The 54,218-nt window shown below is 61.5% G+C and carries 61 protein-coding genes and 2 tRNA genes (2 of these 63 only partly in view); 24 read left to right on the top strand and 39 right to left on the bottom strand.

What is annotated here, in order from left to right; all coding sequences use genetic code 11:
- The 5 genes in view from ACMGF8_RS11710 to ACMGF8_RS11690 are tightly spaced (at most 56 nt apart) and all read left to right on the top strand, a layout consistent with a single transcriptional unit that may run on beyond the window.
- Positions 1 to 449, top strand: partial view of a transporter substrate-binding domain-containing protein gene (locus ACMGF8_RS11710; protein ID WP_102861451.1) — the 3' portion only. It extends 334 nt beyond the left edge of the window; only the last 449 of its 783 coding nucleotides appear in the window; the start codon falls outside the window, past its left edge; it ends in the stop codon at positions 447 to 449.
- A gap of 56 nt (positions 450 to 505) precedes the next feature.
- A complete protein-coding gene (locus ACMGF8_RS11705; protein WP_102861450.1) occupies positions 506 to 1,234 on the top strand; it encodes an ABC transporter permease in 729 nt (242 codons plus the stop codon).
- Positions 1,231 to 1,941 (top strand): ABC transporter permease, encoded by a 711-nt coding sequence (locus ACMGF8_RS11700; RefSeq protein WP_102861449.1) that lies wholly within the window; start codon positions 1,231 to 1,233, stop codon positions 1,939 to 1,941. Before ACMGF8_RS11705 ends, ACMGF8_RS11700 begins: the two co-directional genes overlap by 4 nt.
- Before the next feature lie 23 nt (positions 1,942 to 1,964).
- Positions 1,965 to 3,083, top strand: a complete 1,119-nt coding sequence (locus ACMGF8_RS11695; protein WP_416759705.1) for a succinylglutamate desuccinylase/aspartoacylase family protein — start codon at positions 1,965 to 1,967, stop codon at positions 3,081 to 3,083.
- 13 nt (positions 3,084 to 3,096) lie between these two features.
- Positions 3,097 to 3,861: an ABC transporter ATP-binding protein gene (locus ACMGF8_RS11690; protein ID WP_102861447.1), complete on the top strand. Its 765-nt coding sequence runs from the start codon at positions 3,097 to 3,099 to the stop codon at positions 3,859 to 3,861.
- A gap of 69 nt (positions 3,862 to 3,930) precedes the next feature.
- On the opposite strand, the gene ACMGF8_RS11685 is transcribed toward ACMGF8_RS11690, so the two are convergent.
- Entirely contained in the window at positions 3,931 to 4,143 is a 213-nt protein-coding gene (locus ACMGF8_RS11685) for a hypothetical protein (protein ID WP_102861446.1), read from the bottom strand.
- 105 nt (positions 4,144 to 4,248) lie between these two features.
- A complete protein-coding gene (dcd, locus tag ACMGF8_RS11680; protein ID WP_016965530.1) occupies positions 4,249 to 4,815 on the bottom strand; it encodes a dCTP deaminase in 567 nt (188 codons plus the stop codon).
- Positions 4,816 to 5,167: 352 nt separating this feature from the next.
- On the opposite strand from dcd, the gene ACMGF8_RS11675 reads away from it, so the two are divergent.
- Positions 5,168 to 5,377 (top strand): cold-shock protein, encoded by a 210-nt coding sequence (locus tag ACMGF8_RS11675; protein ID WP_002554837.1) that lies wholly within the window; start codon positions 5,168 to 5,170, stop codon positions 5,375 to 5,377.
- Between the two features lie 116 nt (positions 5,378 to 5,493).
- Here the strand turns inward: ACMGF8_RS11675 and ACMGF8_RS11670 are convergent, their stop codons facing one another.
- The gene (locus ACMGF8_RS11670) at positions 5,494 to 6,501 is read right to left on the bottom strand and encodes a DUF481 domain-containing protein (protein WP_250329220.1); all 1,008 of its coding nucleotides are present in this window, start codon (positions 6,499 to 6,501) and stop codon (positions 5,494 to 5,496) included.
- A gap of 159 nt (positions 6,502 to 6,660) precedes the next feature.
- Here ACMGF8_RS11670 and ACMGF8_RS11665 point away from each other — a divergent pair, with 159 nt between their 5' ends.
- The 4 genes from ACMGF8_RS11665 (at position 6,661) to ACMGF8_RS11650 (ending at position 11,433) form a co-directional block, all read left to right on the top strand.
- A complete protein-coding gene (locus ACMGF8_RS11665; RefSeq protein WP_102861444.1) occupies positions 6,661 to 7,014 on the top strand; it encodes an MGMT family protein in 354 nt (117 codons plus the stop codon).
- 42 nt (positions 7,015 to 7,056) lie between these two features.
- Complete coding sequence (locus ACMGF8_RS11660) at positions 7,057 to 8,622, top strand: AmpG family muropeptide MFS transporter (RefSeq protein WP_102878606.1); 1,566 nt, start codon at positions 7,057 to 7,059, stop codon at positions 8,620 to 8,622.
- A gap of 127 nt (positions 8,623 to 8,749) precedes the next feature.
- Entirely contained in the window at positions 8,750 to 10,465 is a 1,716-nt protein-coding gene (locus tag ACMGF8_RS11655) for a proline--tRNA ligase (RefSeq protein WP_102861442.1), read from the top strand.
- A 17-nt stretch (positions 10,466 to 10,482) separates the two neighbouring features.
- Positions 10,483 to 11,433, top strand: a complete 951-nt coding sequence (locus tag ACMGF8_RS11650; protein WP_115581731.1) for a hypothetical protein — start codon at positions 10,483 to 10,485, stop codon at positions 11,431 to 11,433.
- A gap of 78 nt (positions 11,434 to 11,511) precedes the next feature.
- Here ACMGF8_RS11650 and dinB read toward each other — a convergent pair whose 3' ends face one another.
- The gene (gene dinB, locus ACMGF8_RS11645; protein ID WP_207167161.1) at positions 11,512 to 12,579 is read right to left on the bottom strand and encodes a DNA polymerase IV; all 1,068 of its coding nucleotides are present in this window, start codon (positions 12,577 to 12,579) and stop codon (positions 11,512 to 11,514) included.
- 294 nt (positions 12,580 to 12,873) lie between these two features.
- Between dinB and ACMGF8_RS11640 the strand changes: the two genes are divergently transcribed.
- From ACMGF8_RS11640 to ACMGF8_RS11620, 5 genes are all read left to right on the top strand, one after another.
- Positions 12,874 to 12,950: transfer RNA gene (locus ACMGF8_RS11640), tRNA-Met, on the top strand.
- Positions 12,951 to 13,152: 202 nt separating this feature from the next.
- Positions 13,153 to 13,229, top strand: a tRNA-Met gene (locus ACMGF8_RS11635).
- A gap of 278 nt (positions 13,230 to 13,507) precedes the next feature.
- Positions 13,508 to 16,156, top strand: coding sequence for a bifunctional lysylphosphatidylglycerol flippase/synthetase MprF (gene mprF, locus ACMGF8_RS11630; RefSeq protein WP_102861439.1), 2,649 nt, complete (start codon positions 13,508 to 13,510; stop codon positions 16,154 to 16,156).
- On the top strand, positions 16,156 to 17,454 hold the full coding sequence (locus tag ACMGF8_RS11625; protein ID WP_102861438.1) for a virulence factor family protein: 1,299 nt from the start codon (positions 16,156 to 16,158) through the stop codon (positions 17,452 to 17,454). Before mprF ends, ACMGF8_RS11625 begins: the two co-directional genes overlap by 1 nt.
- Positions 17,455 to 17,891: 437 nt before the next feature.
- Positions 17,892 to 18,167, top strand: a complete 276-nt coding sequence (locus tag ACMGF8_RS11620; RefSeq protein WP_305948838.1) for a DUF3077 domain-containing protein — start codon at positions 17,892 to 17,894, stop codon at positions 18,165 to 18,167.
- A gap of 167 nt (positions 18,168 to 18,334) precedes the next feature.
- Here the strand turns inward: ACMGF8_RS11620 and ACMGF8_RS11615 are convergent, their stop codons facing one another.
- Positions 18,335 to 20,176, bottom strand: a complete 1,842-nt coding sequence (locus ACMGF8_RS11615) for a potassium transporter Kup (RefSeq protein WP_371826180.1) — start codon at positions 20,174 to 20,176, stop codon at positions 18,335 to 18,337.
- Positions 20,177 to 20,557: 381 nt separating this feature from the next.
- Here ACMGF8_RS11615 and rimO point away from each other — a divergent pair, with 381 nt between their 5' ends.
- The 5 genes from rimO to tsaA all read left to right on the top strand — a co-directional run bounded on the left by rimO (position 20,558) and on the right by tsaA (position 24,559).
- Entirely contained in the window at positions 20,558 to 21,895 is a 1,338-nt protein-coding gene (gene rimO / locus ACMGF8_RS11610) for a 30S ribosomal protein S12 methylthiotransferase RimO (protein ID WP_047284184.1), read from the top strand.
- Between the two features lie 97 nt (positions 21,896 to 21,992).
- On the top strand, positions 21,993 to 22,466 hold the full coding sequence (locus ACMGF8_RS11605) for a GNAT family N-acetyltransferase (RefSeq protein WP_102861435.1): 474 nt from the start codon (positions 21,993 to 21,995) through the stop codon (positions 22,464 to 22,466).
- 82 nt (positions 22,467 to 22,548) lie between these two features.
- The gene (locus tag ACMGF8_RS11600) at positions 22,549 to 23,259 is read left to right on the top strand and encodes an rRNA pseudouridine synthase (RefSeq protein WP_416759699.1); all 711 of its coding nucleotides are present in this window, start codon (positions 22,549 to 22,551) and stop codon (positions 23,257 to 23,259) included.
- A gap of 66 nt (positions 23,260 to 23,325) precedes the next feature.
- Entirely contained in the window at positions 23,326 to 23,787 is a 462-nt protein-coding gene (locus ACMGF8_RS11595) for a DUF1456 family protein (RefSeq protein ID WP_047284181.1), read from the top strand.
- Positions 23,788 to 23,863: 76 nt separating this feature from the next.
- The gene (gene tsaA, locus ACMGF8_RS11590) at positions 23,864 to 24,559 is read left to right on the top strand and encodes a tRNA (N6-threonylcarbamoyladenosine(37)-N6)-methyltransferase TrmO (RefSeq protein ID WP_416759697.1); all 696 of its coding nucleotides are present in this window, start codon (positions 23,864 to 23,866) and stop codon (positions 24,557 to 24,559) included.
- Between the two features lie 119 nt (positions 24,560 to 24,678).
- Here the strand turns inward: tsaA and fpr are convergent, their stop codons facing one another.
- The gene (gene fpr, locus ACMGF8_RS11585; RefSeq protein WP_016966062.1) at positions 24,679 to 25,458 is read right to left on the bottom strand and encodes a ferredoxin-NADP reductase; all 780 of its coding nucleotides are present in this window, start codon (positions 25,456 to 25,458) and stop codon (positions 24,679 to 24,681) included.
- A 119-nt stretch (positions 25,459 to 25,577) separates the two neighbouring features.
- Between fpr and ACMGF8_RS11580 the strand changes: the two genes are divergently transcribed.
- A complete protein-coding gene (locus ACMGF8_RS11580) occupies positions 25,578 to 26,504 on the top strand; it encodes a LysR family transcriptional regulator (RefSeq protein WP_102861432.1) in 927 nt (308 codons plus the stop codon).
- On the opposite strand, the gene ACMGF8_RS11575 is transcribed toward ACMGF8_RS11580, so the two are convergent.
- The gene (locus tag ACMGF8_RS11575; RefSeq protein WP_011059587.1) at positions 26,501 to 26,863 is read right to left on the bottom strand and encodes a diacylglycerol kinase; all 363 of its coding nucleotides are present in this window, start codon (positions 26,861 to 26,863) and stop codon (positions 26,501 to 26,503) included. The genes ACMGF8_RS11580 and ACMGF8_RS11575 overlap by 4 nt on opposite strands.
- A gap of 73 nt (positions 26,864 to 26,936) precedes the next feature.
- Entirely contained in the window at positions 26,937 to 27,587 is a 651-nt protein-coding gene (gene erdR / locus ACMGF8_RS11570) for a response regulator transcription factor ErdR (RefSeq protein ID WP_102861431.1), read from the bottom strand.
- 237 nt (positions 27,588 to 27,824) lie between these two features.
- On the opposite strand from erdR, the gene ACMGF8_RS11565 reads away from it, so the two are divergent.
- Positions 27,825 to 28,733, top strand: a complete 909-nt coding sequence (locus ACMGF8_RS11565) for a DMT family transporter (protein ID WP_170001053.1) — start codon at positions 27,825 to 27,827, stop codon at positions 28,731 to 28,733.
- Here the strand turns inward: ACMGF8_RS11565 and ACMGF8_RS11560 are convergent.
- Positions 28,717 to 29,427 (bottom strand): tRNA-uridine aminocarboxypropyltransferase, encoded by a 711-nt coding sequence (locus ACMGF8_RS11560; protein WP_102861429.1) that lies wholly within the window; start codon positions 29,425 to 29,427, stop codon positions 28,717 to 28,719. The genes ACMGF8_RS11565 and ACMGF8_RS11560 overlap by 17 nt on opposite strands.
- Before the next feature lie 191 nt (positions 29,428 to 29,618).
- On the opposite strand from ACMGF8_RS11560, the gene ACMGF8_RS11555 reads away from it, so the two are divergent.
- Positions 29,619 to 30,044 carry a quorum-sensing-regulated virulence factor family protein gene (locus ACMGF8_RS11555; RefSeq protein WP_416759692.1) on the top strand — a complete coding sequence of 142 codons (426 nt, stop codon included), beginning with the start codon at positions 29,619 to 29,621 and terminating at the stop codon, positions 30,042 to 30,044.
- A 1-nt stretch (position 30,045) separates the two neighbouring features.
- Here ACMGF8_RS11555 and ACMGF8_RS11550 read toward each other — a convergent pair whose 3' ends face one another.
- Positions 30,046 to 30,240 (bottom strand): hypothetical protein, encoded by a 195-nt coding sequence (locus ACMGF8_RS11550; RefSeq protein ID WP_102861427.1) that lies wholly within the window; start codon positions 30,238 to 30,240, stop codon positions 30,046 to 30,048.
- A 453-nt stretch (positions 30,241 to 30,693) separates the two neighbouring features.
- On the opposite strand from ACMGF8_RS11550, the gene ACMGF8_RS11545 reads away from it, so the two are divergent.
- Entirely contained in the window at positions 30,694 to 31,812 is a 1,119-nt protein-coding gene (locus ACMGF8_RS11545; protein WP_115581725.1) for an LOG family protein, read from the top strand.
- A 40-nt stretch (positions 31,813 to 31,852) separates the two neighbouring features.
- Here the strand turns inward: ACMGF8_RS11545 and recX are convergent, their stop codons facing one another.
- The 29 genes from recX to ACMGF8_RS11400 form a co-directional block, all read right to left on the bottom strand.
- Complete coding sequence (gene recX, locus ACMGF8_RS11540; RefSeq protein WP_102861425.1) at positions 31,853 to 32,320, bottom strand: recombination regulator RecX; 468 nt, start codon at positions 32,318 to 32,320, stop codon at positions 31,853 to 31,855.
- Between the two features lie 8 nt (positions 32,321 to 32,328).
- Positions 32,329 to 33,381: a recombinase RecA gene (gene recA / locus ACMGF8_RS11535; protein ID WP_011059579.1), complete on the bottom strand. Its 1,053-nt coding sequence runs from the start codon at positions 33,379 to 33,381 to the stop codon at positions 32,329 to 32,331.
- 83 nt (positions 33,382 to 33,464) lie between these two features.
- The gene (locus tag ACMGF8_RS11530) at positions 33,465 to 33,965 is read right to left on the bottom strand and encodes a CinA family protein (RefSeq protein ID WP_102861424.1); all 501 of its coding nucleotides are present in this window, start codon (positions 33,963 to 33,965) and stop codon (positions 33,465 to 33,467) included.
- 245 nt (positions 33,966 to 34,210) lie between these two features.
- Entirely contained in the window at positions 34,211 to 34,543 is a 333-nt protein-coding gene (locus tag ACMGF8_RS11525) for a hypothetical protein (RefSeq protein ID WP_416759689.1), read from the bottom strand.
- Positions 34,544 to 34,548: 5 nt separating this feature from the next.
- The gene (locus ACMGF8_RS11520) at positions 34,549 to 34,737 is read right to left on the bottom strand and encodes a Com family DNA-binding transcriptional regulator (protein WP_102861720.1); all 189 of its coding nucleotides are present in this window, start codon (positions 34,735 to 34,737) and stop codon (positions 34,549 to 34,551) included.
- Positions 34,738 to 34,807: 70 nt separating this feature from the next.
- A complete protein-coding gene (locus tag ACMGF8_RS11515; protein WP_102861422.1) occupies positions 34,808 to 35,314 on the bottom strand; it encodes a hypothetical protein in 507 nt (168 codons plus the stop codon).
- 156 nt (positions 35,315 to 35,470) lie between these two features.
- Entirely contained in the window at positions 35,471 to 36,034 is a 564-nt protein-coding gene (locus tag ACMGF8_RS11510) for a glycoside hydrolase family 19 protein (protein WP_170001056.1), read from the bottom strand.
- Between the two features lie 45 nt (positions 36,035 to 36,079).
- Positions 36,080 to 36,334 (bottom strand): hypothetical protein, encoded by a 255-nt coding sequence (locus ACMGF8_RS11505; RefSeq protein ID WP_416759686.1) that lies wholly within the window; start codon positions 36,332 to 36,334, stop codon positions 36,080 to 36,082.
- Positions 36,334 to 37,596, bottom strand: a complete 1,263-nt coding sequence (locus ACMGF8_RS11500; protein ID WP_416759684.1) for a tail fiber protein — start codon at positions 37,594 to 37,596, stop codon at positions 36,334 to 36,336. Before ACMGF8_RS11500 ends, ACMGF8_RS11505 begins: the two co-directional genes overlap by 1 nt.
- 98 nt (positions 37,597 to 37,694) lie before the next feature.
- Entirely contained in the window at positions 37,695 to 38,075 is a 381-nt protein-coding gene (locus ACMGF8_RS11495; RefSeq protein WP_416759682.1) for a phage tail assembly chaperone, read from the bottom strand.
- Positions 38,072 to 39,157 carry a phage tail protein gene (locus tag ACMGF8_RS11490; RefSeq protein WP_416759680.1) on the bottom strand — a complete coding sequence of 362 codons (1,086 nt, stop codon included), beginning with the start codon at positions 39,155 to 39,157 and terminating at the stop codon, positions 38,072 to 38,074. Before ACMGF8_RS11490 ends, ACMGF8_RS11495 begins: the two co-directional genes overlap by 4 nt.
- Before the next feature lie 15 nt (positions 39,158 to 39,172).
- A complete protein-coding gene (locus tag ACMGF8_RS11485) occupies positions 39,173 to 39,772 on the bottom strand; it encodes a YmfQ family protein (RefSeq protein WP_016965876.1) in 600 nt (199 codons plus the stop codon).
- Complete coding sequence (locus ACMGF8_RS11480) at positions 39,760 to 40,800, bottom strand: baseplate J/gp47 family protein (RefSeq protein WP_102861418.1); 1,041 nt, start codon at positions 40,798 to 40,800, stop codon at positions 39,760 to 39,762. The genes ACMGF8_RS11485 and ACMGF8_RS11480 overlap by 13 nt, the downstream gene beginning before the upstream one ends.
- Positions 40,790 to 41,188 carry a phage GP46 family protein gene (locus ACMGF8_RS11475; RefSeq protein WP_305948846.1) on the bottom strand — a complete coding sequence of 133 codons (399 nt, stop codon included), beginning with the start codon at positions 41,186 to 41,188 and terminating at the stop codon, positions 40,790 to 40,792. Before ACMGF8_RS11475 ends, ACMGF8_RS11480 begins: the two co-directional genes overlap by 11 nt.
- A gap of 2 nt (positions 41,189 to 41,190) precedes the next feature.
- A complete protein-coding gene (locus ACMGF8_RS11470) occupies positions 41,191 to 41,697 on the bottom strand; it encodes a phage baseplate assembly protein V (protein ID WP_115581718.1) in 507 nt (168 codons plus the stop codon).
- A gap of 108 nt (positions 41,698 to 41,805) precedes the next feature.
- Positions 41,806 to 42,846, bottom strand: a complete 1,041-nt coding sequence (locus tag ACMGF8_RS11465) for a phage baseplate assembly protein (protein ID WP_102861415.1) — start codon at positions 42,844 to 42,846, stop codon at positions 41,806 to 41,808.
- Positions 42,847 to 42,849: 3 nt separating this feature from the next.
- On the bottom strand, positions 42,850 to 44,094 hold the full coding sequence (locus ACMGF8_RS11460; RefSeq protein WP_416759676.1) for a DNA circularization protein: 1,245 nt from the start codon (positions 44,092 to 44,094) through the stop codon (positions 42,850 to 42,852).
- Positions 44,084 to 45,619: a hypothetical protein gene (locus ACMGF8_RS11455; RefSeq protein WP_416759674.1), complete on the bottom strand. Its 1,536-nt coding sequence runs from the start codon at positions 45,617 to 45,619 to the stop codon at positions 44,084 to 44,086. The genes ACMGF8_RS11460 and ACMGF8_RS11455 overlap by 11 nt, the downstream gene beginning before the upstream one ends.
- A 130-nt stretch (positions 45,620 to 45,749) precedes the next feature.
- Positions 45,750 to 46,046: a phage tail assembly protein gene (locus ACMGF8_RS11450; protein WP_060842631.1), complete on the bottom strand. Its 297-nt coding sequence runs from the start codon at positions 46,044 to 46,046 to the stop codon at positions 45,750 to 45,752.
- Positions 46,043 to 46,390 carry a phage tail tube protein gene (locus ACMGF8_RS11445; RefSeq protein WP_016965085.1) on the bottom strand — a complete coding sequence of 116 codons (348 nt, stop codon included), beginning with the start codon at positions 46,388 to 46,390 and terminating at the stop codon, positions 46,043 to 46,045. The genes ACMGF8_RS11450 and ACMGF8_RS11445 overlap by 4 nt, the downstream gene beginning before the upstream one ends.
- 66 nt (positions 46,391 to 46,456) lie before the next feature.
- Positions 46,457 to 47,953, bottom strand: a complete 1,497-nt coding sequence (locus tag ACMGF8_RS11440; RefSeq protein WP_102861411.1) for a phage tail sheath subtilisin-like domain-containing protein — start codon at positions 47,951 to 47,953, stop codon at positions 46,457 to 46,459.
- A complete protein-coding gene (locus ACMGF8_RS11435; RefSeq protein ID WP_047302105.1) occupies positions 47,953 to 48,135 on the bottom strand; it encodes a DUF2635 domain-containing protein in 183 nt (60 codons plus the stop codon). The genes ACMGF8_RS11440 and ACMGF8_RS11435 overlap by 1 nt, the downstream gene beginning before the upstream one ends.
- Positions 48,132 to 48,716 carry a hypothetical protein gene (locus tag ACMGF8_RS11430; protein ID WP_416759671.1) on the bottom strand — a complete coding sequence of 195 codons (585 nt, stop codon included), beginning with the start codon at positions 48,714 to 48,716 and terminating at the stop codon, positions 48,132 to 48,134. Before ACMGF8_RS11430 ends, ACMGF8_RS11435 begins: the two co-directional genes overlap by 4 nt.
- A 197-nt stretch (positions 48,717 to 48,913) precedes the next feature.
- The gene (locus tag ACMGF8_RS11425; RefSeq protein WP_102861409.1) at positions 48,914 to 49,414 is read right to left on the bottom strand and encodes a fimbrial protein; all 501 of its coding nucleotides are present in this window, start codon (positions 49,412 to 49,414) and stop codon (positions 48,914 to 48,916) included.
- Positions 49,415 to 49,595: 181 nt separating this feature from the next.
- A complete protein-coding gene (locus ACMGF8_RS11420) occupies positions 49,596 to 50,747 on the bottom strand; it encodes a glycosyl hydrolase family 18 protein (RefSeq protein WP_416759669.1) in 1,152 nt (383 codons plus the stop codon).
- Between the two features lie 104 nt (positions 50,748 to 50,851).
- On the bottom strand, positions 50,852 to 51,895 hold the full coding sequence (locus ACMGF8_RS11415) for a phage late control D family protein (RefSeq protein WP_416759667.1): 1,044 nt from the start codon (positions 51,893 to 51,895) through the stop codon (positions 50,852 to 50,854).
- A 61-nt stretch (positions 51,896 to 51,956) separates the two neighbouring features.
- A complete protein-coding gene (locus ACMGF8_RS11410) occupies positions 51,957 to 52,163 on the bottom strand; it encodes a tail protein X (RefSeq protein ID WP_047302087.1) in 207 nt (68 codons plus the stop codon).
- The gene (locus ACMGF8_RS11405; protein WP_103741615.1) at positions 52,138 to 52,983 is read right to left on the bottom strand and encodes a phage tail protein; all 846 of its coding nucleotides are present in this window, start codon (positions 52,981 to 52,983) and stop codon (positions 52,138 to 52,140) included. The genes ACMGF8_RS11410 and ACMGF8_RS11405 overlap by 26 nt, the downstream gene beginning before the upstream one ends.
- A gap of 9 nt (positions 52,984 to 52,992) precedes the next feature.
- On the bottom strand, positions 52,993 to 54,218 hold the 3' portion of the coding sequence (locus ACMGF8_RS11400; protein ID WP_416759664.1) for a phage tail tape measure protein. The gene runs 1,330 nt beyond the window's last position; 1,226 of the gene's 2,556 nt are visible here — the last part of the coding sequence; its start codon lies beyond the right edge, outside the window; the stop codon is at positions 52,993 to 52,995.

Genomic DNA, 54,218 nt, shown 5'->3' with positions numbered 1-54,218 from the left:
GTCCCACCTCGTTCGTGTTCAAGAAAGGCTCGGGCTTGAGCGCAGACACCGCCTCGCTCAAGGGCAAGACCGTGGGCTATGAGCAGGGCACCATTCAGGAAGCCTATGCCAAGGCCGTGCTGGACAAGGCCGGAGTCAAGACCCAGGCCTATCAGAACCAAGATCAGGTCTATGCCGACCTGACCTCAGGGCGCTTGGATGCCTCGATCCAGGACATGCTGCAAGCCGAACTGGGCTTCCTCAAATCGCCGCAGGGCGCGGACTACGAAGTCAGCAAGCCGGTGGATGACCCACTGCTGCCGTCCAAGACCGCCATCGGTATCTCAAAAGGTAACAAAGAGCTGAAAGCGCTCCTGGATAAAGGTATCAAAGCGTTACACGATGATGGCACCTACGCCACCATCCAGAAAAAGCACTTCGGTGACCTGAACCTCTACAGCGGTAAATAACCTGCCGGCGCCCATCCTCGATGGGCGCCTTTTTTATCGCCACGGGTCACTGATCAATGCTCGAAGAACTTCTAAAAAACCTGGGGCTTTCCGCCTTCAGTCTGAAGGGTTTCGGCCCTCTGCTGCTGGAAGGCACCTGGATGACCATCAAGTTGTCGGTGTTGTCGCTGCTGGTCAGCGTCTTGCTCGGCCTGCTCGGCGCCAGCGCCAAACTCTCCAGCGTCGCCTTGCTGCGGGTCCCCGCCCAGCTCTACACCACCCTGATCCGCGGGGTGCCGGACTTGGTGCTGATGCTGCTGATTTTCTACAGCCTGCAGACCTGGCTGACCTCCTTCACCGACTTCATGGAGTGGGAATACATCGAGATCAACCCTTTCAGCGCCGGGGTGATCACCCTGGGCTTCATCTATGGCGCCTATTTCACCGAAACCTTTCGCGGGGCGATCCTCGCCGTGCCCCGGGGCCAGGTCGAAGCGGCCACCGCCTATGGCCTCAAGCGCGGCCAGCGCTTTCGCTTCGTGGTCTTCCCGCAGATGATGCGCTTTGCCCTGCCGGGCATCAGCAACAACTGGATGGTGATGCTCAAGGCCACGGCCCTGGTGTCGATCATCGGCCTGGCCGATCTGGTCAAGGCCGCTCAGGATGCCGGCAAGAGCACCTATCAGCTGTTCTACTTCCTGGTCCTGGCGGCACTGATCTACCTGTTGATCACCAGCGCCTCCAACTTCGTCCTGCGCAAGCTTGAACGGCGCTATGCCGCCGGCGCCCGGGAGGCCGTGCGATGATCGAACTCCTGCAGGAATACTGGCGTCCCTTCCTTTACAGCGACGGTTACCACATGACCGGGCTGGCCATGACCATGTGGCTGCTCACGGCCTCGATCTGCATTGGCTTTTTGGTGTCGATCCCGCTGTCCATCGCCCGGGTCTCGCCCAAGCGCTACATCCGCTGGCCGGTGCAGTTCTACACCTACCTGTTTCGCGGCACACCGCTCTATATTCAGCTGCTGATCTGCTACACCGGGATCTACAGCATCGCCGCGATCCGCGCGCAACCGCTGCTGGATGCGTTTTTCCGTGATGCGATGAACTGCACCATCCTCGCGTTTGCCCTGAATACCTGCGCCTACACCACGGAAATTTTCGCCGGGGCGATCCGCAGCATGGCCCACGGCGAAGTGGAGGCAGCCAAGGCCTATGGTTTGAGCGGCTGGAAGCTGTATGCGTACGTGATCATGCCTTCGGCCCTGCGCCGCTCGCTGCCCTACTACAGCAACGAAGTGATCCTGATGTTGCACTCCACCACGGTGGCCTTTACCGCGACCATTCCCGACATCCTGAAAATCGCCCGGGACGCCAACTCGGCGACCTTCCTGACGTTTCAGTCGTTCGGTATCGCCGCCATCATCTACCTGTGCGTGACCTTCACCCTGGTGGGCCTGTTCCGTCTCGCTGAACGCCGCTGGCTGGCCTTCCTCGGGCCGACCCACTAGGACTTGCTGCCGGGAAATCATCAATGCGCCACGAGATCCACGACCTGCTCGCTCCGCTGCCGGGCACCGCGCGCCAGGTCCACAGTTTTCATTTCGGCCCCGCCCAGGCCCAAGGCAAGGTCTACATCCAGTCCTCCCTGCATGCCGATGAAATGCCCGGCATGCTGGTGGCCTGGCACCTCAAGCAGCGCCTGACGGAGCTGGAAGCCGCCGGTCGTCTGTTGCATGAAATAGTCCTGGTGCCGGTGGCCAATCCGGTCGGCCTGGAACAAGTGTTGATGGACGTTCCACTGGGGCGCTACCAGCTGGAAAGCGGGCAGAACTTCAATCGCGGCTTCGTCGACCTCAGTGAAGAGGTCGGCAACGCCATCGAAGGGCTGCTCACTCACGATCCGCAGCACAACCTCGACCTGATCCGCCGACACCTGATCGATGCCCTGAGCCGTCAACGACCACAGACGCAATTGCAGTCCCTGCAACTGGCCCTGCAACGGCTGGCCTGCGACGCCGACATGGTGCTGGACTTGCACTGCGACTTCGAAGCCGTGGCGCACCTGTACACCACCCCCGAGGCCTGGCCCCAGGTAGAGCCATTGGCCCGTTACCTCGGCGCCGAAGCCTGCCTGCTGGCCACCGACTCCGCGGCCTGGTCGTTCGACGAGTGCTTCAGCCTGCTGTGGTGGCAACTGCAACAGCGCTTCGGCGAACACTTCGCCATTCCCTCGGGCAGCTTTGCGGTCACGGTCGAGCTGCGTGGCCAGGGCGACGTCAACCACGGCCTGGCCAGCCTCGACTGCCAGGCCATGCTGGACTACCTGACCCGCTTCGGCGCCATCGCAGGCGAGGTTCCGCCGCTGCCTGAGCTGCCCTTTCCGGCCACGCCGCTGGCGGCGGTCGAACCGGTGGCGACGCCGGTGGGCGGACTGCTGGTGTTCGCTGCGCTACCGGGGGAATACCTGGAAGCCGGGCAGTTGGTGGCTGAAATCATCGACCCGATTCATGACCGGGTTACCCCTATCCATTGCAACAATGCCGGGCTCCTGTATGCCCGCTCGCTGCGGCGCATGGCCACCGCCGGCATGGTGATCGCCCATGTCGCCGGCCGCGAGGCCTATCGCAGCGGCTATCTACTTTCGCCTTGAGGATGCAAGCCCCATGTACAAACTGACCGTTGAAGGCCTGCATAAATGCTATGGCGACAATGAAGTGCTCAAAGGAGTGTCTCTGAAGGCCAAGACCGGTGACGTGATCAGCCTGATCGGCGCCAGTGGTTCGGGCAAAAGCACCTTTCTGCGTTGCATCAACTTTCTCGAAACCCCGGACGACGGCGCCATGAGCCTGGATGGCCAGCCGATCCGCATGGTCAGCGATCGCCACGGCATGCACGTGGCCGATCCTGCCGAGCTGCAGCGGATTCGTACACGCCTGGCGATGGTGTTCCAGCATTTCAACCTGTGGAGCCACATGACGGTGCTGGAAAACATCACCATGGCCCCGCGTCGGGTGCTGGGAGTCAGTACCAAGGACGCCGAAGAACGGGCCCGGCGCTATCTGGACAAGGTCGGCCTGCCGGCCCGCGTCGCTGGCCAGTACCCGGCCTTCCTCTCCGGCGGCCAGCAGCAGCGAGTGGCCATCGCCCGGGCACTGGCCATGGAGCCGGAAGTCATGTTGTTCGACGAACCCACTTCAGCCCTGGACCCGGAGCTGGTGGGCGAGGTACTCAAGGTGATCCAGGGCCTGGCCGAGGAAGGCCGGACCATGATCATGGTCACCCACGAGATGAGCTTCGCCCGCAAGGTGTCGAGCCAGGTGCTGTTTCTGCACAAGGGTCTGGTGGAGGAGGAAGGTGCTCCTGAGGAGGTGCTGGGCAACCCGAAAAGCGAGCGCCTGCAGCAGTTTCTCAGTGGCAATCTGAAGTAGCGGCCGCGTAGAACGCCACCGTCCGCGCAAGATTGTCGCGGACGGGGCGACTGACGGTATCCAGTGAGTTCAAGCCACAGGCGCGGGCGGCGGCTCGTCCGGCAAAGTGGGCTCACCAGGTTCGGTAGGTTCTGGGGGTTGCGGAGAGTCAGGGTCGGGCTGACCGGGAATGCCGCCTGCCATGTTGACAGGCGGATGTGCCAGCAGGGTCCAGGCCAATACCCCAACCTGATTGGGTTCCAGCCTGGCCAAGGTGGCGCTGATTCGCGGATCTATCTTCATGGGGCACTCCTGAGCTGTGCCCGGTACGCCTTGCGCATACCGGAAATACACCCAATAGAGTGTGGGTGTGCTCAGGAATTCCCGCTATTTGTCAGACGGACGCAATCAGGTACGCGGTAGGGTCACGCCACGCTGGCCCTGGTATTTGCCCCCACGGTCCTTGTAGGAAACTTCGCACTCTTCGTCCGACTCCAGGAACAGCATCTGCGCCACGCCTTCATTGGCGTAGATCTTGGCCGGCAAGGTGGTGGTGTTGGAGAACTCCAGGGTCACGTGGCCTTCCCACTCGGGTTCCAGCGGAGTCACGTTGACGATGATGCCGCAACGGGCATAGGTGCTCTTGCCCAGGCAGATGGTCAGCACGTTGCGCGGAATGCGGAAATACTCGACGGTACGGGCCAGGGCGAAGGAGTTTGGCGGGATGATGCAGACGTCGCTCTTGATGTCGACGAAGCTCTTTTCATCGAAGTTTTTCGGGTCGACGGTGGCCGAATTGATGTTGGTGAACACCTTGAATTCATCGGCGCAACGCACATCGTAGCCGTAGCTCGACACCCCGAAAGAGATCAGCCGATCCGGGCCTTCGCCACGCATCTGGCGCTCTACGAAGGGCTCGATCATGCCGTGCTCTTGCGCCATGCGGCGAATCCACTTGTCCGATTTGATGCTCATGGCGGGTGTCCTGAAATAACGAGGTGAAAAAATTCTGTCCGGCATCTTACCGGGGCGCGGGGTCGGGTTCAAAGTCCGGGACGTTTTTCTCGCCTGACACCAGGATTTTCAAGGGTTCGGCGACGAACGACGGGCCGTCAGTCACGAAAACCGAGAAACCTTGGCCCTAGCCATTGGCACGTTCAGGAAAAAGGGTTAAGGTGGCGCCACTGTGCTGCTTGTGTCACTGAGAATCTCTACACGATGTTGAATTTCGATCCAACCATCTCCAAGAATTTTTCCTGCTCTTTGCACTCAGTCTCGGCCAGGGCTTTTCCTGAGTCGCAGTTAACTTTGTCCAAGGAGATACACCATGTCTAATCGCCAAACCGGTACCGTTAAGTGGTTCAACGATGAAAAAGGCTTCGGCTTCATCACTCCACAATCCGGTGACGACCTGTTCGTACACTTCAAAGCTATCCAATCCGACGGCTTCAAAAGCCTGAAAGAAGGCCAACAGGTTTCTTTCATCGCTACCCGCGGTCAGAAAGGCATGCAAGCTGAAGAAGTTCAAGTTATCTAACTTGTACTGATCCAGTAAAAAGCCCCGCCCTCAACAGCGGGGCTTTTTTGTGCCCGCAGGTTTTTGCGGCGTGCAGCCAAGGCGCATCCTCGCGAATGCACCTGGCTGGTACCCAGCTACCAAGTCACGCCAAAGCCCACGGTATAGCGGGTCTTATCCAAGTCGCTGTCCTCGGTACCGCGGATCAGATCCTTTTCCGCCTTGAGGTTGAGCGACGCCCAGTCCGTGACCTTGTAGCGCAACCCCATCTCCGCATCCAGCGCGTAATCGGCGACGCCGGAAAACGGCCTGCCCACTTCGCCATTAGTGAAGAACTCCACCCGCTTGCCGATCAGGTAACGGTTGTAATCCCACTTCATCGCCAGTGAGTAGAAGCTGTCCTTACCGCCATCGGCGTACTCGTAATCCGTGCGGTTGAGCAGCGAGCCCAAGGAGAACGCCCCCAGCTCATCGTCCCAGAACTGGTAGCCGGGACCCGTACCCACCACCCGTTGCCGCGCAAGATCTTCTACTTTGTCGCGCTTGTAGGTCAGGCGTCCTTCCCAGAACCACTTCTCGGTAATGAAGCGGTCCAGAGCGTACTCGGCATTCCAGTTGTCGGTAGTCACCACCTGATTCTGGAACTCACGGTTGTACTCACCCTGGGCGTTGTGACGCCAGGCACCATGGCGCGCCGAAGTCTTGAAGTCGATGTCATAGTCATCGGTGTCCTTTTCAGCACGCTTGTAATCCATGGCCACGTCGACATTGCCCTTCCAGACCACATCCTCCACCAGCGGCTTGGGTTTCATGATCTGCTGGATACTGGCCAACTCCACAGTCTTGGGCGCCTCACCGTTGACCAGGACAACCTTGCCCTCCTCCGCCGCCTGCAGCGACTTGGCCTTTTCCCCGGTGTAGGCATCCTGTTTGACCAGCAACTCCTGATCGCTTTCCAGGGTCTTGACCTGCTTCCAATCAATGGAAATGGCGCCACCGTAATCGGTCTGGATCAACAGCTTACCGCCGTCGAAAACCTTGATCTTGCCGCTCAACCGGTCACCGTTCTTCAACCAGACGGTATCGGCCAGAGCAGGCATGGAGGCGCTGAGCACCGCGAAACACAACAACGTTCTAGGCAACATAGGTAATACAGGGCTCGATCTTGCGAAAAAAAACGGCATTATTCCTGCTGAACACGCCTTAGTCAGGACTGACCCGGGTATTGAGAGTGAGTTCAATATGCATCCCCCCCTCATCCCCTGAACCGACCAACGCCTCTTCATTGATCTGGAACCGCGAATGTGACCGAACACGGCGAAGACTCGCAAAACCCCGCGCAAATCCGACGCACGGCGCTGTACCTGACCCTGGCCCAAGTCCCCGAAGGCAAGGTCGTCAGCTATGGCCAACTGGCAGAAATGGCCGGCCTGGGCCGGGCCGCGCGCTGGGTTGGACGCACCCTCAGTCAGCTACCCGCCGATACCAGCCTGCCCTGGCACCGGGTACTCGGTGCCGGCGGCCGCATCAGCCTGCCCGTCGGTAGCCCATCAGGCGACGAGCAGCGCGCCAGACTGCGCGGCGAAGGCGTGTCTATCCTGAACAATCGCGTGGATATTCAGCGCCATGGCTGGCGCCCGGTAGAGCACAGCGGTTAGAGTGCGCGCTTTGTTTCCGTAATCTGAGGCAGACTTCAGCCCATGCCCCGTAAAACCTGGCGCGCCGCACTTGCCGCCTATGCCAGCCCCTCGACGCTCGTGCTGTTGCTGCTTGGTTTCGCTGCCGGCATGCCTTACATGCTGGTGTTCTCGACTCTTTCGGTGTGGTTGCGCGAGGCCGGTGTGGCCCGCGAAACCATCGGCTACGCCAGCCTGATCGGTTTGGCCTATGCCTTTAAATGGGTGTGGTCGCCACTGCTCGACCAATGGCGCCTGCCTCTATTAGGCAAGCTCGGCCGACGCCGCTCCTGGCTGGTACTGGCCCAGGTCCTGGTGATTCTCGGCCTGATCGGCATGGGCTTCTGCGACCCGCAAAAACACCTGTCTTGGTTGATCGCCATTGCGGTGGTCGTGGCCTTTGCCTCGGCGACCCAGGACATCGCCATCGACGCCTATCGCCTGGAAATCGCCGACGACAGTCGACAAGCCGCGCTGGCCGCCAGCTACATGTCCGGCTACCGGGTCGCGGTACTGCTGGCCACCGCCGGCGCGCTGTTCTTCGCCGAAGGCTTTGGCTCCACCGGCTTCAGCTACAAACATTCGGCCTGGACCGGTACCTACGTGCTGTTCGGCGTGCTGATGATTCCAGCACTGCTCACCACCCTGCTGATGCGTGAACCAGCAGTGCCATTGCGCACTCAACTGTCGGCAGGGCGCTACAGCTTCGCCCACCAGTTGATCTCGGTGTTCGTCCTGATCGTGCTTCTGGTTTCAGTGCCTGCCACCTTTACCCAGCTGTACAACACTGACTTCGCCAGCGTGATCTTCGACGGCGTCAGCCTGCTGGACCTGCTGCTGGAAGACCGGGCCTTCCTGCGGGCGATCCTCTACATCACCCTCAGCACCCTGTGCCTGTCGGCGATGGGCCGTCGAGGCCTGGCGCCGGTGCTGACCCCGGTGAACGACTTCATCCTGCGCTACCGCTGGCAAGCCTTCCTGCTACTGGGTCTGATCGCCACCTATCGCATGTCGGACACGGTCATGGGCGTGATGGCCAATGTTTTCTATATCGACCAGGGTTTCACCAAGGACCAGATTGCCGGGGTCAGCAAGATCTTCGGCCTGATCATGACCCTGCTTGGGGCCGGCATGGGCGGCCTGCTGATCGTGCGCTTCGGCATCCTGCCGATCCTGTTCATCGGCGGTGCCGCGTCCGCCGGCACCAACCTGCTGTTCCTCATGCTCGCCGACATGGGCCCGAACCTGAAAATGCTGATTGCCACCATTTCCCTGGACAATTTCAGTTCGGGAATGGCCACTTCCGCCTTCGTCGCCTACCTGTCGAGCCTGACCAACCTCAAGTTCTCGGCCACTCAGTACGCCCTGCTCAGCTCCATCATGCTCCTGCTTCCACGCCTGATCGGCGGCTATTCCGGAGTCATGGTGGAAAAATACGGCTATCACGACTTCTTCCTCATCACCGCAATACTCGGGGTGCCGACCCTGATTCTGATCGCCATTCACTGGTTCCAGGAGAGCCGCCGCGCCGGACCGAAAGACCCGTCGGAGCAGCCCGCCAAGGGCGCTGTCGTGGGCGAGGAATCCTAGAAAATCCCGGGAGTTGCGGCTTTTCTCCGCGGCTCCCGTCCCCTCAAAGCGCAATCCTGTACGCCAGCGGAACTCGCCCGTACAATGCTCCGTCACTTCCAGTCTAAGCAACCGACAACGGCCTACCATGCGTACCAGTCAATATTTGCTCGCCACACAGAAAGAAACGCCTTCCGACGCGGTCGTGATCAGCCACCAGCTGATGCTGCGCGCCGGTATGATCCGTAAACTGGCTTCCGGCCTGTACACCTGGCTGCCGATGGGCTTGCGAGTGATGCGCAAGGTTGAAGCCATCGTTCGCGAAGAAATGAACGCCGCGGGCGCGCTTGAAGTGTTGATGCCGAGCACTCAACCGGCTGAGCTGTGGCAGGAATCCGGTCGCTGGGAAGAGTACGGCCCTGAGCTGCTGCGCTTCAAAGACCGTCACGGTCGCGATTTCTGCGCCGGCCCGACCCACGAAGAAGTGATCACCGATCTGGCCCGCAACGAGCTGAGCAGCTACAAGCAGCTGCCGCTGAACCTGTACCAGATCCAGACCAAATTCCGCGATGAAATCCGCCCACGCTTCGGTCTGATGCGCGGCCGCGAGTTCATCATGAAGGACGCCTACTCCTTCCACGCCGACCAGGCGTCCTTGCAGGTCACCTACGACCGCATGCACCAGGCTTATTGCAACGTCTTCACCCGCCTGGGCCTGAAGTTCCGCCCGGTTGAAGCAGACAACGGTTCCATCGGCGGCGCCGGTTCCCACGAATTCCACGTACTGGCCGAGTCCGGCGAAGACGATATCGTCTTCAGCAACGGTTCCGACTACGCAGCGAACATCGAGAAGGCTGAAGCCGTGCCGCGCGAAACCTCGCGCCCGGCTCCGACCGAAGAGATGCGCCTGGTTGACACCCCTGACGCGAAAACCATCGCCCAGCTGGTGGAAGGCTACAACCTGCCGATCGAGAAGACCGTCAAGACCCTGGTGGTGCATGCCGAAGAAGCCGGCAAGCTGATCGCCCTGATCATCCGTGGTGACCACGAACTGAACGAAATCAAGGCCGCCAACCAGCCTGGTGTTGCCAGCCCGCTGGTCATGGCCTCCGAAGCTGAACTGCGTGACGCCATCGGCGCCGGCGCCGGCTCCCTGGGCCCGGTGAACCTGCCACTGCCGATCATCATCGACCGCTCGGTGGCGCTGATGAGCGACTTCGGCGTCGGTGCCAACATCGACGACAAGCACTACTTCGGCGTCAACTGGGAACGCGACCTGCCGGTTCCGACTGTTGCCGACCTGCGCAACGTGGTGGCCGGCGACCCGAGCCCGGACGGCAAGGGCACCCTGGAAATCAAGCGCGGCATCGAGGTCGGGCACATCTTCCAGCTGGGCAACAAGTACAGCAAGGCGATGAAGTGCGAAGTGCTGGGCGAGAACGGCAAGCCAGTGACCCTGGAAATGGGCTGCTACGGCATTGGCGTGTCCCGCGTGGTGGCGGCCGCCATCGAGCAGAACAACGATGAAAACGGCATCATCTGGAGCGATACCCTGGCGCCGTTCCAGATCGCCCTGGTACCGCTGCGCTACGAAACCGAGCAGGTTCGCGAAGCCACCGACAAACTCTACGCAGAACTGACTGCCGCCGGTTTCGAAGTGCTGCTGGACGACCGCGACAAGAAAACCAGCCCGGGCATCAAGTTCGCGGACATGGAGCTGATCGGCATTCCTCACCGGATCGTGGTCAGTGACCGCGGCCTCGCCGAAGGCAACCTGGAATACAAGAGCCGTACCGAAGCCCAGGCACAAGCGCTGCCCGTGGCCGACGTCCTGTCCTTCCTCCAAGCCCGTATCCGTCGCTGAAACCAGATAGAGAAGTCATGTTCAAGCGAAACACCTTAAGCCTCGGGGGCGCCGCTCTATGCGGCGCCCTGCTGGTCAGCGGCTGCGCCAACCAGATGTCGCAACGCAGCGAACACGAGGAACGCGTCGAGCGCAAACTGCTCGACCACAGCCTGCAGATCGATGTCGGTGAGCCTAAGGTGCTTGAGCTGCCGCAACGCCGGGTACGCATCCACGAGCAGAAGACCTTCGAAGTGACCGAGTTCGAGGTCACTCGCCGCTACGATCGCTATACGCCTTATCAACCCTGGCGGGAAATCTACGAGATCCCGCTGGGCGCGGTAGCCCTGGTGGCCGGCGTCGGCGCCAATGTGGTCAACGTGTTTGCCCTGGGCAACCTGCCGGACAGCGTCACCAAGGACTGGGTCAGCTATGGCGTGTCCGGGCTCAACCCGTTCATGAACATGCCGTCCCACGGTCGGGCTCAGCAGAACCTGGCAGCCATCGATGAAGTCCAGCGTGACAAGCGCCTGGAGTATTCGAGCCTGCCCTGGAGCGAGCGCCCGGTGCAGGTCAAGGCCGGCAGGCAAACCTACGACATGAGCACCGATCGTAATGGCGTGCTGCGCTTGAACCTGCTGGACGCGCCATTCTCCGAACAGGACCTGAACCACATCGGCAAGTTACAGATCAGTGTCGAGGATGCTCAGGACGAAGTGCATTCCGACTCGTCCCTGAGCCTGAGCAGCAGCCTGCGCGGCAAGCTACTGGAAGCCCATGCACTGATTTACGACGATCTGGAAGATGACGAAGTAAGCCAGTGGGTACACCGGGTCAAGCGCCTGTCGGAGTTGGGTCTGGAAGAAGAGGCCAGCGAGCTGGAGCAGAGCCTGATCGAGCTGACACGCAACGATCCGGAATTGCAGAGCGAGTTTCTCAAGTCCCTGACCAAGAACGCCGGCCGCCTGGTCGCCGATCCCGGTCACTGATTGCCTCAGGAGCCGGCTTGCCGGCGAATGTCACGCCGCGGATCAATCGCGGTGCTCCCTTCGCCAGCCAGCCAGCGCCTACAACACGCCCCGAAACAGCTCCAGCTGTTCGTAACCACCGCGTAGATCCTGCAATCGCACGCCAATTCCCAAGAGCCGCACTGGCTTGCCGCCACGCTTGAAGGCCTGAGTCAGCAGTTGCCGATAACTCTCCAGATCCCGTCCGGCCCCCGCCTGCTCAAGAGTGGTCTGGGTAAAGTCGTGGAACTTCACTTTGACGAAGGGTTTGCCCGGCCGATAACTGCTGTCGATACGCGCAATGCGCCCTGCCAGAGTCTCCATCAGCTCCGGTAACTTCTGCAGGCAGCTATCCAGATCGGGAAGGTCCACGTCGTAAGTGTTTTCCACGCTGATGGACTGCCGCCGGCTGTCATTCTGCACCGGCCGATCATCGATCCCCCGGGCCAGGCTCCACAGGCGCTCGCCGAAACTGCCGAACTCGCGCACCAGAGCCAGCTTGTTCCAGTCGCGCAACTGCAGGCAGTCGACAATCCCCAGGCGACCCAGCTTGTCCGCCGTGACCTTGCCCACCCCATGCAACTTGCTCACCGGCAATTCGGAGACAAAATCCTCCACCTGATCCGGAGTGATCACGAACAGGCCGTTGGGCTTTTTCCAGTCGCTGGCAATCTTGGCCAGAAACTTGTTGGGCGCGACCCCGGCCGACACCGTGATATGCAACTGATTGGAAACCCGCCGACGAATGTCCTGGGCAATGCGCGTGGCGCTGCCGGCGAAGTTCGGACTGTCGGAAACATCCAGGTAGGCCTCGTCCAGGGACAAGGGCTCGATCAGCTCGGTGTAATCACGAAAGATCGTATGAATCTCTTTCGACGCCTCGCGATAGGCATCCATGCGCGGCTTGACGATCACCAGGTCCGGGCACAAGGTCAACGCGTGCCGCGACGACATGGCCGAGCGCACGCCATAGGCCCGCGCCTCATAGTTGCAGGTCGCAATCACCCCCCGTCGATCCGCGGAGCCGCCCACTGCCAATGGCTTGCCGGCCAGCTGCGGGTCGTCGCGCATTTCGATGGCGGCGTAGAAGCAATCACAGTCAATGTGGATGATTTTGCGCTGCATCATATAAAGGCAGAGATCATTAAAAGCTGAAGTCGGAATCAAAGCGGACGATCAGTATCTACCGGCACCTGTATATAGCACCAGTACCTTGCATCTCGGATCAATCGGCAAAGCGCCATGAGACATTTATTCTCTTAATGAGCACCAAGCGTTCCATAGAGCTGAAAGCCACGGTCTACCTGGGCCCAAGCCTCGAAAAACGCTCCTGGAAGCACGCTAAGCGATTGAACAGGAAGCCTTTTTTTAAAATTAGTGATTGACAGACGCCAGCGACGCTGTAGAATCCGCCCACACAGACGCGGGATGGAGCAGTCTGGTAGCTCGTCGGGCTCATAACCCGAAGGTCGTCGGTTCAAATCCGGCTCCCGCAACCAAACATCAAAAAAGGCTACTCGAAAGAGTGGCCTTTTTTGTGCGCGCCTGTTTTTGCCCTTCACGCACTCACCACCAGAGCGGCAAAACTCTTTAGCTGTCGATGACTTAAAAGACAGAACCGGCCATTCGACGTTTATTTGACCTGTCGAACCATTAATGGTTGACACTCAGTCGTTCGCCTGTAGAATGCCGCCACACAGACGCGGGATGGAGCAGTCTGGTAGCTCGTCGGGCTCATAACCCGAAGGTCGTCGGTTCAAATCCGGCTCCCGCAACCAAACATCAAAAAAGGCTGCTCGAAAGAGTGGCCTTTTTTGTATCTGTTGAAAAAGTCCTTTCGCAACAATGACCTGGCAAAGTGTTGCGAGCCTTTTAGCGATGCTTCGACCCTTCAAGATGCGAGCTATGCTCTGTCTCGAGCAACCACCCGGCGGCCATCGCCCAGGGTCGCCGGGCCACGGTGAGACGCGTTAATATTTGAAACTATTTTTTCTACAGGGATTGGTAACTTGGCCGGATACCCCCATCCTGTCGCGCACAATCCACGAGGTGATTGATGCGCGCCAACACGTCTGATTCGCAAGACAGCGATACCACTACCGCCACTCAACCTGTGACAACCACTCGCCTGCGCTGGCTGGACCTGTTGAGCAAGTACCGCCAACCCCTGGGCCTGGCCATAACGCTGCTGCTGTTCGCCATTGCCCTGATCGCTTGCCGTCACCTGCTTAGCGAGCTGGACTTCTACGCCCTGCACGACTCGATCCTCGAAGTGCCCAAGCCGGCCCTGCTCGGCGCCCTGGGCGCGACCATCGTCGGCTTCATCATTCTGCTGGGATACGAGTGGTCCGCCAGCCGCTATGCCGGAGTCAACCTGCCCGGCCGTACCCTGGCCCTGGGTGGCTTCACCGCCTTCGCCATCGGCAACGCCATCGGTCTGTCGCTGCTGTCGGGCGGCTCGGTACGTTATCGCCTGTATGCACGTCATGGGCTAGGGGCCTCCGACGTCGCGCACATGACCCTGTTTGCCAGCCTCTCTCTTGGGTGTGCCTTGCCACCGCTGGCGGCCCTGGCCACTTTGAGTAACTTGCCGGCAGCCTCGGCGGCCTTGCGCCTGCCTGAAAGCCTGTTGGGCGGTATTGCCCTGGCCATCCTGCTGCTGGGCGCGGTACTGGCCGTCGGCATCTATCGCCGACGCCTGCCAGAGCAGCCTCTGCGCGACAACCTGCTGGTCCGGGTCGGACGCCGCACCCTGCGCCTGCCTGGACGGCGCCTGACCTTCCTGCAACTGATCATCACCGCCCTGGACGTCGCCGCAGCCGCCACCGTGCTCTACCTGCTGCTGCCCGAAGCGCCGCCGTTCGGCGCCTTCCTGCTGGTGTACCTGCTGGCCCTGGCCGCCGGTGTGCTCAGCCACGTACCCGGCGGCGTCGGGGTGTTCGAAGCCATCCTGCTGGCGGCGTTCGCCGACAAGCTCGGGGCCGCGCCCCTGGCGGCCGCATTGCTGCTTTATCGCCTGATCTACGTGGTGCTGCCGATGCTGGTGGCCTGCGTCCTGCTGCTGATCAACGAAGCCCAGCGCCTGTTCCAGACCCGACAATCCCTGCGGGTAGCTTCCGGCCTGGCGGCGCCGATCCTGGCGGTGCTGGTGTTTCTCTCCGGCGTGGTGCTGCTGTTCTCCGGCGCCACCCCGGAAATCGATACCCGCCTGCAACACATCGGCTTCCTGATTCCTCACCGCCTGGTGGACGCTTCGCACTTCGGCGCCAGCCTGATCGGCGTGCTCTGCCTGCTGCTGGCCCAAGGCCTGCGCCGGCGCCTCTCCGCCGCCTGGATGCTCACCACCATTCTGTTGCTGGTGGGCGCCCTGCTCTCGCTACTTAAAGGTTTTGACTGGGAAGAAGCCTGCCTGATGACCCTCACCGCCAGCCTGCTGGCCGTGTTCCGGCGCTCGTTCTATCGCCCCAGCCGCCTCACCGAACTGCCCTTCTCGCCGCTGTACCTGGTGGCCAGCGTCTGCGTGCTCGGCGCCTCCACCTGGCTGCTGCTGTTCGCCTATCAGGACGTGCCCTACAGCCATCAACTGTGGTGGCAGTTCACCCTCGACGCCGACGCCCCTCGGGGCCTGCGTTCGCTGTTGGGGGCTGCGGTGCTGTTGCTGGTGGTGTCCCTGACCTGGCTGCTGCGTACCGCACGCCCGGTCATCCACCTGCCCACCAGCGACGAGCTGGACAAGGCTGCGAAGATCCTCATGGCCTCGTCCCAACCCGATGGTGGCCTGGCCCTGACCGGTGACAAGGCGCTGCTGTTCCACCCCAACGACGATGCCTTCCTGATGTACGCTCGCCGCGGCCGCAGCCTGGTGGCGCTGTACGACCCCATCGGCCCGACCCAGCAGCGCGCGGAAATGATCTGGCAGTTCCGCGACCTGTGCGACCTGCACCACGCGCGCCCGGTGTTCTACCAGGTACGGGCGGAAAACCTGCCCTACTACATGGACATCGGCCTGACCGCGATCAAGCTCGGCGAAGAAGCCCGGGTCGATCTCAAGCGCTTTGACCTGGAAGCCAAGGGCAAGGAGATGAAGGACCTGCGCTACACCTGGAACCGCGGCACCCGCGACGGCCTGTCGCTGGAGATCCACGAACCCGGGCAAGCGCCGATGGATGAGCTGAAGGTCATCTCCGATGCCTGGCTGACCGGCAAGAACGTCCGCGAGAAAGGCTTCTCCCTGGGCCGTTTCAGCGACGACTACCTCAAGCACTTCCGCATCGCGATCATCCGTTTTGAAGGACGCCCGGTGGCCTTCGCCAACCTGCTCGAGACCTACAGCCATGACCTGGCCAGCCTCGACTTGATGCGTGCGCACCCGGACGCGCCGAAGCTGACCATGGAGTTCATGATGGTCGGCCTGATCCAGCATTATAAAAATCATGGATACGCCCGCTTCAGCCTGGGCATGGTGCCGCTGTCCGGCCTGCAACCGCGGCGTGGCGCGCCGCTGACCCAACGCCTCGGCTCGATGGTCTTCCGCCGTGGCGAGCAACTGTATAACTTCCAAGGCTTGCGCCGCTTCAAAGACAAGTTCCAGCCCGACTGGGAACCCCGTTACATGGCCGTGCCGGCCGGGCTCGACCCGCTGGTGGCACTGGCCGACACCGCCGCCCTGATCGCAGGCGGCCTGACTGGATTGGTGAAACGCTGATGATTCAACGCTCTTGGCGGTATCTGCTGGCCACACTGGTGGTACTGGCTTTGCTTGCGGGTGGTGGCTACTGGTGGTGGAACCGCCCCGCCCCTGAACCGACCCTGGAACAACTGACCCAGGCCGACGGCTCGACCCTGACCCGCGTGACCCCCGGCACCAAGGCCAAGGCCCGGGTGGTGGTGGCGGTGTTGCCTGATTCGACCCTGACCGACAAACAACTGCTGGCCCTGAGCCGCAGTGGCGCGGCGCAGATCGTCCAGGTGATCCTGCCCAAGGACGATTGCAAACTGCAGGAACAAGCCCTGCAAAGCGCCCTGCCCCAGCTCAACGGCCCGGCCACCCTGGTCAGCGGCATCGGCCCGGGCGCGGCCCTGGCCTGGCGCTGGGTCGCCACCCAGAACGACGACAAGGCCCAAGCCGTGTCGGTGGGCTTCACCATTAACCCGGCGCCCGGCTGCACCGATCCACTGCCCAAGACCCTGGCCCACGGCCACTGGCTGGTGGCCTGGAACGACAACCCGGATGACGAAAGTGCCGGCTTCGTGCGTGATACCCCCAACGCCACCACCAGCATCAGCGACTACGACATCCACCTGCCCCAAGTGCTGAACAACGAGCTGCGCAAGCTGCTGGTGGGTTCTGAAAACGGCGGCCTGAACATTCCCGTGGTGGAAGTCCCGGCCGGCCAGGCCAAGGACACCGTGACCCTGTTCCTCTCCGGCGACGGCGGCTGGCGCGACCTGGACCGCGACGTGGCTGGCGAGATGGCCAAGATCGGCTACCCGGTGGTGGGCATCGACACCCTGCGCTACTACTGGCAGCACAAGACGCCTGAGCAAAGCGCCGTTGACCTCACCGAACTGATGCAGCACTACCGGCAGAAGTGGGGCACCAAGCGCTTCGTGCTGACCGGCTACTCCTTCGGCGCCGACGTGCTGCCGGCGATCTACAACCGCCTGCCGGAAGCCGAGCAGCAGCGGGTCGACGCCATTATCCTGCTGGCCTTCGCCCGTACCGGCAGCTTCGAGATCGAAGTCGAAGGCTGGCTGGGCAATGCTGGCAAGGAAGCTGCCACCGGCCCGGAAATGGCCAAGCTGCCCGCCGCCAAGGTGGTGTGCATCTACGGTGAGGAAGAAGTCGACGAAAGCGGCTGCACCGACAAGACTGCGGTCGGCGAAGCCATGAAGCTGCCGGGCGGCCATCACTTCGATGAGAACTACCCGGCACTGGCCAAGCGCCTGGTGGATGCCATCGAAAAGCGCCAGGCCAAGGATCAGGCGACCGCTCAAGAATGAGCTGAGCCTCGCCCGACAAAGCCCCCGCAGCCTTGAGGTTGCGGGGGCTTTTTTACATCAGCGGTCTCAGTTGCCTCGTTGAAGACCGCGTAATGGCGGATGACTCCCGCGCAGGTTGTAGGCAAACTCCGAGAGTTGTGTAAGGGGTGCGTTTTGGGCACTTTGCTGCCTTGTTGGCCTGCGCTTCGACGGGCTAGGCTCCGGGTGTCGCTGAGCATTCAGCGGCCGGGCTTGGAAACCCGAAGAACCTTGGCAACTAGCGCCCCGCTTGATTGCAGATAAATTTTGCGCCTGCAATCCATCTGTTATGGCGGCTGTGCGTGGGAGGCCTTCGGGTCTGCCGGTTTCCTGGGTTTCCGGTTTTCCAACCTGCGCATAGCTGCCACCCATTCGCTTGGAAACGAACGTGGTAGCTCCTCAAACCTTGGAGTTGAACCATGAACAATACAAACCCGCCTCAACTTTCAAATCTGAAAACAGTCGGCTTAATCACTTTCCTTTACTGCTCGGAACGCCCGCTATTCCAGGTCAGCCCCGGCCTCCCCATCGGCGAAGCCCTGGCCCAAGCCTCCGACCTGCTGTCCCTGGCCAAGGCCTTTGCTGAGGACGCCGCCTACAGCAAGGATAGCGATCGTCACGCCTGGGCCGCGCACTACCTGACCGCCATGGGCAAGGCGGTGTTGGACGATGTGGTGCAGGCGCTAGCCGCGTAAAGGCCGGGGCGATCACGGGGCCGGTGGGCTCCGAGAGAAACCGTTCAGGCATCAGTATCGATGTCGATGGCCAGTCCGTCATCGCGAGCAAGCCCGCTCCTACAGAACCGTAGAAACGAAAAAGCCCCCGCTGCCGCAAGGCAACGGGGGCTTTTGTCTGGTCAGGATCACATCTCGACCTGAGTACCCAGCTCGATCACCCGGTTCACCGGCAGCTTGAAGAAGCGCAGGTTGCCGTTGGCGTTCTTCAACATGAAGGCGAACAGCGCTTCGCGCCAGCGGGCCATGCCCACCAGCTTGGAGGCAATCACGGTTTCACGGCTGAGGAAGTAGGTGGTGCGCATGGGGCTGAAGTCCAGCTCGTCCAGGTGACACAGCTTCAGGGCCTCCGGCACGTCCGGTTCGTCAGTGAAACCGAAGTGCAGGATCACCCGGAAGAAACCTTCGCCGTAGGCGTCCACCTCGAAGCGCCGATTTGCAGGCACCCGCGGAATATCCTCGTAGACCACCGTCAACAGCACCACTTGTTCGTGCAGCACCTGGTTATGCAGCAGATTGTGCAGCAAGGCGTGGGGGACGGCGTCTGGTCGGGCCGTGAGGAACACGGCAGTGCCCTGCACCCGATGCGGCGGCTGTACGCGGATGCTGCCGATAAAGATTGGCAGCGGCAGCCCGCCTTCGTCCAAGCGATCCACCAGCAATTCCTTGCCGCGTTTCCAGGTGGTCATGAGCAGGAACAGCACGATCCCCGCCAGCACCGGGAAGGCACCGCCCTGGAAGATCTTCGGCACGTTGGCGGCGAAGAACAGCCCATCCACCAACAGGAATCCCAGCAGGAGCGGCACCACCAGCATCGGCGGCCACTTCCACAGCAGCAGGATCACCGCCGACACCAGGATACTGGTGATCAGCATGGTCCCGGTCACCGCCACGCCGTAGGCCGAAGCCAGGGCACCGGAGGACTCGAAACCGAGCACCAGCAGGATCACCCCCACCATCAGCGCCCAGTTCACCGCGCCGATGTAGATCTGCCCCTGCTCGGCGCTGGAAGTGTGCTGAATGTGCATCCGCGGGATGTAACCCAACTGGATTGCTTGGCGAGTCAGGGAGAAGGCGCCGGAAATCACGGCCTGGGACGCGATCACCGTGGCCAGGGTGGCCAGCACCACCAGCGGAATCAGGGCCCAGCTCGGCGCCAGCAGGTAGAAGGGGTTGCGGGCCGCTTCAGGGTTTTCCAGCAGCAGCGCGCCCTGGCCGAAGTAGTTCAGCACCAGCGCCGGCAGCACCAGGGCGAACCAGGCCCGGGCGATGGGCTTGCGCCCGAAGTGCCCCATGTCGGCGTACAAGGCTTCGGCACCGGTCAATGCCAGAACCACCGCCCCGAGGATGGCGACTCCCATGCCCGGATGGACAATGAAGAAGCGCACGCCCCACATCGGGTTCAAGGCCTGCAGCACTTCCGGGTGCTGGAGAATGCCGTTGACCCCCAACCCGCCCAGAACCACGAACCAGGCCACCATCACCGGGCCAAACAGCTTGCCGATGCGATCAGTGCCGTGTTTCTGGATCAGGAACAAGGCCACCAGTACCACCAGCGCCATCGGCACCACCCAGTGTTCCAGGCCGCTGAACGCCAGCTCCAGCCCCTCGACCGCCGACAACACGGAAATCGCCGGGGTGATCATGCTATCGCCATAGAACAGCGCCGCGCCGATCAGGCCCAGAATCACCAGCATCGAACGCAAGCGCGGATAGGAACCGGCAGCCCGCCTGGCCAGCGCGGTCAAGGCCATGATGCCGCCCTCGCCCTGGTTGTCGGCCCGCAGGACGAACAGTACGTACTTGATCGAGACGACCCAGACCAACGACCAGAAAATCAGCGCGAGGATGCCAAACACCCCGTCATGATTGACCTGAACCCCATAATGGCCGGCAAACACCTCCTTGAGGGTGTAGAGCGGACTGGTGCCGATATCGCCATACACCACCCCGACCGCCGCCACCAGCATCCCCAGAGGCTTGCCCCCGGAGTGCTCGCCACTCGCCGCCTGACTACTTGCCTGACCCATCAATGACTCCCACTACTCAAGACCGGGGCTTCTTATATAGAAAGCGCAAGGTTATACAAGCGCTATTCTCTTAAGTTGCGCAGTTTGCCATGTAATTTGCAGATTCTTATTACCACTAAGGCGCCAACTAACGTCGTATGAAAGCAACCGGGCATAACGGGAAGAAGCATAGTCCAGCGCTGGTCGTATTTCCCCCGTATAAAGCTGGTCAAGCGCCTCGACCATCGCTAGAATTGCGCACTTTTTGATCAGAGGCGCAGCCAGCGCCCAAGCGTCGCACTTGCCCCCCAAGTGATTCGATACCCAATACCGAGGTTAGACATGTCCACCCCCTCCGCGCCGGCCAACCCGAAAGTCGGCTTCGTATCCCTGGGTTGCCCAAAAGCTCTGGTCGACTCCGAGCGCATCCTCACTCAACTGCGCATGGAAGGCTATGACGTGGTGTCCACCTACCAGGACGCCGATGTCGTGGTGGTCAACACCTGCGGTTTCATCGACTCGGCCAAGGCCGAATCCCTGGAAGTGATCGGCGAAGCCATCAAGGAAAACGGCAAGGTCATCGTCACCGGCTGCATGGGCGTGGAAGAAGGCAATATCCGTGACGTGCACCCCAGCGTGCTGGCCGTGACCGGCCCGCAGCAGTACGAGCAAGTGGTCAACGCCGTGCACGAAGTGGTGCCGCCGAAACAGGACCACAACCCGCTGATCGACCTGGTGCCGCCGCAAGGCATCAAGCTGACCCCACGCCACTACGCCTACCTGAAGATTTCCGAAGGCTGCAACCACAGCTGCAGCTTCTGCATCATTCCGTCGATGCGCGGCAAGCTGGTCAGCCGTCCGGTGGGCGATGTGCTCGACGAGGCCCAGCGCCTGGTCAAGTCCGGGGTCAAGGAACTGCTGGTGATCTCCCAGGACACCAGCGCCTATGGCGTCGACGTCAAGTACCGCACCGGTTTCTGGAACGGCGCGCCGGTGAAGACCCGCATGACCGAGCTCTGTGAGGCCCTGAGTACTCTGGGCGTGTGGGTGCGCCTGCACTACGTGTACCCGTACCCGCACGTGGACGAGCTGATTCCGCTGATGGCCGCCGGCAAGATCCTGCCGTACCTGGACATCCCGTTCCAGCACGCCAGCCCGAAAGTGCTCAAGGCCATGAAGCGTCCGGCCTTCGAAGACAAGACCCTGGCGCGGATCAAGGCCTGGCGCGAGATCTGCCCGGAGCTGATCATCCGTTCGACCTTTATCGTCGGCTTCCCTGGCGAAACCGAGGAAGACTTCCAGTACCTGCTGAACTGGCTGACCGAAGCCCAGCTGGACCGTGTTGGTTGCTTCCAGTACTCGCCGGTGGAAGGCGCACCGGCCAACGACCTGGACTTGGAAGTGGTCCCGGACGAGGTCAAGCAGGACCGTTGGGAGCGCTTCATGGCGCACCAGCAGGAAATCAGCTCGGCACGCCTGCAACAGCGCATCGGCAAGGAAATCGAAGTGCTGATCGATGAAGTCGACGAGAATGGCGCCGTGGGCCGCTGCTTCTTCGATGCGCCGGAGATCGACGGCAACGTGTTCATCGACGGTGCGGGCGACCTGAAGCCGGGTGACAAGGTCTGGTGCCGGGTCACCGACGCCGACGAATACGACCTCTGGGCCGAAACCCTGTAAGGCGTAAAAAAACTGCCAAGCCCCGCTCTCGCCACGAGATGCGGGGCTTTTTTCGGTCTATCGTTAGCCCTTGCCAATCACCTCAGGGATAAGCGGCATGCGCCACCACTCGGTCATCCACACCCCCAAACTCAGCGACTACCCGGAACTGGTCCGTGTCTGGGAAGACTCGGTTCGCGCCACCCACGACTTTCTCCCGGACAGCTATATAGAGCTGCTGAGAAACCTGGTGCTGACCCGCTACCTGGATGCGGTGATGCTGATCTGTACCCGGGATCAGCGGCAACGCATCACCGGTTTCGCTGGCGTGGCAGCGGGCAAGATCGAGATGCTGTTCATCGACCCGGCCCATCGCGGCCAGGGCCTGGGCCGGCAACTGCTGCACTATGCAGTGGAACACCTGAACGCCCAACAACTGGACGTCAATGAACAGAACCCTCAAGCGCTGGGCTTCTACTTCAAGCAGGGCTTTGAGGTGGTCGGCCGCTCCGAACAGGACGGCATGGGCCAGCCCTACCCGTTGCTGCACATGCGCCTGAAACAACCGCAACTGCAGGCCCGACGCGGCTAAAAGCCACAGCGGGCAAATGGACCCGCGATTAACCGGCGCCAGGCAGGTACAATAGCCGCCCTCTTTTGATACGGCCCCTGACATGACTGACCCGATTCGTCTCTCCAAACGCCTCATCGAACTGGTCGGCTGCTCCCGCCGGGAGGCTGAGCTGTTCATCGAGGGCGGCTGGGTCACCGTAGACGGCGAAGTCATCGACGAACCGCAGTTCAAGGTCGGCGCGCAAAAGGTCGTCCTCGACCCCGAGGCCAAGGCCACCGCCCCGGAGCCGGTAACCATCCTGCTCAACGTGCCCGCCGGCCAGGATCTGGAAAGCGCCCTGGCATCCATCGGCGCCGACAGCCTGTCGGACGAGCACCGCTACGGCAAACGTCCGCTGCGCGGGCATTTCCTGCGCCTGACCGCCAGTGAAGACCTGCAACCCAATGCCAGCGGCCTGTTGGTGTTCACCCAGGACTGGAAAGTGCTGCGCAAGCTGACGGCCGATGCGGCCAAGATCGAGCAGGAATACGTGGTCGAGGTCGAAGGCGAGATGATCGACCACGGCCTCAACCGCCTGAACCACGGCCTGACCTACAAGGGCCGCGAGCTGCCGCCGGTCAAGGCCAGTTGGCAGAACGAGAACCGCCTGCGCTTCGCCATGAAGAATCCGCAGCCGGGTGTGATCGCACTGTTTTGCCAAGCCGTCGGCCTCAAGGTCGTCGCCATTCGCCGCATCCGGATCGGCGGCGTGTCCATCGGCAAAGTGCCGCTGGGCCAGTGGCGCTACCTGTCGGCCAAAGAGAAGTTCTAAAGCCGCCCCCATTCAGACGCCGTGCCCTGGCGCGGCGCTCAACGCGCATTGATCAGGACTGTAACCATGATTCATAACGATGTACTGCGCAGCGTGCGCTACATGCTCGACATCAGCGACAAGAAGGTCGTGGAGATCATCAAGCTCACCGGCTTCAAGGTCAGCCTGGACGACATCGTCAGCTACCTGAAGAAGGACGAGGAAGAAGGCTTCGTGCACTGCCCGGACGAAGTCATGGCGCATTTCCTCGACGGCCTGGTGATCTTCAAGCGCGGCAAGGATGAAAGCCGTCCGCCGCTGCCGATCGAACTGCCGGTGACCAACAACATCATCCTGAAGAAGCTGCGCGTGGCCTTCGAGCTCAAGGAAGACGACATGCACGCCGTGCTCAAGGCCGCCGACTTCCCAGTGTCCAAGCCCGAGCTGAGCGCGCTGTTCCGCAAGTTCGGCCACACCAACTACCGCCCTTGCGGCGACCAGTTGCTGCGCAACTTCCTCAAGGGCCTGACCCTGCGGGTTAGAGCTTAAGGCAGCTGCAAGCTTCAAGCTGCAAGTTCAAGGCTTGTAGCTTGCGGCTTATCGCTCAAAGCTTGAGGCTTGCCAAATGACCTACAGCGTTTCGCCCATCGGTTTCGTGCGCTCCTGTTTCAAGGAGAAGTTCGCCATCCCGCGCCAACCGCAACTGGCCCCGGCCGCTCGCGGCGTATTGGAGCTGGTGGCGCCCTTCGATCAGGGCGAGGCGGTGCAAGGACTGGAGCAGGTCAGCCATGTCTGGCTGCTGTTCCTGTTTCACCAGGCCCTGGAGGACAAGCCACGGCTCAAGGTCCGCCCGCCGCGCCTGGGGGGCAACAAGTCCATAGGGGTCTTCGCTACCCGCGCCACCCACCGCCCCAACGGCATCGGCCAATCGGTGGTCAAGCTGGACAAGATCGAGGCCAACCGCCTGTGGATCTCCGGCATCGACCTGCTGGACGGCACGCCGATCCTCGATATCAAGCCCTATGTGCCTTACGCCGACATCATTGCCACGGCGAGCAATGACATCGCCAGCGCTGCACCACAGTTGATACCAGTGCAGTGGCAGGACATTGCTTTGCAACAGGCTCAGACCCACGCTCAGCGCCTGCAGGAGCCCTTGGTGGAACTCATCGAGCAGTGCCTGGCCCAGGACCCGCGCCCGGCCTATCAGGTGCCCACTGCCGAGCGGGAATACGGTGCGCAGTTCTGGGATCTGGATGTGCGCTGGCATTACCCCGAGCCAGGGCTGATCCGGGTGTTGGAAGTGGTCCCGGCGGGCTGAACCCCGGAAACGAAAAAGCCCGCGTTGCCTTCCCAGGCAACGCGGGCTTTTCTGTGTCTGCTAGCCGCCCAGTCAGCACCAATGCGCTGCCTGGACGGTCTTCGCGAGCAAGCTCGCTTCTACTTCTCGACGAAGGCGCGCTCGATCAGGTAGTCGCCCGGTTCACGCATGCGCGGCGAAACGGTCAGGCCGAAGCTGTTGAGCACTTCGCTGGTTTCTTCCAGCATGCTTGGGCTGCCGCACAGCATGGCTCGGTCGTCCTGCGGGTTGATGGGTGGCAGGCCGATGTCGCGGAACAGCTTGCCGCTACGCATCAGGTCGGTCAGGCGGCCTTCGTTCTCGAACGGCTCGCGGGTCACGGTGGGGTAGTAGATCAACTTCTCACGCAGCGCTTCGCCGAAGAACTCGTTCTGCGGCAAGTGCTCGGTGATGAACTCGCGGTAGGCGACTTCGTTGACGTAGCGAACGCCGTGGCACAGGATCACTTTTTCGAAACGCTCGTAGGTTTCCGGATCCTGGATCACGCTCATGAACGGCGCCAGTCCGGTGCCGGTGCTGAGCAGGTACAGGTGTTTGCCCGGCTTCAAGTCATCCAGCACCAGGGTGCCGGTAGGCTTTTTGCTGATGATGATCTCGTCGCCTTCCTTCAGATGCTGCAGTTGGGAAGTCAACGGACCGTCTGGAACCTTGATGCTGAAGAATTCGAGATGCTCTTCCCAGTTCGGGCTGGCAATGGAGTAGGCACGCATAAGCGGACGGCCATTGGGCTGTTGCAGGCCGATCATCACGAACTGACCGTTCTCGAAGCGCAGACCCGGGTCGCGGGTGCACTTGAAGCTGAACAGAGTGTCATTCCAGTGATGAACACTGAGGACACGCTCGTGGTTCATGTTGCTCATGTACGGGGGCTCCTAGAAATTGCCTGCGCTAACCATGAGCGCAATTGCACAGCATTCTAATGGCGGCGACAATATCTGTTAACTGGATTATTAAGATAAGGGTTATCGGTTATATCGATATGCGATTTACTCTCCGTCAACTGCAAGTCTTCGTCGCCGTCGCCCAGCAAGAGAGCGTTTCTCGTGCTGCCGGGCTTCTGGCCCTGTCGCAATCGGCGGCCAGCACCTCAATCACCGAGCTCGAGCGCCAATCCAGTTGCCAGCTGTTTGATCGCGCCGGCAAGCGCCTGAGCCTCAACGCCCTGGGCAAACAGCTTTTGCCACAAGCGGTGGCACTGCTGGACCAGGCCAAGGAGATCGAGGACCTGCTCAATGGCAAGTCCGGATTCGGCTCGCTGTCGGTGGGCGCGACCCTGACCATTGGCAACTACCTGGCGACCCTGCTGATCGGCAGCTTCATGCAGGTGCATCCGGAAAGCCAGGTGAAGCTCCATGTGCAAAACACTGCGCATATCGTGCAACAGGTGGCCCACTACGAAATTGATCTGGGTCTAATCGAAGGCGACTGCAGTCACCCGGATATCGAGGTGCAAACCTGGGTCGAGGATGAGCTTGTGGTGTTCTGCGCGCCCCAGCACCCTTTGGCCAAACGCGGCCACGCCACCATGGAGGAGCTGACCCACGAAGCCTGGATTCTCCGGGAGCAGGGTTCCGGGACACGCCTGACCTTCGACCAGGCCATGCGTCATCATCGCAGCGCGCTGAACATCCGCCTGGAACTGGAGCACACCGAGGCCATCAAGCGTGCAGTGGAGTCGGGATTGGGGATTGGTTGCATCTCCAGGCTGGCGCTGCGAGATGCCTTTCGTCGTGGCAGCCTGGTGCCAGTGGAAACACCGGGCCTGGATCTGGCCCGGCAGTTCTACTTCATCTGGCATAAACAGAAGTATCAGACTTCAGCCATGCGCGAGTTCCTCGAACTGTGCCGCTCCTTTACCGCCGGGGTACAGCGCAGCGACGAAATCGTCCTGCCGAGCATTCCTTAGATCAGGATCACGGCCCACACGATGGTGATCATGCTCAGGGCGACAAACTGCGCCGCGCTGCCCATGTCCTTGGCGTTCTTCGACAACGGGTGACGATCCAGGGAAATCCGGTCGATCGCTGCCTCCACAGCCGAGTTGAGCAATTCGACGATCAGCGCCAGTAGGCACACGGCAATCAGCAGCGCGCGCTCGACCCGGCTGACGTTGAGCAGGAAGCTCAAGGGAATCAGGATCACGTTGAGCAACACCAACTGACGAAATGCCGCCTCGCCGGTGAAGGCGGCGCGCAAGCCATCGAACGAATAGCCGGCGGCGTTGAGGATGCGTTTAAGACCGGTTTGACCTTTGAAAGGCGACATAAGCTGAGCAACTGAAAAAAGGAGTGGGGAAACTAGTTCAACCAAAGTCAAAAAAGCGTGAACAACCCGTGGGTTAATGGCTGGAAATTGACTCAAGTTGTTGCAAGAGCAAGGCCGCCTGGGTACGGGTGCGAACCCCGAGCTTGCGGAAAATTGCCGTCACGTGAGCCTTGATCGTCGCCTCGGAAACACTCAGCTCATAAGCGATCTGCTTGTTCAACAACCCCTCGCAGACCATGGTCAGTACCCGAAACTGCTGAGGCGTCAGGCTTGCCAGGCCTTCGCTCGCGGCCTTGGCTTCCGCCGAAACACTGACTTCTTCAAAAGCTTGCGGCGGCCACCAGACGTCACCATCAAGGACGCTACGCACCGCCTGCTGAATGACTTCCAGGGAGCTGGACTTGGGAATGAAACCGCTGGCCCCGAACTCGCGGGAACGAACCATGACAGACGCTTCTTCCTGCGCCGAAACCATCACCACCGGAATCTGCGGATACTGCCCGCGCAACAGCACCAGGCCAGAAAAACCGTAGGCACCAGGCATGTTCAGGTCCAACAGGACCAGATCCCAGTCAGCTTTTTCGGTGAGGCGGGCTTCCAGCTCGGCGATGCTCGCCACTTCCACCAGACGCACATCAGGACCCAAGCCCAGAGTGACAGCTTGATGCAGTGCACTGCGAAAAAGCGGGTGGTCATCGGCAATCAGGATTTCGTATGTGGCCATTTTTCAAATGATCCTGTTTTTCATGGCAGGACTGATGCATTCAGCCCTCACCCAGCAACATGGGGGCTCGCCAGAATGCGATACCCAAAGAGCACGAACACCGCGAAAAGCCTGAGCAAAACGGTGGTTCAAACAGCGCTGGCGCCCTAATCGGCGCCAAGCATGCCCAGCGAAGCCAGGGTGGTCAAGCGTGAAGCTTTGCGGCATCTTAGCCAGCTAACTAATAAGAGAGCCCTCATGCGAAGCCAAGCCTTGCGTGCCGATGTCCTGATGCTGATCACCGCTGTCATCTGGGGGGCTGCGTTTGTCGCACAATCCTCCGGCATGGATCATATCGGCCCCTTCCTCTATTCCGGCCTGCGTTTTGCTCTGGGCTCACTCTGCCTGCTACCACTGGTACTACGCAGAACGCCCGCCGATCGCCACCCCGCCCCCCTGCTCAATCGTGGCCTGTTGCTGGGCGGCGTACTCATGGGCCTGGCCCTTACTCTGGGGATCAACCTGCAGCAGGTCGGTCTGATGTTTACCAGCGTAACCAATGCTGGGTTCATCACCGGGCTCTACGTCATTGTAGTGCCGCTGCTGGGACTGCTGATCGGCCACAAGACGGGACTAGGTACCTGGCTCGGCGCGGTGCTGGCCGTGGTGGGCATGTTCCTGTTGACCGTCAGCGACAGCTTTCACGTTGCGTCCGGCGACTGGCTGCAATTGATCGGCGCCTTTGTCTGGGGCGCACACGTGATTCTGGTGGGCGTATTCGCCAGCCGCCACGACCCGATTCGCCTGGCCTTCCTACAATTTGCCACCTGTTCGGTGGTGAGCCTGATCCTCGCGCTGTGCCTGGAGCCGATTCACTGGAACGCGATTGTCGCCGCCGGTCCGGCCATTCTTTACGGGGGCGTGATTGCTGTCGGCATCGGCTACACCCTGCAAGTGATTGCCCAGAGGGACGCGATCGCCTCCCACGCGGCAATCATTCTGTCCCTCGAAGCCGTGTTTGCCGCCATCGCCGGGGCCTGGCTGCTGGATGAATCACTGCAGCTGCGCGGTTACTTCGGCTGTGCACTCATGCTCAGCGGCATGTTGGTGGCCCAGCTATGGCCGCAAAAACCCCAGGCCAGCGCCGCCACTACACAAAGGGCTTGAGCCGGGAGTGCACTTCATCCAGAGGATCGATGGCCTTCTGGAACTTCGCCGACAGGTAATGAGTGCTGAATACGTCAAGGTAGGCGTCCATGACCTGGCTGACCTGCTCGTCCCCCGCCAACTCCAGGCACAGGGCAGCTACCTCGGCGGTACAGAAATGGTCATCACGCTTGGAGCGCCGCAACTTGTAGCGCGAGAGCTTCTCCGATGACAGGCTAAGCACCGGCAAGTGCTCAAGATAGGGGCTCTTGCGAAACATCTTGCGGGCTTCGCTCCAGGTGGCATCCAGCAGAATGAACAGCGGGCGCTTGCCTTCCTCCTGCCGGACCTCGCTGACCACTCGCTCGGGGGCCACGAACTCTCCGGGAAAGACGATATAAGGCTGCCACTGCGGATCAGCCAGTAAGGCCAGCAATTGCGGATCGACTTCGGTACGGGACCAGTGAAACGCCCAGGTATCGGCAATCACATCAGCGATCAACCAGCCGGTATTACTCGGTTTGAGCGGCTCCACATCGTGCATCACCAGGCACATGGCCGACTCGGCGCTGACCTTGGGCCGCCAGGCACACAGGCAATGGCTGGGAATCACTCGGCAACGCGGGCAGCGCTCAGCGCGTGAGCCCCGCGCAAAAAAGGGTTTGACCGCACGAGCCATGCGCAGATCACGTAGACGGGATACCGCATGGCTCATCGCTGAGCACACCGGCAAAGGACAGGAATAGACACGGAAATAACTCGAAGGGGTAAAAAGTCGGACAAGTTTATCAGAGCCATCTGTTCAAACCTGTACCGCCTTCCTAGCTCTCCCCCTATAATTCGTCGCCACTGAACGCACAGTCGAGTGGCTGGTCGAAGCATCAGTCACTGCACCAGGAGAGTTTCATGTTGCGCTTTACCATCCCTACCGTCGCCTTTCTGCTGGCCTTGCCCCTGGGTGTCCAGGCTGCGTCCTTGCAAGAGTTCGAACTGAGCAAAATGCTGGAGAAGGTCGCTGCGGAAAGCAACGTCGGCACTCCCCGGGAAGTCAACGAGAACATTCTCGATCAGGGTTATACCGTTGAAGGCAAGGAGTTGATCAATCACCTCAGCGTCCAGGCCGGCCACGCCGAACAAATGCGTGCCAACCCCAAGGCCGTCTACTTGCAGCTGGGTGCCAGCGTCTGCCGTAACCCCAACTACCGCAAGCTGATGGCCAAAGGCGCAGTCATGCGCTACGAGTTCACCGAAAACCGCACCAATCGCCCTGTAGCCTCAGCGCGCTTCCAGGAATCGGATTGCCCTTCCCAAAACACGCCCAAGAAGAAGTGAATCAAGGACGGGACGCGCGCCGCTGCTGATCATCGGCGCGCAACTCCGCTACCAGGGCCTGCAGATATCGCGAAGGCCGCTCCTCCCCCGCCAAGCGACGCCGGCACTCTTCCTCAAGACTCAAATGATGGGCTGCCGCCGCAGCTTGCAACAGCTGGTACAACTGCGGATCGACTTCCAACACGACAGTGGTCATCCCTTGCCTCCCTGCCCTCGGCTTGCACGGACGGATGGCCGCGCCCCCTTCCTGGAGCCGGCTCCTGAACCGAGCGCTGCACTTTAGTAAATCAGAGGCTCGAGCCCTTGCCGCGGCGCCTGACCAATGGTGCCAAGGCCGCTAAATTCACTAAGAAGCGGTTGCCAGCCAAGACTTTATGGGCACATGATCAAGTCATGTCCGAAGGTTCCCATCGACTGTTCCAGGACGGTTCAGGAGGCCGTTCTTGTGCGTCTTGCAGTGCAATTTTTTCTTAATAAAGGAATGCAGAACCTCTGTGGATACCTCGATCGCTGCCCAGCGACGGTCAGCGGTGATCGGGTCAAGAGAGTTGCTCACACGCTGGGCTGAGCAGGCAGCGACACAGGTTGTGTCGTGGCACGTTCGAATACCTCGGCCGTGCACAAGGTTCTGTGCAGAAGGAGAAGCTGAATGCCTTACCAATCGAATGACCTGTTAACTCGTCATTTCCAAAGCAAGGGCGTCGACCTCACAAGCCAGGTCGAAGCGCAACTCAACCAGATTGCCCCCAACAGCCCGAATATCCCCCTCTACCGCGACATGGTTCTCACCGTCCTGCGCATGGCCGAGGACGACCTCAACCGCTGGAACGCCAAGATTACCCTGCAAGCGCTACGCGAGCTGGAACATGCCTTCCGGGTACTGGAACAGTTCAAAGGCCGGCGCAAAGTGACGGTATTCGGCTCGGCGCGAACGCCCAGCGAACATCCGCTTTATGCCATGGCCAAGGAACTGGGAGCGGCCCTGGCCCGCTCGGACCTGATGGTGATCACCGGCGCTGGCGGCGGCATCATGGCAGCGGCTCATGATGGCGCAGGGCTGGAGCACAGCCTGGGCTTCAACATCACCCTGCCCTTCGAACAGCATGCCAACCCCACTGTGGGCGGCACGGAAAACCTGCTGTCGTTCCACTTTTTCTTCACACGCAAGCTGTTTTTCGTCAAGGAAGCCGATGCCCTGGTGCTTTGCCCTGGTGGTTTCGGCACCCTGGACGAAGCCCTGGAGGTCCTGACCCTGATCCAGACCGGCAAAAGCCCTCTGGTACCGGTGGTATTGCTGGACGCACCTGGCGGGCAGTTCTGGCAAGGCGCCCTGGACTTCATCCATAACCAACTGGAGGCCAATCGCTACATCCTGCCCAGCGACATGAAGCTGGTGCGCCTGGTACACAGCACCGAAGAAGCAGTTAAGGAAATCCAGCAGTTCTACGCCAACTTCCACTCCAGCCGCTGGCTGAAACAGGAGTTTGTCATCCGCATGAACCACAGCCTCAATGAGCAGGCGCTGGAACACATGCAGATAGCATTCGCCGACCTGTGCCTGAGTGGCCAGTTTCGGCAACATACCTACAGTGGAGAGGAGCACGACGAAGTTCAGTTCAGCCATCTGACGCGGCTATCGTTCGTTTTCAACGCTCGTGACAACGGCCGCCTGCGGGAACTGATCGACTTTATCAACCTGCCGGAGAACTGGACCAGGCAACAATCCGAGACCCGCCAGCGCGCACGAGAAACCAGCAAAGTCAGCTGACCTGCACCATCACCCGCTGCACCAGGCAGCGGGTACAACTTCAGTCATCCATCCCTCGGCCGCTCAATAGACGGCCGATCATGTCCATGGAATACCCGCGATAACTCAGAAAGCGCCCTTGCTTGGCCCGTTCACGGGCATCCACAGGAAACTGCCCGGCAAACTTGCGCTGCCAGACGTCTCGCAACTGCTCTTGCCAGTCGATACCGCACTCGCGCAGCGCAAGATCGATATCACCTCGCTGCAAGCCACGCTGGCTGAGCTCTTCGCGAATACGCATCGGCCCGTAACCTGAGCGCGCACGATAGGAAACAAAACTTTCGAGATAACGGGATTCGGACAGCAGCCCCTCTTCCGTCAAACGGTCCAGGGCGACTTCGATCATTTCAGGAGGAGCGCCGCGCTGACGCAGTTTACGCGTCAGCTCGACTCGACCGTGCTCGCGTCGCGCGAGCAGGTCCATTGCAGTTCGCCGCACCGCGACGAGGGTATCGAGTACGGCGGTCATTGGATCAATCAGATATCAGCGTCGGCCATATCGTCTTCGGTCTCTTTGACCGGATTGGCTTTGACGTCTGGCGAAGCGGTCAGCAGCTTCTCGCGGATCTGCTTCTCCAGCGCGTTGCCGATTTCCGGATTGTCCTGCAGGAACTTGGCCGAGTTGGCCTTGCCCTGGCCGATCTTGTTGCCCTGGTAGCTGTACCAGGCACCGGATTTCTCCAGGAAACCATGCAGCACGCCCAGATCGATGATTTCGCCGTTGAGGTAGATACCCTTGCCGTAAAGAATCTGGAACTCGGCCTGACGGAACGGCGGAGCCACCTTGTTCTTGACGATCTTGACTCGGGTTTCGCTACCGACCACCTCGTCGCCTTCCTTCACCGCGCCGGTACGACGGATATCCAGACGAACCGAAGCGTAGAACTTCAGCGCGTTACCACCGGTGGTGGTTTCCGGGCTGCCGAACATCACACCGATCTTCATGCGGATCTGGTTGATGAAGATCACCAGGCAGTTGGCATTCTTGATGTTACCGGTGATTTTACGCAGCGCCTGGGACATCAAGCGGGCTTGCAGGCCAACGTGCATGTCACCCATCTCGCCTTCGATTTCAGCCTTGGGCACCAGGGCCGCCACGGAGTCGACGATGATCACGTCAACCGCGTTGGAGCGCACCAGCATGTCGGTGATTTCCAGGGCCTGCTCGCCGGTATCCGGCTGAGAAACCAGCAGGTCGTCGACATTGACACCCAGCTTGCCGGCGTATTCCGGATCCAGCGCGTGCTCGGCGTCGACGAAGGCACAAGTGGCACCGGCTTTCTGCGCCTGGGCAATGACCGACAGGGTCAGAGTGGTCTTACCGGACGACTCAGGGCCGTAGATTTCAACGATACGGCCTTTTGGCAGACCGCCAATGCCCAGAGCAATGTCCAGACCCAGAGAGCCAGTGGAAATGGCCGGGATCGCCTGACGGTCATGATCGCCCATACGCATTACGGCACCCTTGCCGAATTGACGTTCGATCTGACCCAGGGCCGCAGCCAAGGCTTTCTTCTTGTTGTCGTCCATTAAAGTCCTCACGTAATCAATAAGGCCTGACGGCCAACACCTGTATAAGTAGCCAGTATTATTCCACAGCGCTCGAGGATCGCCTACCCCTGATTTGCGATTTCTGCTGCAGCGTGTTGCAGCAACCCCTCTAGCGCGGCCTTCACCGTTTGTCGGCGAACCTCATCGCGATTCCCGGGGAAGTGCCGGCACTCGGAGGTCAACGTCTCTCCCGCGCCCCAGGCCAGCCAAACCGTACCCACCGGCTTCTGCGCAGAACCGCCATCCGGCCCAGCGATACCACTGACCGCCACCGCAAAATGCGCATGACTCTTGGCCTGTGCCCCACGGACCATGGCCTCTACCACTTCACGACTGACCGCACCAACCGAATTGAACAAATCGGCCGGCACATTCAATTGGAGGGTCTTCTGGCGGTTGGAGTAGGTGACATAACCGGCCTCAAACCAGGCCGAACTGCCCGGGATCCGCGTGATCGCCTCGGCAATCCCGCCGCCAGTGCAGGACTCCGCCGTGGTGACGTGGGCATTCAGAACCTGCAGACGCCGGCCGAGTTCAGCGGCAAGCTGGGTAATTTCTTTCACAGTTCTCTCCTGATGGGGCTGGCGTGTGCTTACCGTACACCAGGAAAGAAGGCTTGCAAGTGACAAGCTGTCAGGAAAACCAACGGCTCTGGAACAAGGCTTCAGAGGATCTGGCGCGAACAGTCCATCATTGCGTCAGGAACAGCGCCAGCCACCAAGCTGACGCGGCTAGTCCAGCGATCAAAGCCTGCCGAAATGAGCAAAAGCACCGGCGCCCGTTGATCCCTCTTCTCTGCGCAGACAGGTCAGGCCAGCAAGTCCCAAGTCAAAGCTATCGCGCCACCCGGAGTGGATGCGTATGCCCACAATGCCTGGCCTGCGGGAATACGGATCGGGTACGGCATGACAATCTCGGAGTCGCTGCCGGAAATGGTAGACCCGTTGCCAGAGAAGATGACGGCCGAATTGGAGATGGAAGAGCCGGTCGGTCCCACATACAGGTCGACAACACCGGTCGAGGTCTTGATCAACCCCGTCTGGATGATCAAGCCACCGGTGTTTTGAGCGGCCGAAACGATCTCCACAATCCCTTTTGGGAATACGGTAATGAAGTGCTTGCCCATGGTTACTGCGTTCATATTTTTCACCTTTGAGTGGAATGGTCCGTCACTGAGAGTGGCGTTTTCATGTCGCTCAAAGGCGATTGCCCAAGGCTCGAGGCCTTCACGTGATTCAAGGTTCCGCAGCGGGAACATTTGATCTGGAGCTCGGTAAAGTCACCCACACGGGCGAGCAGTCGTTTGCAATGACCACATCTGCATTCTTTTAACATCGACAAGTCCATTTGATTTCAACTGCCCCACACCGCGGCAGCGATCCATCTCATAAATGTCTCAAGGCCGTCAGTGCATCGCCGGGGCACCTTGCAACAACGCCTGAGACTTTCGCACCCACTGCTGCAACGCTTTCAGTTGCTCGGCGTTTGCGTGGCATTGGCTGTAGTTGTCGACGACGCTGGCGGCGACGGTAGAGAGTGCAAGGCCCGAGGCGGCGTCATCAGCGACGCCGGGGCCTGCGGCCACGGGCAGGTTGGCGGCACCGGCGTCGTGCACCCGGACAAAACCAGCAGGTACAACGCAGGCGTTATCAGCCGCTTTCGAAACATAGATAGGAACCTCCTTGGTGATAGTGGCGCCCGCCTGATAGACCTTGACGACGCGATCGACGTACTCGACCACCACCTTCTCCTTGACCCGGCCCAACGCCTGGCCCTGCTCGAAGGATTGTTGCAGTCGAGCCTCGTCCAGGCGCTGCTGCTTACTGCGTTCGCTGCCGGCACCGCTGACGAAGCCAAGGGCATAGAGCAACCCAGCTACGACGGCGAGAGCCAGCCAACTGCGGATATTCATCACGCCCTCCCTTGACCGATGTGAAATGCATCAAATGGCCTGCAAAAATCCCTGTAGCCGCTGCCGCAGGCTGCGAAAAGGTCCGCAGGACCTTCCCTCCAGGTCCAATCGCAGCCTACGGCAGCGGCTACAGAAGGTGCCCGCCTCCCCATGAACTCAGACCACGGGCAGGCACAGCACCGCCCGCGCCCTGGCCCAGAGTTGCAGGCGATCCTGCAAGCCGTTCAAACCGCCATTGATGCGACGGGTGATGCTGTTGAACTCATCGCGGTCGGCCAGGGCATTGAGCCCGCCGCGCTCCCAGAACCAGGCCGCCGACTCGGCGGCCCATTGCGGCTGCTCCAGCAGCTCGGGCAACTCCAGCAGGCGCTCATCGCCAAACAGCCCAAGGCTGCACTGGCGATAGTTGCTGCGCCCGGTGATCTGGATCAGCCCACGCCCGCGATACCGCTGGCCGTCGCCATCGGCCTCGGGGGTGTTGCCCAGGCGTGCCGCGAGCGTGCCGGTGTCGTACTTGCTCAGGTATTGATCACTGCCCAGCTCGCGCACGTATTGCAGTTGCCCGGATTCGTGACCGATCTGGGCAAGAAAGGCCGCCTGGCGCTTCGGCGTATCGATCTGCCGATGAGCCATGGCGGTGTTGAGTGGAGAAACAAAAACGCCCGCTTGGCGGCGGGCGTTAGGCATGATTTGTTGCAGTTGTTGTTCGGTTATAGACATATACAACCTTCAATCGAACAAGCGTCCTTGGAGCACCGTAACATTTTACAGAGTCGTCTCAGAATGAGATGTGCACATAGGACGCTCTCCTACCCCTGCTGGCGGCCCTAGTTCATCTGCCAACATCCAGCGCATACGCTCGATCGGGTCAAGCGGAATAACCGACTCCTCAACAAACCAAAAATACACGCCACCGGGAACGTCCTGACGAGCAATTTCATCGATCGTCAATCCGCAATTGCAGGGTGTCAAAGATGCAACTGGCTCACCAGGCAACTGATAAACAATACGCATAGCCATTACTTACCTCCGAAAATCTGCACGCTATTGTAAGGAAAGTCTGTCGGCTGAAAGTTTGCGCCTGTTCCCATGCCAGAAGCGCTAACACTGACAACACGCAAAGAGGTAGAAGTGGGATTAGTTGTGGCTCCTGAGGCGAGATTCAACAAGTTGTTACTTCCTCCAACCGTATAGCAATAACTAAATCCAGCATTCGCCAGTACACCAGGGATAATGTTGACAGTGAAGTCGCCGACACCATTGTCTGTGACGCTCGATACGTTGTAACTATCTCGAATAGTGACCGCTCCGGTCCCATTCCAACTTACCCAAGCTGAGCATGTTCCCTTGGCAGCTCGATACTTTCTGGGGGTCACTATCAGTGAATCATCGATGCCGGAATCGACTTGAGCCTGAGTACTCAACCTCGCAGTTCCCTGCTTGTTTTCGGTTGCCTGGGCCGCTTGGGATGCAAGTGCCGCAATGTCTATATTTCCCTGATTAATCGGTGCATTCCAAGCTTTGATGCACCACATGACAGCCAGGTTGCGTGGACGGGTTTCACTGCCACCCGATGAATTTGTCCTTAAGTTTTCATCCTCAGTGACTCCATTCCCTGTATCGCCATAGACCCAGGAGTCAAATACATTTCCAGCGTATGAAGAGTCCTTTACTGAGTGCGTATGACTCTTGAACTCATCAGCTTGCCAACTGCCAAGTCCCCTTCCCGCATCGACGCCCCGCCCATGGTCCCAACCCCGCAGAAACTCCCCCCGCGACTCCGGCAAACGGAAGTTACCCGCGCCCTCGCCTCCGGTGTTGAAGGTCGTCCCCAGATAAGCCGCCAAATCCGGATAAGTCGCAGCGCTCTGCACACTACCATCCACCTCCAGGAATCCCGGCGGCACCGTGCCCTTGGGAAACGGCACCATGGCCCCCACCGGCAAGGCCGACATGTTCTTCAGCAACGCTTCGATCTCGGCCTTGGTGTAGGTCACCGACTTGGTGTACGCATCGGTGATCCCATACTCGGCCAAAGTCGTGCGGATCTTTTCCGGCGGAATCGAATCGCGCACGATCGCCTTGATCGCCGCCAACAACTGGTCATGCTCGGCCTCGGCCGGCTCCTTCCCACCCGCACGAATCACGTTGAGCAATTCATCGGTCACTGCATTTCCCCAGTCGGAAGAAATCAGTGAGCCGACTTGCCCCGTGACCGGGTTCTCGTCGACAAACTTCCCATTAACCAACCCAACACTTGGCACACTCTTTGGATAATCCACTCGTCTGTCCTCTCGTTGTCATTCATCCACACCGACACAGCTCGGTGTGGACATAGTTAGAAAACTGGAAAAGAAAACGCCCCGGCGAGGCGGGGCGTTTATTGAACTTGTTTGGCCATCCAGGGGGGCGCTAGCGGACGCAAATCGGCATCGGGGAAATCCACCGATTGCGGCCAGTCACGCAGGGCTTGCATATACACCAGCAGTTCCTTGAACTGCTCCTCATCAATGCTTGTCGGGGCTTGAATTTCAAGCTGGTCGCGATGCCGCTCACGCAGCCACATCACCGAAGTCAGTTCGGTATCACGCCAGTTGCGCTCCGCATCTTTTTTGGCAGGCAAGGCAGTTGTTGCACTGTCGATATAGGCTTGTACCTGCGTTTCGGACATTGGCAACAAGCTGCTCGATATGAAGTATCCAGGGGCATCCTCATCAAAGGCATGGACTTCGTTGGTCTCGGGGTTATGGAAATACTTCATGTGCGCAACTCCGACCAACACAAGTTAACTGGATTATGGAGTGTGACTGTATAAGTGGCTCCTGCTGGCACTACGAACGCTGCGTGATAGGCCGAGAAAGATATGTCCACAGGACCTACCCGGGCGTAAACAGCTCCACTCGAGATCGCCACATGTACCTGAATTGGCCGACCCGTCGTGTTGGTGTAAACAGTTCCAGAAACCCGGCTCGTTGTAAGGTTCTGCCAAACTTGGCCGTCGCCCAGGCCGCGTGGTCTGGCCTCAAGTGCCGCAACGTTTGCGGCCAGGCTTGCGATGTCGATATTTCCCTGGTTGACCGGTGCGTTCCAGGCCTTGATGCACCACATGACTGCCAGGTTGCGAGGCCGGGTTTCTGCCCCTCCTGTCGCTTCCAAGCCGACTGACGACAACACACCTGCTGACGTATACCCTGGAGACCCTAACCCAGTACCTGCGTATGCTCCGTATTGCACACGGTGGGTATGAGACTTGAACTCATCCGCCTGCCAACTGCCAAGCCCCCGCCCTACATCCACCCCCCGCCCATGATCCCAACCCCGCAAAAACTCCCCCCGCGACTCAGGCAGACGGAAATTCCCCGCGCCCTCGCCCCCGGTGTTGAAGGTCGTTCCCAAATAAGCCGCCAGATCCGGATAAGTCGCAGCGCTCTGCACACTACCATCCACCTCCAGGAACCCCGCCGGCACCGTGCCCTTGGGAAACGGCACCATGGCCCCCACCGGCAGGGCCGACATGTTCTTCAACAGTGCCTCGATCTCGGCCTTGGTGTAGGTCACCGACTTGGTGTAGGCGTCGGTGATGCCGTACTCGGCCAAGGTGCTGCGAATCTTCTCTGGCGGAATCGAATCACGGACGATCGCCTTGATCGCCGCCAGCAACTGGTCGTGCTCGGCCTCGGCCGGCTCCTTCCCACCCGCACGAATCACATTGAGCAATTCGTCGGTAACCGCGTTTCCCCATTGCGAGGAAATCAGTGAGCCGACTTGCCCCGTGACCGGGTTCTCGTCGACAAACTTGCCGTTCACCAGCCCTACGCTGGGAACACTTTTCGGATAATCCACTTGTTCTTGTCTTCTCTAGTCATAGTTGATGTACACCTGGGTATGCGCCGGTGTACTGCGATGGATAAGGCACTCCAGGGCGCTCCCCGGGTTCATGCCAAAACGTTCGCCCCAATAGCTCGCGCCGAAACGCCGGCCCAGTTGCAGGCGGCCACCGGTATTGAGGGTCCACATGAAGTTCGCCCGCCAGGTGCCGAAATGTGCATGACCAAAGCGTGAGCGGCCCATGCGCGGGGTACTCAGCTCAGTGACGCTGGCATTGGGATAGCCCTGGCTGCGGGCGATTTCGACGAAGTAGGCGGCGCGCTGGCTGCCCACCGCCAACAGGCGGCGGCGCACGGCCAGGCGCCGGTCTTCGAACAGCGGGGTCAGGCCCAGGCAGGGATCGGGCAGGTTCATGACCTTTTCCCAATCGGTCACCAGTTCGCTGACGCTGGCCGGGTCCATTTCGTTTTGCAGGTCCACGGCCCGGGCGTCGATGCGCGCCAGCTCCTGGGAGATGCCCTGCAACACTCGCTCAAGCTCCGGCACCCGCTCCGGGTCCCAGGCCGGGCCGCTGGGCAGCAGACTGCGCAACTGATCCTGGTACTGGGCGGCGCTTCTTATTGCTGCCATTGGCAACCTCCGAATACCAGCAACTGATTGTTCGCCGCCGGCACATCGGCCAAGGGCGCCAGCAGTTGGTGATCCTGCTCGCCGGTGGCGCTGCTGATGGCTTCGCGGATATGGCTGAGCAACAGGGTCTGGCCCAGGCCGGCCTCGCGGCTGTGCAGGTCGCGCAGCTGGTCCTCGACCGCGGCGCGCACCGCGCTGGTGTCGGGAGTCAGGCGCAGTCTGTAGATCACCGGCAGCATCACCGGGGCCAGTACATGCACCTCGGCGGTCACCGGGCGCAGCGGCTCGATATACGCCTGAACCTGCGCCAGTTGCTCGGCGTTGGGGATCGGCTGCGGATCATCGTCACGCATGACGAACAGGCCCACAGTGCCCGGCCCCAGGTAATTGCGCCGGCACCAGGCACGGGTGATCCCCGGGCATTCCAGGGCCCAGGTTTCGTAGTCGTCCGCCGAGCCGCCGTGGGGAATGATCCGGTAGGAACGGATCACCCGGGAGCGCAGGGATTCGAGGCTTTCCCGGGCTACGCCACCGGTCAGCCCCGGGGCCAGGACGGTGAATGCGTTGCCGATGCCTTGCACCGGCTGTACCGCGGTCAATTCCAGGCCCGCATCGGCATTGCCCAGGGTCCCGCCATCGACCGCCTGGATAGTGGTGCTGTTGAGCCCCGCGATGGCGGTGCGGGCGGCCGTCACCTTGTAGCTGCGACCGTCGCTGCTCTGCAGCAGGGTGTCGACATCCAGCACGGCACCGGCCGCGGCGTTGAAGCTGACGCTGCCACGGGCCGCCTGGGCGGCCTTGCGCGGCTGGTTCAGGCGCAGGGCAGCGATGCGTTCCAGGGTCGACTCATCGGCCTTGTCCGGGAGGATCTGCTCGGCGATCCAATCCAGGTAGCCATACAGGCCAAAGGCGGCACCGCTCAGGGTGCGGGCCAGCACTTGGGCATCGGACTGGCGCAGCGAGTCGCTGGCCAGGTCGCTTTGGGTGCGCTGAATCAGCACCGGCAGCGAAGGGGTTTCAAACGGCATAGGTCACCTGCCAACTGTGAGTGGGGTTGAGGTCCAGGCGTTCGCCGTCGGCCAGGATCAGCACCGTGCGCAGGTTCAGACGCTGGGCGTCGAGGCGCTCGGTCATGATCTCCACGGCGTTGCAGTGGCCATCGTCGATCAGCCACTGCAAGGCCTCGCGGGCATAGAACTCGGCGTCGAGCTGGGTCTGCCGGGTCAGCTTGACCCGGCGCAGCAGCCACAGCCGCGAACCGATGCGGTCGTCGGCCACCGTGGGAAAACTGTCGCCCCACCAGCCATAGCGCTGATCGTCGTCCAGGGCATCGTCATCGGCGGCGCGGCGCCAGGTGAACAGGCTGATTTCCACGGCCCGGGTCAGGGCGTTCTTCAGGTCATAGGTGGCGAACATGCTTAACCTCCCACCGGCGCGCCGGTCTGCGCCGGGCCGGGTTGCACGCCGCTGTGGACGTGGTTGATCTGGCTGATGCCGGCGGCGACCTGATCGCCCTGGGAGACGATCTTGCCGCTCATGCTCAGGGTCGGGCTGTCGATGTTGACGCCGCTGCTGGCGCGGATATTCAAGGTCGCGGTGTCGATATCGATGACCCGCCCGCGCTTGAAGTGGATCTTGTCGCCCTCGTCGGTGTAGATCGCCACTTCGCCGGCAGCCAGGGCCTTGAGGCGATAGCGCCGGTCCGCCACCACCAGCACCACCGCGTGTGACCGGTCGCCGCCGAGGAAGGTGGCGATGCCCTCGGCGCCGGCCAGGGGATTGCTGGTGAAACCGTAAGGCTCGAAATGCTCCATGTCGTCGTTGACCTCGCCGGCGGTAAGGCGCATTTGCAGCGATTGCAGTTTGTTGGCCGAGTTGGCGAGCACCACGGTGCCCCGCGCCAACAGGCGTGTCAGTAGGCTCATGCTGAGTTCCTTGGAGGGTAGGAGCCGGCTTGCCGGCGAACAGGGGTTGCGCGGTTTCGGGCCGGATGCCTTCGCCGGCCACCCGGCGCCTACGGATGGGCGCGGGTTTCAGGTGTTGCCGGGTGTCGGGTTGGCGTCGAAGGTCTGCGGCGGCGCCACCTGCAGGGTGGTGATCGAGCCCTGCTCGGACAGCGACCAGGTGACCTTGGAGATCAGCATGTCCCGGTCGAACCCCAGCACCGGGTCGATCACTCGCACCAGGGTGTTGTGGCGCCACAAATCGCCATTGCTCTGGCGCCAGCCCTGCACCTGGTAGGTTGTGGTCAGGGCCTTGCCGGTGCGGGTGCCGCACTCCCAGTCAGCGCGCTGCTGAGCCAGCTCGGCACTCAGTTGCGCCGCCTCGCTGATCACCGTCACCCGTTTGCGTGAAGCACTGGCATCGCTGGACTGGCCGGATACTTCGCTGACTGCAGCCCCACTGCTCTGGTCGCTACCCTTGTGCTGGCCGATCACCCGGTACTCGGAAAACACCGCGGAAAAATCCATCGGTGCATTGGCCGAGAGAATGTTCTTGCCCAGCTCCAGGGCATCGCTGGCGCGCCCACCGCTGCCCGGCGCCGCCAGCAGCAGGTAACCGTCGGCGTCGTCGGTGGAAAATACCCGGTACAGGGTCAGCAAACGGTCGATGGAGGCGAACACCGTCTCCCCCGGCACGATGCTGTGGGTGTGCAGCTTGCTGGTTGGAGCGATCTCGCTGCGCACCCCGACCCCATAGGAGCCGGCCAGGGCGCGGACGATGCTCAGCACGTCCTGCTGGCGCCACTGACTCGGCCGGTTGATGGCCGCGCAATCCACCAGATCCTGGGTCAAGGAACTGCCCTGGACGCTCAGGCTGATCTGCTGGCCGTCATAGCTGATCGGCGCCTTGTAGACATGCCCGGTGAGCACCAGGTCGCAACCGATGCGCACCTGACAGCGAGCGCCCGGGCGGATGCGCACCTGCGCATCCTGCCCTGGCCATTGCCAGGTGATGTTGAGGCTGAAGGTGCGGAACTGACGCTCCAGGTCGGCGCTGATCTCCACGCTCTTCCAGCCGCTGTAGTCCAGCCCGTCCACCGTCAGGGTGACGATATTTGCCAATTCGTCCATGGGTCACTCCCGAGCGATTTGCAGATCAGCCGGCGGCAGGAAGCCCGGATGAGCCACCCGGTTGCGCTGCACCACTTCGCCGACCCGCGTCGCATCGGCAAACCGCTGATAGGCCAGCACCAGCGCCGGCAGGCTGCTTTTGGGGCTGAGGCTGACCAGCCGCACCCCCGAGGACGCCACCGCATTGAGGTGCCCCTGCACCTGCTGACGCAGGGTGTTGAGCGCCTGGTAATGCACCGCGTCGGCCTTGAGCGCGGCTTGCCAGATCAGCTCATTGAACTGATCGCGCAGCGCCAGCACATCGTCGGCCACCGGCACTTCCAGGCGCTGCACCGGCCGGCTGGCCTGCTGCGCCAAGGGCGGCGTGTTCTTGAGCTTCACCACGGGCGTGGCCACCGGTAACGCCGACACCAGCCGGGCGATCTGCACCAGCAGCGCATCCTGCACCAGGTTGGCCACCGCCTCGGCCGCCGCCGTGGTGTCCTTGCCGGTGGTCAGCTTCGGCGCATCGATGCGCCGGGCCGCCTCCACCTGTTGGGAAATATCGGCGAGCATCTGCCGATAGCCGCTACGGGCAAAGTCCTTGAGCCCGCGTACATCGTCCAGCAGCCCCTTGAACTCCGTGCTCAGCTCCTTGGGTATTTCCTTGACCGCTTTGACCAGGGTGTTGAGATCGCCATAGAACTCGATCAACGGCTTGAACTCGTGCTCGATGACCTGATACACGTCCGCCAGCCCCTGGCGCAAAGACGCCACGCCGATCCGCGCCTGCTTGATCAGGTTGGTGGCAAACTCGAACCGCAGCACCGCCGCCCCCAGCAAGGTATCGCTGGCCACCAGCACCTGCTGCTGGGTATTGACCACCGCCGAGGGAAAGCGCAACGGCTGGTCCGGGTAGAACTTCAGGCTGAAAGTCACCAGGCCGCCGTCCTGGCGGCTCTGGGTCATCTCGCATTCGCCGACCTTGACCTGAATCCGCCCGAGCCAAGGGTGCACCAGCTCGCCACTGCCCTCCTCCAGGGCCTTGAGCAGCCTGTCGCGCTGCGCCAGGCAATCGGCACCGACGATAAAGGCCGTCAGCTCGTGGATTTTCGCCTGCTGGCCAAGGCCCTCGAAAAACGGCTGATCGCGCTGCGGGTACTCGTGCAACTGACCTTTCTGGCCCACCGGGGTTTTCGCCTGATCGACCCAGAACGGCACGCCGCGAAAGGACGCGGGCAACAAACGATCACGCCAGTTATCCGCCATTGGAACCTCCTAGGGAAAGTGAGCGATAGCCCAGGGTCGAAGCCACGTTCAGGCCTGGTTGATTGGTCTTGGCCTGTTCGGCACGCAGGCCGGGAGGGGCGTTCTCAAAGCGCAGCAGCAACCCGCCTTCAAGCCGAGTGCGATTGTTGGCCGCCGCCTGTTGCAGCAGCGAACTGGAGCTTTGCGGCAAATTGCCCGGGGTCAGCAGCGGAGAAGGTGTATCGGTCAGCGAGTCCTCACCCCGGTTTGCCGAGTTGTTGTGCTCCACCACACTCTCGGTCAGCGAATTGATGCTCCCGGTGACACTGACAAGCAAATTGCCAAAGGTCGCTCTGAGCTTTTCGCGGATTGGCTCCAGGACCTTTTCCAGCCGCTCACGAAACGAAGAGAACCACTGGATCAAACCGTCAAGGTCCTTTCTCATCCCCTCACCGGGTGACCAACTGAACAGGCTGGCAACGTTGTTCTTTGCCGTGATCGACAACGCCCAGATCAGATCCCAGATCGCTGCAAACAGGCCTACCACGGGTTGCCAGTTACTGCTTATCAAGCCAAGCGGGCTCCACTCGAAAACCTCTCGCAGGCTGCGAAAAATCACCTGGACAGCCTCTCTGATCGGTTCCAGGTTTCTGATCAACACCCCAAACCCGCTCATGTTGAAGAGCAGATTCAACGCCTGGTACACCCGCCCGGTACCGGCGCTGAAGTCTTGCCAGAGGGCGCTCAGATAAGCGCTGACCGGCCCCCAGTTGGCAATCAATTGCCCAATGGGCGTCCAGGCGAACACCTCCTTGAAAAGACCGACCATGGACATGATCGTGGGTGAAATCTTCCCCCACAGCTGGATGAAAAACCGCGAAACCGGCTTCCAATTGGCCACCACCACACCGGCTACCGCAGCAATCGCCAGCATCGCCAAACCTATAGGCGAGGACAGTGCGGCAAAGACCGTGGCCGCCGAAGCTGCCACCGTAAAGGCGATTGCGGCGGCCGCGAGTCCCTCCACCAACCCGGGGTTATCAGCGACAAATTGACCGACCGATGTCAGTACGGGCTGAAGTCCCGTGACAATGCTGTTGATGGCCGGCAACAGTGCAACCCCCACATTGAGGGTGATTCTTTCCACTGCCTCATCGAAGTGCTTGAGGTTTTGCGCGGTATTGCCCAGCTCATTCTCCGGACTTGACTCCCCCCTGACCGCGGCAGCCGTGACAGCCTGGATGTTCTCCGCCTTGATCGCCGACTGCATGCCCGCAACAAAGGGGGTCAATAGGCCTTGCCCAGAGAACAATCCTGAAAGATCGAGATCTCCTAGGCCACTTTCTTCCAGGCTTTTCCTGAACTTACCCACCACTTGGCGAATGCCGGTGAGCTCCGGGTCGACGGCCTTGCTTGCGCTCTCGGCCACAGCAGGCTTGACCACCTCACTTTCGGCTTTGACCTGCTGCACAGGTGCTGCCGGTTTAGCCTGTCTTGTCTGCTTGGGCCGCCGGCCCTTGGTCTTGTTTCTTTTTCGATACGCCATCACTGCACCTGCTGCATCGCATTGATCCGTTGCGCGTGCTCCAGGGATTCCCGGAGCACATCCAGTGGCCTGGCCATCATCTGTTCGGGGTCGACCTTCCAGAACCAGGCCAGGTCATAGGCGACAGCGATCAGGTCGGCGATGGCTGCGATGCCGCACTCATGAAAAAACTCGCCACCGCCCAGCTCAGGGCGTTGAGGTCCACCAGGTCCAGCTGGTTCACCGAGGACGGTGGAATACCGGCGCAGACCGCGATGTATTTGGCCGCGACGTCCATGTCGAGGCTGACTTCTTCGCTCTTGTCGATCTTGTACGGCAGCGCCTTGATCGCCCGCACTTCCTGCACCGTCGGACGGCGCAGGGTGAGTTCGGCCAGAGGCTCGCCGTGGGCCTCGATGGGTACTTGCAGCTTGACCAGGTTGCTCATTGCCAGGTCCCCTTCTGCCCTTCGAAGTTCAGCTCGATGCTGGCGTCATCGCCCTTGGCAATAGGCTCGTCCACCAGGTAGGCGCCGGCCAGCACGTAGACCTTGCCGTTGGCGAACTCGCAGGTGACGGTCATGTCGGAGCCGGCAATCAGCTGCTTGAGCGGAAAGTCCGGGGTGTGCAGCGCAGTGACTTTGAACGACGGGGTGAGGTCGGTTTCCTTGTAGAAACCCGGAACCACGGTTTCCCGCTTGACGGCCATCAGCGGTGCTTCGCAGCCGCCGCTGATGGTCAGTTGAGCGCCGTCCACTTTGACGTAGCAGGTGCCCGCAATCAGTTGACCCATGATGTTTCTCCCAAAAAATAAGCCCGCTCAAGGCGGGCTGAAAAAGCGCAGTGATGCAGGTCCGGCTCAGGCCGCGGCGTCGTACTGCAGACGGAATTGGTTGAGCAGCGCAAACACCCGCAGGCCGTTGATGTAGTCCGGCGGGAACAGCACGTTGACCCGGCTCGGGTCCTGCACGTCGCGCTCGACGATCAGGTGCTCGGCGAACAGGTCGGCGTTCTCCACATGGCCTTCCAGCTCCAGCTTGGCGTACTGGGCGATCAGCTCACCGCGAATGGTGCTCGGGGTGACGATCGGCTGGCCGGCGCCGAAGCGGGTGCCGTCGGCGGCCAGCTTGTGGCGCCCGTACTTGCTGGTGATCACGCTTTGCAGCCGGCGCACGATGAACGCCGACTGGTGCATGGTTTCGCTGTCCAGGTAGGAGTTGTCGGCCTGGCCGTAGGCGTTCTTCTGGTAGGTGGTGATCGCCCGCTGAATGCGCATGTAGCCGCCTTCGTAGTAGGCGGTGGCGATGCCGTAGCTGAGCAGCGACTGACGCTCGGTGAGGGTGAAGCGTTCGCTGGCCGGCGCCGGATCGATCCCCGGCAGGCTGCCACTCTGGGTCGGACGGCTGGCGTCAGCGGAGATGAACACCGAGGTCCGCGCCGCCAGGGCTGCGGCCTGAACCCAGACCGGTTGTGGCACGCCGGTTTCCAGGGCCTGGATGGTGATGTGCTGATCGTTGCGCGCCTGACCGGCCGCCACCAGGGTGCCGACGGTGCCGCGCTTGGCGCTGTAGACATGGCCGAACAGCTGCTTGGCCCAGGACCAGCGTCCGGTGTTGTCGTCCATCACCGCTTGCCAGGCATTGAGGCTGGCGGTGTCGGTCCAGGGCATGCAGATGAACTCGAACGGCTCGTCGCCCAGGGCCGCCAGGGCCGCGACCTGATCCGGCACGCCGGTGCCGCCGGCCATCTTGCCCAGCACCAGGGTCAGGCCGGCCGGGGTTTCTTCGCCATTACTCTTGCCCAGGCGATTGAGTTGCAGGCTGATGTCATTGCCGCTGTCGCCGGTCCACTTGGCGCTCAGGGTCAGCGTGCCGTCGACGGCTGCTGCGGTCACCGGCAGGTCCACCGCCGCATTGACCTTCAGCGCCAGGGCGCTGGCCGCCTGAGCGGCAGTGGCGCCGCTGACGATCGAGGCCTGCACCCGCACACCGCCGACGTACAGATTGAGCAGGCCGGCGGCGCTGGCGCTACCGGTGAGCTTCAGCTCGGCCTTGGCCACGCTGCCTTCAGTACTGTGCAGCGGCAGGCACCAGATCTCGCCCACCGGGTCGGTCTTGCGCCAGGTTTCATACATCGAGGCGAGCATCGAACCTTGCCCGCCGATGCTCTTGGCCAGGGCCACGCTGGACACCAGCACCAGCTTGCCGAGGTCATCGCCGGCCTGGTTGTCATTGACCTGGGCGACGATCAGACGGCGCATGGCCGAAGACGCGCTATTGGCCGCCGAGTTGTCCATCTCGGCGTAGAACAGCGGAACACGGATGTCCGCCGGGATATTGCTGAAACCGATCGCCATTATTTGGCTCCTTGAGATTTCGCCGCTTTCACGGCTTTGCTAGTGATATCGCCATCGGCCAGACGCCGGCGCCACCAGGCGTTGTCCGGCACTTCACGGCCGGAGGCGGGCAGCAGATCGCCTGCTTCCGGGTCCGGTACGGCACGGCCAGCGACCGGCAGCACGGTGATGCGTTTGCTCATTGCTTCAGCTCTCCTGAAAAAGTCAGCTCCAGGCGCCCGTCGGGCCCTGGACGTTGCAGATTGGGGTCCGCCGGATCGATGGCATCGACCCGCACCGTGACCCCGGTAAAGGACGGCAGGCCGTCGAGTTCACGCTCATGCCAGGTTTCCGCCGGCTGGCTGGGCAAGTTGCGCCCCAGCTGGAACTCGGCGAAGAAGCGCAGGCGGTAGAGCAAGCGGGTGGCGTCGAGCGACACCAGCTCGCCGCCGTCGTACTGGATCGGGTTGTACTCGGCGCCGGGTTTGAAACCGACCAGGGCGCGCCAGAGTTCGGCGCGCAGGTCGTGGAGTTGGTCGAGGGCTTGTTGTGGGTCGGTGGCGTCGAGGAGCAAGGCGACTTCGAAGCGGTCGCGGATGGTCTGGCGGTAGACGTTCAGGGCAGTGTTGCCGGAAGCCAAGTCGTTGATCGGAGCCCAGTACGCAGCCGGTAGGGGTTGGCTGGTGTTACCGCCCAGAGTATCGAGGTTGATGCCCGCCAGAATGCGCCCGCTGAGACGGGGACACTGGCTGTGCAGCTGGTTGATAACAGCGCTGAGTTTCATCGAGTGGCTCCAGGACCGGGACCGATCCAGGTCCGTTGCGGGCTGCCACGATCGAGCATCAGGGCCTCTCGGGAAGCAGTTGCCATAGGTTTCTCCAAGGCACAAAAAACCCGCTGCAGCGGGTGGGAGAGAAGTAGCCTGAAGCATCCGCCCCAGGCCGATGACAGGGTCCTGCGAATGCCCGCAGGCCCCCAGGTTCAGGCATAAACGATCACGCACTCGGACAGCGCGGCGTAGAGTCCGGCCGTGACCGGTCCTTGAGTTCCGACCAGTCGAGCCATGAACTGCAACCTGTCGGTATCCGCGGGGTAGTGCGCAGCGGCTTGCCCCAGGGTCAGGGCATTGCCGAGCGCGTCCAGGATCTGCACACCGACATTTCGCGCCGCGCTCGCTCCGCTGCGCTCGTTCTCCAGTGTCAGGCCGTCATGGCTAACACCATCGAAATAGACCTGAACCGTCTTCGCGCCGTGGCACTTTTGCGGGTCAAGCAAGACCTCGAACGTGACCGCCGGGCCGCCCCCCTGGTCAATCTGCGAGACCGATGTCGCTCCCAGATCGACAAACCGCTCCCACTCCACGGCGCGAGCACGCAATGGCAGAAGCTCCACACCGGTACACAGATCGTCGTCAATGCTGCAGGCAGGCGCGACAACCCTTGCCAGGAAATTCATGAACTGAAGATGCTTTTGCGAAGCCATTGATCTATTCCTTCACGTCAACAGGAGCCGATAGACGTTGATCCGGCACCTGTATGGTTAAAGCTCAGGCTCCCGGCAACTCCCGGGACATTACGCGCAACGCATAGACTCCCGCCGGCAAGAACTGCGATGCCGCAGGAAACGCGGTTCTACGGCCGCTGTTTTTTCGCTGATCGACCTCTCACTCCTGCCCGACAGGCAGCAGTGCTCGACCTTCATTGAGCCCCGCCTGCAGCGCCGTCCAGAACTCGGCATTTTCATAGCCCATGGCCCAGACACTGGTACCACCCAGGCCCAGCTTGGTCACCAGCGCGGTCTTGGTCTTGATGCTCGTGGCATCGTCGTACCAGAGCACCGGCTGCGCGCGCTCCGGGGTCCATTCCACGCCATCGGCGAAGCTCTTCACTGGCCCCCAGGTGGCGTAAGGCGTTGCGGAAGCGGCGTCCCGGTGGGTGACGGCGCGGTGCTCGGCAATCACTTCCTGATAGGCCGACCAGTGCACCCGGTTGCCAATGCTGTAGTCCTGACCGTAGGCCGGCAGCCCGGCCAGGACCTTGCCCGGCGCGACTCGCGATACCGCGTAGCCGAGCACAGCCCGTTGCCAGTCGGCGCCGGAGCCCGGGCCGGGCCAGACTTCGTCATGGAAACCGCCGCTGCTCCAGCCGGGGCCGACCTGGTCGTAGGTCATGACCTGGACGTAATCCACCGCCGCGCCCAGGGCCTTGTAGTCGTAGCCTTGCAGGTACTCGGGCTCGCGGTCGCTGGACTTGGGCGGGACGCTGATGATCAGTTTCTTGCCACTGGCATGCAGGGCATTGCCCAGGGCTTTGACATAGGCGGAAAAGGCCTTGGCATTCCTCGGTTCGACCTGTTCGAAGTCCAGGTTGATGCCGGCAAAACCGCCCTCCCTGGCCAGCCTCACCAGTTGCTTGATGCTGCCGGCACTCAAGGTCTTGTCGTTGACGATGGAGTGGGAAATGGCCGGGTCAAAATCAGCAATGCCTTGGTTGTAGTCGGACACGGTGGGGTACAGCGGCAGCGATTTGGACTGGGCGAAGCGAATGATGTTTTCGCTGGTCGGGTTCATCCCTTCCTGGTGCAACTGGCCGGTGACGGTCAGCCCGTAGATACTGCCCAGGCCCACTGCGGACAGGTTGCCGTGGAACGCTTGCAGGTTGCTGTAGGACGCTTCGACCTGGCCGTCGGTGTAGGCCAGGACAAAGGGCCCTGCATGGGCTGTGGCCGCCAGCAGCAAGCTGCAGCCGACGATCAATGTCTGGAACAGAAAGCGCAGGCCTCGCTTCGAGGCCGGGCTGCTGATGCCTGGGTTCATGACTACTCCTGCGGATTGTCCGCGTACTTGAAAAGGCAGAGTGGGTTGCAGCGCAACGCTGCACATGGGGTGGCTACGGCAAAGCTCGCGGGGCTGACGCAGCGTCAAAGCTGCACCACTCTGAGTGGTTTTTTGGCGGGGGCTTTCTCGGCCTTGGCTTTGGCCTTGCCTTGTTTGCCGCCGTTGCATTCGACCGTGGTGCTCCAGCCCGACGGGTTGAACAGTTGCTCCACCGAGTCCACCAGGTACTCGCCGTCCAGTCCGGCCTTGAAGCCCTGGGCATTGATCAGGCGCTCGGCAAACAGATCGGTGCGCCCGGGCATTTCCAGGCGCAGGCTGGCGCTGCTGCGGTTGAAGGCTGCCAAGCGAGCCTTGGCCGCTTGCTCGGCGGCGGACTTGTTGGGGTACAGGTGCCGATCGGTGTGCACCGCCGGCACGCTGGCCGGCGAGTCGCTGTTGCCCAGGTCGATGACCTTGAGCGTGCCGCTCTTCGGGTCCTGATGCTTGGTCTGCACCGCCTTGTGGGTGCTGCTGTCACTGAGGCGGAACTGATAGCGGCTGACGTCGCGGCGGCTGAGGCTGACAACGCCCAGGGCCTTGCCGCTGGCACTCAATCCGGACTGACGGGGCAGCACCAGCAACCTGCCTTCGGCCACCTTGGCGGTACAGTCGTACTGCCGGGCCAGGCGGGTGATGAAGTTGAAGTCGGACTCGTTGAGCTGGTCGATCCGCGGCACCTTGGTCGCCACCGGACAGACCGCCTGCCAGCCGTTGCGGGCCGCCAGATCGCGGACGATCTGCGCCAGCGCCACGTTCTCCCAACTGCCGCTGCGGGTGGTCTTGCCACTGCCGCGCATGTCGCTGGCCTTGCCGCGGATCTCGATGGAATCCGGCGGCCCGTTGACCACCACTTCATCCACCGTGTAGCGCCCCAGGCGGGTCAATGCCTGCCCGGCATAGCCGAGGAACACTTCGATGGCGGCGCCACGACCGGGCAAGGCGACCGCGCCGTCACGGTCATCGATGCGCAGTTCGAACTCGTCCGCTTCCATGCCCGGTTTGTCCAGGGTGCGCAGCGTCAGCAGCCGGTCATTGATCTGCGCGGTGATGTCGCGGCCATCGGCGAGGATGCGAAAGACCGGGGTCATGGCCTGTGCTCCAGAAAATGAAGACCCCGCACGCAGCGGGGTCTGTTGAGTGGAGGCCAGGTCAGTCCCATAGCTGAACCATCGCCTCTGTGCGGATCGGCAGCTCCGGTAGCAGGATCAGTACCCCGGCCCGAAAGGGTTGTGGCTCGTCGGCCAGGCCCTGGTTGGCGTCCAGCACCGCCTCGACGCTGCCATTGAGGTGCCCGTAGTAGCGATGACACAGGGTGTCGAGCAGATCGCCGTCAGAGGTTCTGCAGGTCGTTGCCATAGCTCACAAACTCCAGTGAAAACCCTTGTTTGCGGGGAATGCCGCCCGCCAGCAGGTGGCTCTGTTCCTCGTCGATGCTGGTGAGGCACCAGGTGCCCAGCACTTCGCCGTAGCCCGTGGTCAGGCTCAGGGGCTGCAGGCGCCGGCCAATGCTGCGCAACGCCTGCAACTGCCCCAGCCCGCCCTTGAACCCGGGAAAGATCGCGCCCTTGAGGGAGATCTTGTCGTCGCCCTGCCCCACCGCCTGCTGCGCAATGCTGCGGCTCAGGCGCTCCTGGGCCGCCCAGCGAAAGCCGGTTTGCCGGCGCAACTCATCGAAGGCCGCGGTATCGAGGTTGAAGTAGAACGGCTCGGCCGCGGCCCCCAGGGGCTGCAGGATCAGCAGGTGCGGGAAGGGTTTCACCGCCTCCGCCGCCGGGGTGTCCTGAGGCGCCAGCGCGCCGGAAGGAAAGATATTGCCCAGGGCCGGGCTGATCTGCCCGCCGATGCGGTTGATCGCCGCGCCGGCCTTGGCCACCTGCTCCTGCAGGGCGCCAAGACGCTGCTGCATCTGCCCCGCCACGGTCACGGCCTGGCTGTACTTGGCCGCGACTTCACCCACCGCCGACTGCGCCGCGCCGATGCTGCGCATCGTGCGTTGCAGCTTGGCGCCCAGCACCGGGCCGACCCAGGGCAGATTTTCCAGCTCCGAGGCGGCGCCGGTGATGTCGCTGATGGCGCCGTTCATGGGCCCAAGCATTTCATCGGCGCTGCGCCGCCCCGCCTCCGCTGCCGCCACCAGGGACGTAAGCCCCGATTGCAGCTGTTCCATATAGGCCATGCCGCCTCCTTAAACGTGTGCCGCGTCGAACAACTGACGACCCGCCGCCTGACGGCTGTATTCGTCGAACTGAAAGCGCAGATAGGGTTCCAGCTCCCGGGCCAATTGCGCCGGATCTCTGACATCGCCCTGCACCGAAATCGACAGGTAAGGCGCGAAGCTGAACTGCTGTTCAATCGCCGGTAGTGCCGCCGATTTGAACGGCTCCGGAGGATTGCTCAGCGAAAGGCTCGACGCCGACGGTGCCGGACTGGCCAGCGAACGCGCGGCCTGCCCCATCAGCGGAGGCGTCTGGCCCGGCTGGAAGGACTTGGCGATATCGCCCATCACCGGCGGGATGTTCTGCCCGGCGTTGCGCATCATCAGCGGACCGGCTGCGGGCATTTGCTTGAGCGAGTCGTCGGAGCCAAACAGTTTTTTGCCCAAGGCCCCACCAGCGGCAGAACCGCCCCTGGCGCCCAGTGCACCGCCCACCAGCCCACCAATAACAGTACCGATGACCGGCACCACGGAACCAATGGCGGCCCCTGCTGCTGCTCCGGCAGCGGCGCCTGCAAGATTGCCTGCCGCCTCGCCATAGCCTTCGGCTTTTTCATCCTGGGTCTTGGCATTCAGATAGGTGTCCGCAACCTGGAAACCGGCACCGAGCACCGATAGGATCGCGCCGCCCTTGAGCAAAGGTGCGAAACCTTTGGCCACAGAGCCAGCGCCTTTCAGTGCGGCACCGGCCACGCCAGACCTGACCGCCCCTCTGGGCATTTTTTCCAGACCACTGGGCGTCAAAGGGCTCTTGCCACCTTGAATGCCCGCCCCCCTCGCAGGTGGCCTGCGCCTTTCAGCCTTACGCCCACCACGGCCCCGACGGCGTTGCTTGTCCAAGCCGCAGTCGATCATGGGCTCGCAACAGTCAATGCCTGGCGCATTGCGACCGGGCGCTCGCTTTGCCGCCTTGGGGTCAACTTTCAACCCACCCCGCAAGACATTGATCAGGCCCTTGCTCATGGTGTAGACCGCCATGAGCTTTTGCACCGCGACATACGCGGCGCCCAAAGCGACCACACCCTGCACCAGCGATGGGTTGTGCTCTGCCAGCTCGGTCAGCTTTCCGACCACCACGGTGATGCTTTTGGCCACCAGATCCGTCACCGGTTGCAGGGCCTGCCCCACGACCCGCTGGCCTTCATCGATGGCTAAACCTGCTTCAGCCCACAACTGCTTGGAGGCTTCTCGACGCT

The sequence above is a fragment of the Pseudomonas sp. BNK-7 genome, assembly GCF_048072025.1.
Taxonomy (GTDB): domain Bacteria; phylum Pseudomonadota; class Gammaproteobacteria; order Pseudomonadales; family Pseudomonadaceae; genus Aquipseudomonas; species Aquipseudomonas danubii.
Note: the sequence above shows the minus strand (reverse complement) of the source record. Positions and strands in the feature narration are given on the sequence as shown.

Bases quoted from the DNA above. Each gene is read 5' to 3' on its own strand.
- ACMGF8_RS11485 (WP_016965876.1), bottom strand. From the start codon at position 39,772: ATGGCAGCAATAAGAAGCGCCGCCCAGTACCAGGATCAGTTGCGCAGT.
- ACMGF8_RS11565 (WP_170001053.1), top strand. From the start codon at position 27,825: ATGCGAAGCCAAGCCTTGCGTGCCGATGTCCTGATGCTGATCACCGCT.
- ACMGF8_RS11435 (WP_047302105.1), bottom strand. From the start codon at position 48,135: ATGAGCAAACGCATCACCGTGCTGCCGGTCGCTGGCCGTGCCGTACCG.
- ACMGF8_RS11470 (WP_115581718.1), bottom strand. From the start codon at position 41,697: ATGAGCCTACTGACACGCCTGTTGGCGCGGGGCACCGTGGTGCTCGCC.
- mprF (WP_102861439.1), top strand. From the start codon at position 13,508: ATGCGCGCCAACACGTCTGATTCGCAAGACAGCGATACCACTACCGCC.
- dcd (WP_016965530.1), bottom strand. From the start codon at position 4,815: ATGAGCATCAAATCGGACAAGTGGATTCGCCGCATGGCGCAAGAGCAC.
- ACMGF8_RS11505 (WP_416759686.1), bottom strand. From the start codon at position 36,334: ATGGCTATGCGTATTGTTTATCAGTTGCCTGGTGAGCCAGTTGCATCT.
- ACMGF8_RS11515 (WP_102861422.1), bottom strand. From the start codon at position 35,314: ATGAATATCCGCAGTTGGCTGGCTCTCGCCGTCGTAGCTGGGTTGCTC.
- ACMGF8_RS11425 (WP_102861409.1), bottom strand. From the start codon at position 49,414: ATGGCTTCGCAAAAGCATCTTCAGTTCATGAATTTCCTGGCAAGGGTT.
- ACMGF8_RS11670 (WP_250329220.1), bottom strand. From the start codon at position 6,501: ATGTTGCCTAGAACGTTGTTGTGTTTCGCGGTGCTCAGCGCCTCCATG.
- fpr (WP_016966062.1), bottom strand. From the start codon at position 25,458: ATGAGCAACATGAACCACGAGCGTGTCCTCAGTGTTCATCACTGGAAT.
- ACMGF8_RS11445 (WP_016965085.1), bottom strand. From the start codon at position 46,390: ATGGGTCAACTGATTGCGGGCACCTGCTACGTCAAAGTGGACGGCGCT.
- ACMGF8_RS11460 (WP_416759676.1), bottom strand. From the start codon at position 44,094: ATGGCGGATAACTGGCGTGATCGTTTGTTGCCCGCGTCCTTTCGCGGC.
- ACMGF8_RS11550 (WP_102861427.1), bottom strand. From the start codon at position 30,240: ATGACCACTGTCGTGTTGGAAGTCGATCCGCAGTTGTACCAGCTGTTG.
- ACMGF8_RS11695 (WP_416759705.1), top strand. From the start codon at position 1,965: ATGCGCCACGAGATCCACGACCTGCTCGCTCCGCTGCCGGGCACCGCG.
- ACMGF8_RS11465 (WP_102861415.1), bottom strand. From the start codon at position 42,846: ATGGACGAATTGGCAAATATCGTCACCCTGACGGTGGACGGGCTGGAC.
- recX (WP_102861425.1), bottom strand. From the start codon at position 32,320: ATGACCGCCGTACTCGATACCCTCGTCGCGGTGCGGCGAACTGCAATG.
- ACMGF8_RS11520 (WP_102861720.1), bottom strand. From the start codon at position 34,737: ATGTTAAAAGAATGCAGATGTGGTCATTGCAAACGACTGCTCGCCCGT.
- ACMGF8_RS11480 (WP_102861418.1), bottom strand. From the start codon at position 40,800: ATGCCGTTTGAAACCCCTTCGCTGCCGGTGCTGATTCAGCGCACCCAA.
- ACMGF8_RS11415 (WP_416759667.1), bottom strand. From the start codon at position 51,895: ATGACCCCGGTCTTTCGCATCCTCGCCGATGGCCGCGACATCACCGCG.
- ACMGF8_RS11455 (WP_416759674.1), bottom strand. From the start codon at position 45,619: ATGGCGTATCGAAAAAGAAACAAGACCAAGGGCCGGCGGCCCAAGCAG.
- ACMGF8_RS11660 (WP_102878606.1), top strand. From the start codon at position 7,057: ATGCCCCGTAAAACCTGGCGCGCCGCACTTGCCGCCTATGCCAGCCCC.
- ACMGF8_RS11700 (WP_102861449.1), top strand. From the start codon at position 1,231: ATGATCGAACTCCTGCAGGAATACTGGCGTCCCTTCCTTTACAGCGAC.
- ACMGF8_RS11555 (WP_416759692.1), top strand. From the start codon at position 29,619: ATGTTGCGCTTTACCATCCCTACCGTCGCCTTTCTGCTGGCCTTGCCC.
- ACMGF8_RS11675 (WP_002554837.1), top strand. From the start codon at position 5,168: ATGTCTAATCGCCAAACCGGTACCGTTAAGTGGTTCAACGATGAAAAA.
- ACMGF8_RS11510 (WP_170001056.1), bottom strand. From the start codon at position 36,034: ATGTCTATAACCGAACAACAACTGCAACAAATCATGCCTAACGCCCGC.
- ACMGF8_RS11430 (WP_416759671.1), bottom strand. From the start codon at position 48,716: ATGAAACTCAGCGCTGTTATCAACCAGCTGCACAGCCAGTGTCCCCGT.
- ACMGF8_RS11450 (WP_060842631.1), bottom strand. From the start codon at position 46,046: ATGAGCAACCTGGTCAAGCTGCAAGTACCCATCGAGGCCCACGGCGAG.
- ACMGF8_RS11605 (WP_102861435.1), top strand. From the start codon at position 21,993: ATGCGCCACCACTCGGTCATCCACACCCCCAAACTCAGCGACTACCCG.
- ACMGF8_RS11620 (WP_305948838.1), top strand. From the start codon at position 17,892: ATGAACAATACAAACCCGCCTCAACTTTCAAATCTGAAAACAGTCGGC.
- dinB (WP_207167161.1), bottom strand. From the start codon at position 12,579: ATGATGCAGCGCAAAATCATCCACATTGACTGTGATTGCTTCTACGCC.
- tsaA (WP_416759697.1), top strand. From the start codon at position 23,864: ATGACCTACAGCGTTTCGCCCATCGGTTTCGTGCGCTCCTGTTTCAAG.
- ACMGF8_RS11690 (WP_102861447.1), top strand. From the start codon at position 3,097: ATGTACAAACTGACCGTTGAAGGCCTGCATAAATGCTATGGCGACAAT.
- recA (WP_011059579.1), bottom strand. From the start codon at position 33,381: ATGGACGACAACAAGAAGAAAGCCTTGGCTGCGGCCCTGGGTCAGATC.
- ACMGF8_RS11685 (WP_102861446.1), bottom strand. From the start codon at position 4,143: ATGAAGATAGATCCGCGAATCAGCGCCACCTTGGCCAGGCTGGAACCC.
- ACMGF8_RS11410 (WP_047302087.1), bottom strand. From the start codon at position 52,163: ATGGCAACGACCTGCAGAACCTCTGACGGCGATCTGCTCGACACCCTG.
- ACMGF8_RS11615 (WP_371826180.1), bottom strand. From the start codon at position 20,176: ATGCTGGTGGCGGCGGTCGGGGTGGTGTATGGCGATATCGGCACCAGT.
- rimO (WP_047284184.1), top strand. From the start codon at position 20,558: ATGTCCACCCCCTCCGCGCCGGCCAACCCGAAAGTCGGCTTCGTATCC.
- ACMGF8_RS11525 (WP_416759689.1), bottom strand. From the start codon at position 34,543: ATGAACGCAGTAACCATGGGCAAGCACTTCATTACCGTATTCCCAAAA.
- ACMGF8_RS11625 (WP_102861438.1), top strand. From the start codon at position 16,156: ATGATTCAACGCTCTTGGCGGTATCTGCTGGCCACACTGGTGGTACTG.
- ACMGF8_RS11420 (WP_416759669.1), bottom strand. From the start codon at position 50,747: ATGAACCCAGGCATCAGCAGCCCGGCCTCGAAGCGAGGCCTGCGCTTT.
- ACMGF8_RS11545 (WP_115581725.1), top strand. From the start codon at position 30,694: ATGCCTTACCAATCGAATGACCTGTTAACTCGTCATTTCCAAAGCAAG.
- ACMGF8_RS11600 (WP_416759699.1), top strand. From the start codon at position 22,549: ATGACTGACCCGATTCGTCTCTCCAAACGCCTCATCGAACTGGTCGGC.
- ACMGF8_RS11595 (WP_047284181.1), top strand. From the start codon at position 23,326: ATGATTCATAACGATGTACTGCGCAGCGTGCGCTACATGCTCGACATC.
- ACMGF8_RS11580 (WP_102861432.1), top strand. From the start codon at position 25,578: ATGCGATTTACTCTCCGTCAACTGCAAGTCTTCGTCGCCGTCGCCCAG.
- erdR (WP_102861431.1), bottom strand. From the start codon at position 27,587: ATGGCCACATACGAAATCCTGATTGCCGATGACCACCCGCTTTTTCGC.
- ACMGF8_RS11575 (WP_011059587.1), bottom strand. From the start codon at position 26,863: ATGTCGCCTTTCAAAGGTCAAACCGGTCTTAAACGCATCCTCAACGCC.
- ACMGF8_RS11440 (WP_102861411.1), bottom strand. From the start codon at position 47,953: ATGGCGATCGGTTTCAGCAATATCCCGGCGGACATCCGTGTTCCGCTG.
- ACMGF8_RS11405 (WP_103741615.1), bottom strand. From the start codon at position 52,983: ATGGCCTATATGGAACAGCTGCAATCGGGGCTTACGTCCCTGGTGGCG.
- ACMGF8_RS11655 (WP_102861442.1), top strand. From the start codon at position 8,750: ATGCGTACCAGTCAATATTTGCTCGCCACACAGAAAGAAACGCCTTCC.
- ACMGF8_RS11495 (WP_416759682.1), bottom strand. From the start codon at position 38,075: ATGAAGTATTTCCATAACCCCGAGACCAACGAAGTCCATGCCTTTGAT.
- ACMGF8_RS11650 (WP_115581731.1), top strand. From the start codon at position 10,483: ATGTTCAAGCGAAACACCTTAAGCCTCGGGGGCGCCGCTCTATGCGGC.
- ACMGF8_RS11560 (WP_102861429.1), bottom strand. From the start codon at position 29,427: ATGAGCCATGCGGTATCCCGTCTACGTGATCTGCGCATGGCTCGTGCG.
- ACMGF8_RS11475 (WP_305948846.1), bottom strand. From the start codon at position 41,188: ATGTTCGCCACCTATGACCTGAAGAACGCCCTGACCCGGGCCGTGGAA.
- ACMGF8_RS11705 (WP_102861450.1), top strand. From the start codon at position 506: ATGCTCGAAGAACTTCTAAAAAACCTGGGGCTTTCCGCCTTCAGTCTG.